This window comes from Microbacterium sp. F2E (assembly GCF_020905435.1).
GTDB lineage: Bacteria > Actinomycetota > Actinomycetes > Actinomycetales > Microbacteriaceae > Microbacterium > Microbacterium lacticum.
Genome location: NZ_JAJJIB010000022.1, coordinates 1 through 41422 on the forward strand (window position 1 = coordinate 1; position 41422 = coordinate 41422).

At 70.9% G+C, this 41422-nt stretch carries 38 protein-coding genes, 1 tRNA gene and 2 pseudogenes; 26 read left to right on the forward strand and 15 right to left on the reverse strand.

The window, feature by feature from the left end; all coding sequences use genetic code 11:
• Window positions 1–720 precede the first annotated feature (720 nt).
• The 3 genes from LOK55_RS12895 (at window position 721) to LOK55_RS12905 (ending at window position 2175) form a co-directional block, all read left to right on the forward strand.
• The gene (locus LOK55_RS12895) at window positions 721–1311 is read left to right on the forward strand and encodes a type IV toxin-antitoxin system AbiEi family antitoxin domain-containing protein (protein ID WP_229935684.1); all 591 of its coding nucleotides are present in this window, start codon (window positions 721–723) and stop codon (window positions 1309–1311) included.
• 94 nt (window positions 1312–1405) lie between these two features.
• The gene (locus tag LOK55_RS12900) at window positions 1406–1561 is read left to right on the forward strand and encodes a nucleotidyl transferase AbiEii/AbiGii toxin family protein (protein WP_229935685.1); all 156 of its coding nucleotides are present in this window, start codon (window positions 1406–1408) and stop codon (window positions 1559–1561) included.
• The gene (locus LOK55_RS12905; RefSeq protein ID WP_229935686.1) at window positions 1558–2175 is read left to right on the forward strand and encodes a nucleotidyl transferase AbiEii/AbiGii toxin family protein; all 618 of its coding nucleotides are present in this window, start codon (window positions 1558–1560) and stop codon (window positions 2173–2175) included. Before LOK55_RS12900 ends, LOK55_RS12905 begins: the two co-directional genes overlap by 4 nt.
• Before the next feature lie 45 nt (window positions 2176–2220).
• Here LOK55_RS12905 and LOK55_RS12910 read toward each other — a convergent pair whose 3' ends face one another.
• Window positions 2221–3633: a plasmid pRiA4b ORF-3 family protein gene (locus LOK55_RS12910; RefSeq protein WP_229935687.1), complete on the reverse strand. Its 1413-nt coding sequence runs from the start codon at window positions 3631–3633 to the stop codon at window positions 2221–2223.
• Window positions 3634–4085: 452 nt separating this feature from the next.
• Here LOK55_RS12910 and LOK55_RS14430 point away from each other — a divergent pair.
• Together LOK55_RS14430 and LOK55_RS12920 are read left to right on the forward strand one after the other, a co-directional pair.
• Window positions 4086–4316, forward strand: a pseudogene (locus tag LOK55_RS14430) (hypothetical protein); the annotation flags it as partial.
• A gap of 335 nt (window positions 4317–4651) precedes the next feature.
• Window positions 4652–5326: a phosphatase PAP2 family protein gene (locus tag LOK55_RS12920; RefSeq protein ID WP_229935688.1), complete on the forward strand. Its 675-nt coding sequence runs from the start codon at window positions 4652–4654 to the stop codon at window positions 5324–5326.
• On the opposite strand, the gene LOK55_RS12925 is transcribed toward LOK55_RS12920, so the two are convergent.
• From LOK55_RS12925 to LOK55_RS12935, 3 genes are read right to left on the reverse strand one after another with little or no spacing between them, the layout of a single operon-like run.
• The gene (locus LOK55_RS12925) at window positions 5289–6488 is read right to left on the reverse strand and encodes a diacylglycerol kinase family protein (protein ID WP_308066686.1); all 1200 of its coding nucleotides are present in this window, start codon (window positions 6486–6488) and stop codon (window positions 5289–5291) included. The two genes, LOK55_RS12920 and LOK55_RS12925, sit on opposite strands and share 38 nt — an antisense overlap.
• Complete coding sequence (locus LOK55_RS12930; protein ID WP_229935690.1) at window positions 6489–6848, reverse strand: hypothetical protein; 360 nt, start codon at window positions 6846–6848, stop codon at window positions 6489–6491.
• A gap of 12 nt (window positions 6849–6860) precedes the next feature.
• Window positions 6861–8921, reverse strand: a complete 2061-nt coding sequence (locus LOK55_RS12935) for a DUF262 domain-containing protein (RefSeq protein ID WP_229935691.1) — start codon at window positions 8919–8921, stop codon at window positions 6861–6863.
• Window positions 8922–9045: 124 nt separating this feature from the next.
• Between LOK55_RS12935 and LOK55_RS12940 the strand changes: the two genes are divergently transcribed.
• On the forward strand, window positions 9046–9819 hold the full coding sequence (locus LOK55_RS12940) for a hypothetical protein (RefSeq protein WP_141380537.1): 774 nt from the start codon (window positions 9046–9048) through the stop codon (window positions 9817–9819).
• A 78-nt stretch (window positions 9820–9897) separates the two neighbouring features.
• Here LOK55_RS12940 and LOK55_RS12945 read toward each other — a convergent pair whose 3' ends face one another.
• On the reverse strand, window positions 9898–11949 hold the full coding sequence (locus LOK55_RS12945) for a hypothetical protein (RefSeq protein WP_229935692.1): 2052 nt from the start codon (window positions 11947–11949) through the stop codon (window positions 9898–9900).
• Window positions 11950–12266: 317 nt separating this feature from the next.
• Between LOK55_RS12945 and LOK55_RS12950 the strand changes: the two genes are divergently transcribed.
• Genes LOK55_RS12950 through LOK55_RS12965 form a run of 4 tightly spaced genes read left to right on the forward strand, consistent with a single transcriptional unit; the run spans window position 12267 to window position 16412 of the window.
• Window positions 12267–13049, forward strand: coding sequence for a DeoR/GlpR family DNA-binding transcription regulator (locus LOK55_RS12950; protein WP_229935693.1), 783 nt, complete (start codon window positions 12267–12269; stop codon window positions 13047–13049).
• Window positions 13046–13996 carry a 1-phosphofructokinase family hexose kinase gene (locus tag LOK55_RS12955; RefSeq protein ID WP_229935694.1) on the forward strand — a complete coding sequence of 317 codons (951 nt, stop codon included), beginning with the start codon at window positions 13046–13048 and terminating at the stop codon, window positions 13994–13996. Before LOK55_RS12950 ends, LOK55_RS12955 begins: the two co-directional genes overlap by 4 nt.
• Window positions 13997–14034: 38 nt before the next feature.
• Window positions 14035–16104 carry a fructose-specific PTS transporter subunit EIIC gene (locus tag LOK55_RS12960; RefSeq protein WP_229935695.1) on the forward strand — a complete coding sequence of 690 codons (2070 nt, stop codon included), beginning with the start codon at window positions 14035–14037 and terminating at the stop codon, window positions 16102–16104.
• A gap of 35 nt (window positions 16105–16139) precedes the next feature.
• Window positions 16140–16412, forward strand: a complete 273-nt coding sequence (locus LOK55_RS12965) for an HPr family phosphocarrier protein (RefSeq protein ID WP_141380532.1) — start codon at window positions 16140–16142, stop codon at window positions 16410–16412.
• A 75-nt stretch (window positions 16413–16487) separates the two neighbouring features.
• Here LOK55_RS12965 and LOK55_RS12970 read toward each other — a convergent pair whose 3' ends face one another.
• Window positions 16488–17120, reverse strand: a complete 633-nt coding sequence (locus LOK55_RS12970; RefSeq protein ID WP_229935696.1) for an MBL fold metallo-hydrolase — start codon at window positions 17118–17120, stop codon at window positions 16488–16490.
• A 137-nt stretch (window positions 17121–17257) separates the two neighbouring features.
• Here LOK55_RS12970 and LOK55_RS12975 point away from each other — a divergent pair.
• A tRNA-Glu gene (locus tag LOK55_RS12975) sits at window positions 17258–17333 on the forward strand.
• Window positions 17334–17599: 266 nt separating this feature from the next.
• On the opposite strand, the gene LOK55_RS12980 is transcribed toward LOK55_RS12975, so the two are convergent.
• Window positions 17600–18757 carry a DUF4349 domain-containing protein gene (locus LOK55_RS12980; RefSeq protein ID WP_229935697.1) on the reverse strand — a complete coding sequence of 386 codons (1158 nt, stop codon included), beginning with the start codon at window positions 18755–18757 and terminating at the stop codon, window positions 17600–17602.
• Complete coding sequence (locus LOK55_RS12985; protein WP_196323981.1) at window positions 18754–19338, reverse strand: RNA polymerase sigma factor; 585 nt, start codon at window positions 19336–19338, stop codon at window positions 18754–18756. The genes LOK55_RS12980 and LOK55_RS12985 overlap by 4 nt, the downstream gene beginning before the upstream one ends.
• Window positions 19339–19588: 250 nt before the next feature.
• Here LOK55_RS12985 and LOK55_RS12990 point away from each other — a divergent pair, with 250 nt between their 5' ends.
• The 7 genes from LOK55_RS12990 (at window position 19589) to LOK55_RS13020 (ending at window position 27227) form a co-directional block, all read left to right on the forward strand.
• Window positions 19589–20659, forward strand: a complete 1071-nt coding sequence (locus LOK55_RS12990) for a TerC family protein (RefSeq protein ID WP_229935698.1) — start codon at window positions 19589–19591, stop codon at window positions 20657–20659.
• 189 nt (window positions 20660–20848) lie between these two features.
• Window positions 20849–22294 carry a 3-isopropylmalate dehydratase large subunit gene (gene leuC / locus LOK55_RS12995; RefSeq protein WP_229935699.1) on the forward strand — a complete coding sequence of 482 codons (1446 nt, stop codon included), beginning with the start codon at window positions 20849–20851 and terminating at the stop codon, window positions 22292–22294.
• Between the two features lie 2 nt (window positions 22295–22296).
• Complete coding sequence (gene leuD, locus LOK55_RS13000) at window positions 22297–22893, forward strand: 3-isopropylmalate dehydratase small subunit (protein WP_229935700.1); 597 nt, start codon at window positions 22297–22299, stop codon at window positions 22891–22893.
• Between the two features lie 67 nt (window positions 22894–22960).
• Window positions 22961–24334 (forward strand): UDP-N-acetylglucosamine 1-carboxyvinyltransferase, encoded by a 1374-nt coding sequence (gene murA / locus LOK55_RS13005; RefSeq protein WP_229935701.1) that lies wholly within the window; start codon window positions 22961–22963, stop codon window positions 24332–24334.
• Window positions 24331–25113, forward strand: coding sequence for a 1-acyl-sn-glycerol-3-phosphate acyltransferase (locus tag LOK55_RS13010; protein ID WP_229935702.1), 783 nt, complete (start codon window positions 24331–24333; stop codon window positions 25111–25113). Before murA ends, LOK55_RS13010 begins: the two co-directional genes overlap by 4 nt.
• Before the next feature lie 7 nt (window positions 25114–25120).
• The gene (locus LOK55_RS13015; protein ID WP_229935703.1) at window positions 25121–26239 is read left to right on the forward strand and encodes an NAD(P)H-dependent glycerol-3-phosphate dehydrogenase; all 1119 of its coding nucleotides are present in this window, start codon (window positions 25121–25123) and stop codon (window positions 26237–26239) included.
• The gene (locus LOK55_RS13020; RefSeq protein WP_229935704.1) at window positions 26145–27227 is read left to right on the forward strand and encodes a D-alanine--D-alanine ligase family protein; all 1083 of its coding nucleotides are present in this window, start codon (window positions 26145–26147) and stop codon (window positions 27225–27227) included. Before LOK55_RS13015 ends, LOK55_RS13020 begins: the two co-directional genes overlap by 95 nt.
• 40 nt (window positions 27228–27267) lie before the next feature.
• Here the strand turns inward: LOK55_RS13020 and LOK55_RS13025 are convergent, their stop codons facing one another.
• Window positions 27268–27744, reverse strand: coding sequence for a DUF3515 family protein (locus LOK55_RS13025; protein ID WP_229935705.1), 477 nt, complete (start codon window positions 27742–27744; stop codon window positions 27268–27270).
• A gap of 22 nt (window positions 27745–27766) precedes the next feature.
• Between LOK55_RS13025 and thiL the strand changes: the two genes are divergently transcribed.
• The gene (gene thiL / locus LOK55_RS13030) at window positions 27767–28768 is read left to right on the forward strand and encodes a thiamine-phosphate kinase (RefSeq protein ID WP_229935706.1); all 1002 of its coding nucleotides are present in this window, start codon (window positions 27767–27769) and stop codon (window positions 28766–28768) included.
• Window positions 28769–28774: 6 nt separating this feature from the next.
• Here the strand turns inward: thiL and rsmD are convergent, their stop codons facing one another.
• Window positions 28775–29332: a 16S rRNA (guanine(966)-N(2))-methyltransferase RsmD gene (rsmD, locus tag LOK55_RS13035; protein ID WP_229935707.1), complete on the reverse strand. Its 558-nt coding sequence runs from the start codon at window positions 29330–29332 to the stop codon at window positions 28775–28777.
• Window positions 29333–29352: 20 nt separating this feature from the next.
• Window positions 29353–29928 carry a 1-acyl-sn-glycerol-3-phosphate acyltransferase gene (locus LOK55_RS13040; protein ID WP_229935708.1) on the reverse strand — a complete coding sequence of 192 codons (576 nt, stop codon included), beginning with the start codon at window positions 29926–29928 and terminating at the stop codon, window positions 29353–29355.
• A gap of 140 nt (window positions 29929–30068) precedes the next feature.
• Here LOK55_RS13040 and LOK55_RS13045 point away from each other — a divergent pair, with 140 nt between their 5' ends.
• From LOK55_RS13045 to mutM, 6 genes are read left to right on the forward strand one after another with little or no spacing between them, the layout of a single operon-like run.
• Window positions 30069–32237 (forward strand): ATP-dependent DNA helicase RecG, encoded by a 2169-nt coding sequence (locus LOK55_RS13045; RefSeq protein WP_229935709.1) that lies wholly within the window; start codon window positions 30069–30071, stop codon window positions 32235–32237.
• A gap of 17 nt (window positions 32238–32254) precedes the next feature.
• Entirely contained in the window at window positions 32255–32752 is a 498-nt protein-coding gene (gene coaD, locus LOK55_RS13050; RefSeq protein WP_141380517.1) for a pantetheine-phosphate adenylyltransferase, read from the forward strand.
• A gap of 52 nt (window positions 32753–32804) precedes the next feature.
• Complete coding sequence (locus LOK55_RS13055) at window positions 32805–33362, forward strand: DUF177 domain-containing protein (protein WP_229935710.1); 558 nt, start codon at window positions 32805–32807, stop codon at window positions 33360–33362.
• Window positions 33363–33364: 2 nt separating this feature from the next.
• On the forward strand, window positions 33365–33574 hold the full coding sequence (gene rpmF / locus LOK55_RS13060) for a 50S ribosomal protein L32 (protein ID WP_141380516.1): 210 nt from the start codon (window positions 33365–33367) through the stop codon (window positions 33572–33574).
• Between the two features lie 11 nt (window positions 33575–33585).
• Window positions 33586–34296, forward strand: a complete 711-nt coding sequence (gene rnc, locus LOK55_RS13065; RefSeq protein WP_374107659.1) for a ribonuclease III — start codon at window positions 33586–33588, stop codon at window positions 34294–34296.
• Window positions 34297–34301: 5 nt separating this feature from the next.
• Entirely contained in the window at window positions 34302–35222 is a 921-nt protein-coding gene (gene mutM, locus LOK55_RS13070; RefSeq protein WP_229935711.1) for a bifunctional DNA-formamidopyrimidine glycosylase/DNA-(apurinic or apyrimidinic site) lyase, read from the forward strand.
• A gap of 15 nt (window positions 35223–35237) precedes the next feature.
• Here mutM and LOK55_RS13075 read toward each other — a convergent pair whose 3' ends face one another.
• The 4 genes and pseudogenes from LOK55_RS13075 to LOK55_RS14160 form a co-directional block, all read right to left on the reverse strand.
• Window positions 35238–35588 (reverse strand): hypothetical protein, encoded by a 351-nt coding sequence (locus LOK55_RS13075; RefSeq protein WP_229935712.1) that lies wholly within the window; start codon window positions 35586–35588, stop codon window positions 35238–35240.
• A 143-nt stretch (window positions 35589–35731) separates the two neighbouring features.
• Window positions 35732–36049 (reverse strand): annotated as a pseudogene (locus LOK55_RS14435) (GNAT family N-acetyltransferase); the annotation flags it as partial.
• Complete coding sequence (locus LOK55_RS13085) at window positions 36046–37131, reverse strand: GNAT family N-acetyltransferase (RefSeq protein ID WP_229935714.1); 1086 nt, start codon at window positions 37129–37131, stop codon at window positions 36046–36048. The pseudogene LOK55_RS14435 and the gene LOK55_RS13085, both read right to left, overlap by 4 nt.
• A gap of 73 nt (window positions 37132–37204) precedes the next feature.
• Complete coding sequence (locus LOK55_RS14160) at window positions 37205–37333, reverse strand: hypothetical protein (protein ID WP_255314023.1); 129 nt, start codon at window positions 37331–37333, stop codon at window positions 37205–37207.
• Window positions 37334–37775: 442 nt separating this feature from the next.
• On the opposite strand from LOK55_RS14160, the gene smc reads away from it, so the two are divergent.
• Window positions 37776–41330: a chromosome segregation protein SMC gene (gene smc / locus LOK55_RS13090; RefSeq protein WP_229935715.1), complete on the forward strand. Its 3555-nt coding sequence runs from the start codon at window positions 37776–37778 to the stop codon at window positions 41328–41330.
• Window positions 41331–41422 lie beyond the last annotated feature (92 nt).

The window sequence follows — 41422 nt, forward strand, 5'->3', positions numbered from 1 at the left end:
ATCGGTACTTCTCACTGACCATCGCACGATGGCTCACCCACGTCTACGACGCAGACAACCCTGCCGAATCCTCCACCACTCCAGGGGACGTCATCAGCCCGAGGTAGACTCAAGCCCATGAGATCCCTGACATTACGGGGAACTCTACCGATTCGGGGCTTAGCTCGGACGGGCCAGGTGGCTCTCAGTTGTTCTTGGTTCGAGTCCAGGTACCCCAGCAACACAGATAGCCCCGGAAATCCGCGTCAGAACGGATCACCGGGGCTCTTGCTTTGGTGGTCCGGGATCAGGCGATCCCCTCCGAAACCCCTCCGACAAGAACGTGGCTGGCGGGGACTGGCTGGCAGAAGTAGGCCTGTGTCAGACGCGATAGACGGCCTCTTCGATCCGAGCCGCAACGAACCGCCGCCAGCCGTGGATCTGGACACCTGGATCGTGTAGTCCTGCTGCCTTCGATGTAAACAGCATGCGTGCTGTCCTTCTGGACGGTGTGGTCCCTTACATCGCCCCGCAAGCTGTCGAGGGGCTGAAGTTCTCCGTTGCCCTGCCGGCGGACCTGGCTCGCGCGACGCTCGCCGAACGATTCGTCGATGAGGAGCATGCGGCTGGTCTTGCGGCTGCGACTATTGTGATGCGTGCAGATGCAGTGCAGGAAGAGCGTGCGGCCCGAGATGGATAAAAAACGCACATAGTTGAGCGGCCTGTGCGAGCATTGTATCCATGAAGGAGCTGGACGAATCGCTCCCGTCGACGTTCACGACGGAGACGTCGCGGGCGCACGGTGTGCATCCGCGAGATCTGTATGCCTGGCGAGATGGCGGGCAGGTCATCGAACTCTCGCGCGGGGTCTTCCGTCGAGCAGACGCGCCCCCGGCGTCGTGCCCCGACATGATCGCAGTGGCGCACCGCGCTCCTCGCGCGATCGTGTGCTGTATCTCGGCGGCAGCGATCCATGACCTGACGGACGAGATGCCGGCGTTGGTGCAGATCGCGGTTCCCAAGCGGTCGCATACGCCGGTAATCACCTATCCTCCGGTGATGGTGTTCCGCTTCGACGAGGCCTCTTTCGAACTGGGGCTGACGTCGTTCGAGGCGGGGCCGGGAGAGCCAGTGCGCATCTACGACGCGGCGAGGACGGTGGTGGATCTCATGAGATTTCGGAGACGCCTTGGTGAGCCGATTGCGCATGCCGCGCTTCACCGATATCTGGCAGCACCGAACTCGAAACCGGCACTACTGCTGGACTACGCGCAGGCGCTGGGGACGTTCGGGCCGATGCGTGCTGCGCTCGATGTTGCGAGTGCCCGATGAGTCGCCCCACGCGAGAGAGCGCCGCAGGGCGCGCATACCTCGACCTGCAAAACCAGGCTCGTCGCCAAAAGCGTGGCACGCAGGAGCTGTCCCGATGTACATCGTCGAGCGATGGCTGTCGCGGATGTCGCGCTCACCGTACGCCGAGGACTTCATCCTGAAGGGTGGGATGTTGCTGGCTTCGTTCGGCACCCGCCGTCCCACGGTCGACGCCGACGCCCTCGCGCGCAACATGGCCTCCGACGAGTGATCCGCGACGATGCCCTGTATTGCGGCGTGCGGGTGACGATGACGGCACGGCTCGCGACAGCGCAGGTCAAGCTGCGGCTCGACATCAACTTCGGTGATCCCGTCACTCCGGCCCCGCGAACAGTTGAGCTGCCGTCGCTGCGGCCGGACGCTCCGCCGATCCGCATCCTGGGCTACCCGATCGAGACGGTACTCGCAGAGAAACTCGTCACCGCGATCGAACTGGGACGAGCGAACACGCGCGTGCGTGACTTCGCTGACATCCATCTCCTGACCGGCACACAGGCTCTCCAGTGCGGGGAACTGCGCGACGCGCTCACGGCGACCGCAACTTTCCGCGGGACCACGTTGATTCCGTTAGCGCAGGCCACCGAGGGGCTCGCAGTGCTCCGAGACTCAACCTATGTCGCTTACCGGAAGGGGCTCGGCGAGGCGGGCGCAAGTCTGCCGGAGATGTTCTCTGACACCGTCGCCGCGGCTGCCGACTTCGTCGATCCGCCGCTGGTCGGGCTTGACGCCAAGGCATTGTGGAGCCCCGTCGAACGGAATTGGAACACGGCATCCGGCGCACCGTCTGAGTCGACCGAATCGGCTACAGGTAGGGCGGAACTGTGACGGTTTCTGCCGGACCTCGCGGCATCTGATCTGGTGACCAGACGGTCAAGCCCGTATGACGGCCCGGGCGACGGCTGCGACAGCCGTGTTCACGCCCTTGGGTCGCCGGTTCACGCGCATCGCCCCGGTGAGCAGGTTGAGTGCGTCGAGCGTGGGGCTGTCGGGGGACGGGGCGCGGTAGGGGTCTTCGCGGTCGCGCCAACCGAGTTCGAACAAGAGTTCACTGATGCGTGACTCCCAGAGTTCAGCGGGTGTCTCATTCGCGGCGACGACGAGCGCCATCCATCCGGCGTGTCGCTCGGCGGGGGTCGTTCCGAGTGGGAGCCGGCCGGTGATGTGGCGCAGGATCGCCTGCGGATCGCCCCGCCGTGCCGCGATTGCCCGAGTCGGAGCGATGCGCCCTTTGCGCACCGACACCAGCCCGAGCGCTCGCGCGGTGGCGCGGAGTTCCCAGACGGGCCAGGTGAGGTCTTCGCGGTTGGCCTTGCCGATCCACCATTCGGTGATGCCGGTGCGGTGTGCGATCTGCTCGACGGCAGCGGGCTTCAGATACCCGGCGTCGGTGAGCGCCGCGCCGTCCCCGACGATGTCGAGGAGCGCTCGGAACGGCTCGGTGAGATCGGCCGCATCGTCTGCGCTGACATCGGTCGCACCGGAAGCGGACGGATGCGCGAGCGCGTCGCGCAGGCCGCGTGCGCCGCGGTTGCGTGCCAGCTCGAGCAGCGACCCGAATTCCTCGACAACCGGGATCGGCTCCGCGGTGACGGAGGCGATGAACTCGTTCGTCTCATCGATGTCGAACACGTCGGGATGCCAGCCGTCGGGCAGCCACGCGCGTCCTTCCGCCGTGCTGTCGAACACCTCGGGGCGGAGGGCGTCGTCGTAGTCGCTGCGCACCCAGTCGGCGAGCTCGGCGTACCCCCAGACGCCGCCGCAGTCCTCCGGCGGGCAGGCGAGCTTCCCGCCGACGCACACCGGAGCCGGAGGAGGGGCGTCGAGCACCTTCTCGACGCGCAGGAGGTGCTTCCAGTCATCCCCGAAGTCGTAGTCGTACCAGAGCCGATCACCCTCGCCGGCGATGACCTGGTCGAGGCGCACATCGTCTTCGAGCATCCCCTCGTCGCCCTCGTCGAGGTCGAACTGGGTGAGGAACTCGGGAGCGTTGCGGTCATTGCTCGTGCGGAAGCGGTGCAGGTGGCTGTCGGTCCATCCCATCGCCGCTTGGATCACCTCGTGCAGCCGCGGGAGGAGGATGTCGCCGGGAACCTCGATGCGTCGCCACACAGGCGGCTTCGTGCGCTGCAGGTCGATACGGATACAGAAGCCCCGCACCGTAGCGGGGATGGGGAGGAGCTGCGGCTCGGGACGACGCCAGAGATCGTCCAGATGATCGGCGTCGGGCCTCAGCGAGGCGATAAACTTCTGAAGATCCGGTGCCTCGAACTTCTCGGATGCCATCTTCCTTCTTCCGACTCGGGTACATCACTTCGGGATGCGCCATCGCGATCAATTCTCGCGGAGCACGTCGGTGTTCGCCCAACTGCTGGTCAGGGAAGTGCCTGGGGGCGGCGCGTGCACCGCGCCCCACCAGGAGGGAGTCGGCAGATCGAATGAAGTCGATCCTGTTCTCCCGGAGGTGAGCATATGAAGCGCAAGGACGTCACTCGCGAGGCGCTTCATCGTGCCGCTATGCGTTCCACGCGGGCGTCGGCAGCGTTGGAGAAAAGGTCGGTGCCGGTCGGTGTCACTCGCTCTGAACGGGTCGAGCGCTTTAAGCAGACGCCCTCACCCCACAGGCTCGTGAGATCTTCGGCAATGAGCCGAAGAAGATCGACCTTTACGAGGCCGAGCAGGCGATCAACGATGAGGTCAGCATCGCGTTGCTCGATGACATCGCCGACGGGCGACTCGTGCTCGCCGATATCCTCACGGACGCGTTCCTCCGTGACCTGCATCAGAAGCTCTACGGAGACTTGTGGACGTGGGCAGGTCGGTACCGAACGCGTGATCTCAATATCGGCGTCGATCCCGAGCGCATCGCCGTCGAGCTCCGCGGGTCGCTCGATAACATCCGGTACCGGTGGGAGCACACCGACGACTGGACAGCACGGGAGCTCGGCATCGTCGTGCACGCCGAGATCGTTCGAATCCACGGCTTCGTCGACGGGAACGGGCGAACGACGCGTCTGCTCGCTGACTTGGTGTTCCCCGCTGTGCAAGACTCGGAGGCGATCGCAGCGACGTACGACTGGGAGATCGACAAGCGCCAGTACATCGCCTTGCTGCGTCAGTACGACCTCACCAGAAAATTACGGGGAACTCCACCAATTCGGGGCTTTGCTCGGACGGGCCAGGCGGCTCTCAGTTGTTCTTGGTTCGAGTCCAGGTACCCCAGCAGTTTCGAAACCCCCGGTTCGCCGGGGGTTTTCGCGTTGTGCCGCGCCGCGGCTGGTAGACCTGAGGCATCAGCTCCCCCATGCCCCGCGTCGGCCGCGCCGATGTCGTGGTGGGCGTCGTCGCGGCGGCGCTCTTCTGCCTCGTCGCGGTGGCCGTCGTCACCGGCTGGCCGCCGCTCGCCGAGATCGATCGCGCGGGCGCGGCCTGGGGGGAGCGCAACGGCGGGGCGCAGTCGTGGTGGGTGCCGGTGTGGACCACCGTCTCGGCCGTGTTCGGGCCGCTCGCGTTCCGCATCGCGGCGGTCGTCGCGCTGGTGTGGATGCTCGTGCGCCGGCGTCGCGGAGCGTCGCGCGCCGAGGCGTCCACGCTCTTCTTCGCGTCGGCGACGGTGCTCCTCGGCGGCATCGTGCCGGTCGCTGTGAAGGTGGTCGTCGACCGCCCACGGCCCGAGGCCGCGCTCGTCGACGCCCTGCACTCGTCGTTCCCCCCAGCCCACGCCTTCGGCATCACCACGGCGGCGCTCGTCGTGATGGTGGCGCTCGTCGGCCGCGTGTCCGTCGCCGCGTGGAGGGCGACGGGCGGCGTCGCGGGCGCGCTCGTCGTGCTCGTGTGCGTCGCGCGCGTCGCGCTGGCCGCGCACTACGTCAGCGACGTGACGGCGGGGGTGTGCCTCGCGGTCGTCTGGGTGCTCGTCGCCCGGCTGCTGTGGCAGCGGCTCAGCGCTTCTTCCGCCGCGCCGGCGCGATCACGGTGAGCGCACGGGGGAGCACCCGGGCGTCGAGCCGGTCGATCTGCTCGCCGAGCTCGCCGTCGCGCGCGATGCGATACGGCCCGTCAGGCGGCTCGAGGTGGTACTCGGCGTCGGAGAACTGCTGGTAGCGCTTGTTGCGCGCCACGCGCCCGGTGAAGAGGTCGAGCACCACCCGGGCGCGCGAAGCCAGCCGCGTCACCCCGAGCACCCGCAGGTCGAGGCGGCTGTCGTCGAGCGCCGCGCGGTGCACGGGCGCGAAGCCGCGCGGTTCGTAACGGCCGTTGCCGATGAACAGCAGGCTGAACTTCGCGTCGACCGTGTCGCCGTCGAGGTCTTCCACGCGCACGCGCACGGCCTTGCCGCGCCCGAGGGTGCGCGCAGCCGCGACGACCGCGGCGAGCGGCTTGCCGATGCGGTGCTCGTACTTCTCGCGGATCGCGACGAAGTCGGTGTAGGCCCCGATCGAGGCGGTGTTGACGAAGATCGTGCCGTTCACCTCGCCGAGATCGACCTTGGCGTAGGTGCCCGCGTGGATCGCGTCGATCGCTGCCGACAGCGGGAACATGCCGAGATCCTTCGCGAAGTGGTTGAACGTGCCGGCGGGGAAGACGGCGAGCGGGATGCCGTTGTGCATCGCCGCGGCGGCCGCCTGCTGCACCGTGCCGTCGCCGCCGGCCACCGCGAGCACCTCGCACGAGGCCGCCGTGTCGCGGGTCACCTGCCCGTAGTCCTCGCCGTCGTTGCCCAGCTCGACGATCCGCATGCGCGGGAACGCCCGCCGCACCTCGGGGAGGATCTTCCCCGCGCGCCCCGACCCCGACTTGGGATTGATGACGAGCGCGATGCCCTCGCCGTCGGGGTTCGCCTTCCCCGCGTGCACCGCGAGGTCGTCCTGCATGGGGTCGATGCGCTCGACGGGCACGACCTTCGTCGTGAGCCAGGCGATCGTCTCACCCAGGGCTAAGCCGGCGAGCACATCGGACGGGTAGTGCGCCCCCGTCGCGACGCGCGAGAAGCCGACGAGGCCCGCGAGCATCCGCAGCGGCACGGACAGCGCCGGCCATTCCGCGGCCGCGCCCGCCGCGAACGCCATGGCGCTCGCGGAATGTCCGCTCGGGAAAGACGTCGATTGCGGAATGCGATGCGCGAGCCGCTGTGCGGGCACCTAGGTGATCGAGGGGCGCGGCCTGCGGTGCAGACGCTTGGATACCTGGTTGGCGATGAGGCTCGTCACCGCGATCGAGACGAGACCGCGCGCCGCGCCTCGGCGTGCCCGCGGGCGGCCGGTCAGCGTCATCAGGCCGGCGATCACGATCCACAGCGAGGAGCGGTCGGCGGCGCGGGTGAGGCGCGGCATCGTGGCATCCAGCAGCGGGCTCTTCGTGTTCGCGATCGCGTCGAAGGTCGCGACATCGAGGGCGTCGATCTGGTGACGGACGCTCCGCCAGCGACGCGTGTTGCCAGCATCTGTCGTGTTCGTGCGCTTGCGCGTCTGCTTCCCCTGCGTCTTCCGCTCCCGCGTCATCTCGCCTCCCGCTCAGGCCATCGCGTCACCGATGTAGCTGTACTTCAGAAACACCTCGCTCGCCCATCCGGCCTCTTCGAGCACTCCCTGCACAGCAGAGAGCATGTACTTGGCGTCCCACCCCATGTAGAGATAGCGCGGATCGTCGCCGCCGGCGATCTGATCCCACTGACCGTTCCATGCCATCGCGGAATACACGGGCCCGCCGCGACGGGCGCTGAAATCGATGACCGCCTGGCGGGACTCGGGGGACTCCGCCCAGAGGCGCTGGAAGATGCGGTTGAAGAGGTACCGGATGTCGGCGACCTCCCAGTGCTCGCCGCGGAACTCGACGTAGTCGAACTCGCGCTGCCAGCCGCGCGGCCACCCGCGTCGGAGGCGCGCGTCGAGGACCGGCGTGAGGTTGTCGTCGTCGATGCTGACCACGGCCGGCCGCGCCCACACCCGCAGAAACGCCTCGGTGAGCCGTGCGGTGCGCGCGGCGATCTCCGCCGTCGACCACGCGGGGCTCTCGGCGATGGCCGCAGTGAGCGAGATGTCGCTCGCGGCATATACGCGGCGTTTGTCGGGGAAGGAGGTGTCGAACGCGCGATCGGCGAGCGGCTCCTCGAGGAGAGTCAGGTTGCCGAGCGTCTGCGACAGCGCGCGGAAGCTGTTCTGCTCGTCGGCCTCGAGGTCGGCCCAGCGGCGGTCGCCGTCGGGCGACCAGTCGTCGGACGGCGCGACCGGAACGACGTGATCGACATCGAACCCCGCCGGGTCTGTGAGGCCGGCGAGGCGGCCGAGCACGTAGCGGGGGTGCGGGAGATTGCCGTACTTGAGGCCCACGCGGGTGCGCTCGTCGGACGGCGTGATGCGCGCGATCGCGTGCACGAGGTCGTCGCGGCCGCGCTCGGCGGCGCGGCAGAGCCGGGCGACCAGGCGATCCGTGGAGATCCCGACGATCGCGCGCCGCAGCAGCAGCGACTGCACCTGCTCGAGGGAGAGGATCAGCTCGTCTCGGTCGAGCAGCCCGTGCACGTGGTCGCCGTAGAGGCGGAGGAGCAGAGGCGCGACGCCGCGACCGAAGGTGCCGAGGTACGCGAACTGCTGCCCGATCTCGGGGTCGGGAGTGTGCGCCGGGTCGAGCAGCAGCCCGTAGATCTCCGCGTATTCGCGCCACTGCGCGGCGTGACCGCGCAGCGCCTCGACGCCGAGCCGCGGGAACTCGTGGCGGAACGCGTCGTAGACCGCTCGGCCGCCCGACGCATCGACTTCGCGTCCGGTGAGCATGACCAGATAGTGCCGCCAGAACGCGCCGATCTGCTCGCCGGTCGCCTCTTCGATCGGCAGCCAGTACTCGTTCTCGATCTCGCTCTGCTGCTCATGGGTCAGCCCCATCAGCACGTAGTTGTGGATGAGCTCGTGGTCGCGCAGCGGCTCACCGGTGGAGTTCAGGCTCTCGAACGTCTGCTGCGCGTTGGCCTCGGGGCCGAGCGTGATCGAGACGTGCTCGAGCTTCTGCAGCCCTCGCCAGATGCTCGGCGCCTCGCCGGGGCGGATCTGACTGCGGAAGAACGCGTAGTTGTCGTCGAAGCGCGACTCGCGGGCCTGCTCGCCCGGTGCGCGGCGGTCGTGCACGACGCTGTCGAAGACATCGGCCCATGCGCGGTGGGGACGGAGCTTGGTGCGCGAGGGGTCGTCGTCGCGCACCAGCACACGGGAGAGCTCGGCGGCGAGCGCGGGGTCTTCGTCGCGCAGCGAATGCTGGAGCGCGGCGACCAGCAGCATGAGCGTCGTCAGGCGCTGCTGGCCGTCGATCAGGACGAGGTGCGCACCCGACTCGGTGTCATCCGACGCCGCGGTGGAGAGGATCGATCCGATGAAGTGGGTGTCCGTGGCATCCGCCGCCGACACCGCGCGCACATCGCTCAGCAGCTGCTCGCAGCCGCCGATGTCCCACCGGTACTGCCGCTGATACACCGGCACAACGATCGTCGTCTCCGGTGCCTGGAGCCACCCGATCGTGTTCACGGCGGTCGCCTGGACGTGGGCGGCGGTCGCATCGGCGGGGACGGGGGTCACTGTGCTCATCGTCAGAAAAACGCTCCTCGAAAACCTCGGTCGAGTCTAATCGCGTCCATCAGACCGCTCTGTGGGCTTGCCTAAGTCGGCGTGTAAAAACTTCGCTCGTCCGACAGAAAGGGCATGATCCGTCATGGCATACATCAAGAGCGCCGCTCTGGAAGAGACCGGGTACGTCGTCCTCGACCCCTACGGCAAGGAGATCGACCCGAAGGAGTGGCTCGACGTCGAATACGTCGACTGGAAGTCCTCCGGCGACACCCGCTTCGCCCCGCTGGCCTCGGCCAAGGGTGAGATCGAATGCAACGGCTTCTGGAACCACAAGCCGCCGCGCACCGACAAGGACGGTGTGTGGATCGACTCGCAGACCGCGATCGCACCGACCCTCACCGAGCGCGCGCTCGAGCCGGGTGCCAACGTCGGCCGCTGCCGCATCATCGAGCTGCAGCCGAACACCTACGCCGACTGCCTGTACAACCTGCACCAGGATGACAACAACCGCCTGAACCCGGACGGCACCGGCTGGGTCGTGCGCGGCTTCTTCAACCTCACCGACGACAAGACCAGCTACTTCGTGCTGCGCGAGAACCGCACCGACCCGAGCGAGGAGACCCGCATCGCCCTGCCGGCCGGCGCGCAGCTGATCGTCGACACGCAGCGCCTGTGGCACGCCGCGGCGCACTACGGCGACGAGCCGCGCTACTGCCTCATCACCTCGTGGGAGTCGGGCCCCGAGCTCGACGCCTACATCGCCAAGTACAACGGCGTGAACAAGGTCGAGAGCTACCCCGTCGACCAGGAGACGCTCGACGCCGGCCAGATCGAGCAGGAGCGTCGCATCGCGGCCCGCGCCGCCGCGCTCGCCGCCCGCGGTCAGCAGGACGTCAACGTCATGAGCGAGGCCTGAACCTCGCCGCGACCCGCGACAGCCGAGAAGGCCCCCGCCAGTGGCGGGGGCCTTCTTGCGCACAGCGGGCAGGGCGGGTCAGGCCGCCGTGTAGTCGCGGACCCGGTTGCGGTGCGAGATGCGGTGCGCCGCCCACAGGGAGCCGGCGATGAGACCGGCGATCAGCGCGCCGAAGATCCACGGCATGACCGTCGGCGTGAGGCCGGACGTCTTGGCCTTCATCTCGGCCGTGCCTCCCGCGATCAGCGAGTTGCCGTCGGCGATCTGCGTCGCGCCGTCGGCCACCTTGCCCGAACCCTCCGACACCTTGACGGTGCCTGCGGAGAGGTCCCCGGTGCCGGTCTCGAGAGCCTTCACGCCGGTCGCCAGGCGGCCCGCGCCCGCCGAGAGCGTTTGCGTACCGTCGGCGAGTGACGTCGCTCCCGCGGAGAGGTTGTCCGCACCGACGGCGAGATTCTGCGCGCCCGAGCTGAGTCCCAGCGCACCCGTGGCGAGAGACTGCGTCCCGTTCGCGAGGGTTCCTGCGCCGGCCGAGAGGTCGGTGGCTCCGGATGCGAGGGTGGTGGCCCCAGCATCCAGCCGCTGGACACCCGCGGACAGTTCGCCCGACTTCGCGGCGAGCGTCGCCGCACCGTCGGTGAGGCCGCCCGCCTTCGATTTCAGCGTCGAGAGTCCGGCGGCGAGGTCGCCCGCGCCCGTGTCAAGGGTCGCGAGTCCACTCACCAGATCGCCCGACCTGGCCGAGGCCGTCGCGAGTCCGTTCGACAGGGCACCCGACGTGGTCGCGATGGTCCCCGCCCCGGCGGCGAGCTCGCCCGACTTGGCGACGAGGGTATCAAGGCCCGCCGAGAGGGATGCCGATCCATCCTTCAGCGAGCTGGCGCCGCGGGCCACGCTGGCGGCTCCGGTCTCGAGGTCGGCGGCACCCGCAGCCACGCGGCCCGCGCCCTCCTGAAGCTGCGCCGCGCCCCGGCTGAGCGCGCCGGAGCCGTCGCTCACCGCCTGTGCGCCGGTCGCCAGGTCGCTCGCACCTGCGACGAGGCCGTCGGCGCCGAGCTGGAGATCGCTTGCTGCCTGAGCGAGCGCGCGCAGGTGGCCGATGGTGGCCGGATCGGCCGATGCGGCTTGGAGGTTGTCGGCGACCTGGGTGAGGCTCTGCTGCAGGGATGCGGCGCCACCGGCGAGCCGTCCGGCCCCTGCCTGAAGGCTCGTGACGCCGTCGGCGACCTGGGCGGTCCCGGTTGCGAGGTTCGCGGCGGCCGCGGCGAGATTCGTCGCACCCGTCGAGGCGGATCGGGCTCCCGCCGCAAACGTGTGCGTGCCTGCGGCCAGACTCGCGGCTCCGTCGTTCAGCGCAGATGCCCCCGCCGCGACGTTCGTGCCACCTGCCGCTGCGGCGCCGATGCCGGCAGACAGCGCCGACGCGCCGCCGGAGATCTGACCGAGCCCGGCGTTCAGCGCGCCGGCGCCGGCGGACAGCGCCCCGATGCCTTCAGCCAGCTGCCCCGCACCGGCACGCGCGTTGTCGGAGCCGCCGTCGAGGCGAGCCGCGCCCGCCTCGAGCCGGTCGATTCCCGCCTTGGCCTCGTTCGCACCGGCGGAGAGGCGCTGCGCCCCGTCGGCGAGCTGCGCCGCCCCGGGGGCCGCCTGCGAGGTGCCTGCCTTGAGCTGCTGGGCACCGCTGTCGAGGCGCTGCACCCCCGCGACGAGGCGGGTCGCCCCGGCGGCGGCGGACGCCGCACCATCGCTCACCTTCGCCGCGCCCTCGGACGCCGATGCGGCACCCTCGGCGAGCGTTCCAGCTCCTGTCGAGAGCGCCTGTGCGCCGGCGGCGGCACTCGTCGCCCCGGCGGACAGAGACGTCGCACCCGCCGCGGCGTCGGCGGCTCCGGCGTCGAGCTTCTTCGCCCCGGCGGCGAGCGCGTCGGCGCCGCCGGCGAGGGTGGTGGCGCCGGCGGCGAGCGACTCCGAGCCGGTCGCCGCCTTTCCGGCGCCGTCGTCGAGCCGGGCGGCGCCGGCGGACAGAGTCGCGGCGGTGAGGAGGTACAGGCAGGTCATCGCGGCCAGCAGCAGGCTGAGGACGATGACGGTGACACGCATGCCCCAGCGATGGGTATGGGTACTCGACATTGAGGACTCCGTTGTCTCGCGCCTGCGTCATCGCAGGCGTGGTGATGGGTTCGGCGGTGTCGCGTGCACGGTCGTGTCGTGGCCGCGGCACCGGGAGAGCGAGATGACGCTCACAGCCCGAACCCGCCTCCGTGGGAGCAACGGAATCCTCTGCAAGGTGGAACCAAGTCTCACGACTCGTGACGCCCGGTGTCTTGTAGAGATTCCACAAGATTCCCGGCATCCATCGATCGAACCCTCCACATCGCGCTCTTCTGCGAATGCTTGTGTATGTCCGTGTTTGTGTTGTACTGTGTGAGCGTCTCAAGGAGGAACTCGTGTACGCGACGGAGCGGCAGCAGCTGATCGAACACCTCGTCACCGCAGAAGGCCGAGTGGCGGTGGTCGACCTCGCCCGCCGCTTCCGCGTGACCACCGAGACCGTGCGGCGCGACCTCGACCAGCTCGAATCGACCGGCGTCGTGCGTCGGGTGCACGGGGGAGCGGTGCCGCGCACGCGGGCCAGCACCGCCGAACCCTCGCTCGCCGAGCGCAGCGCGCAGAGCAGCGAGGCCAAGCTCGCGATCGCACGGCGCGCGCTCGATGCGGTGCCCGCGGACTTCGACGGATCGGTCTACCTCGACGCCGGCACGACGGCGGCGGCGATCGCGCACCTCCTCGCCCAACGCCCGGCGGGGCTCCGCGCCCTCGAGGTCGTCACCCACTCGATGACCGTCGCGCACCTCCTCGCCGGCGCTCCGGGGCTCAGCCTCACCGCCATCGGCGGGCGCGTGCGCGGACTCACCGCCGCCGCGGTGGGCGCGCAGACGGTCGATACGATCTCGCGGCTGCGTCCCGACATCGCCTTCGTCGGCACGAACGGCCTCTCGGCCGGGTTCGGGCTCAGCACGCCCGATCCCGACGAGGCCGCCGTCAAACGGGCCATCATCGGCGCCGCGCGCCGCACGTTCGTCGTCGCCGACGCCGCGAAGCACGACGCCGAACTGCTCGTCTCGTTCGCCGCGCTCGGCCAGGTCGACGTGCTCGTCAGCGACGTGGCGCCGGAGGGTGCGCTCGCCGACGCGCTCGACGAGGCGGATGCCGAGGTGTGGGTCGCATGATCGTCACCCTGACCGCGAACCCGTCGCTCGATCGCACGGTGTCCCTCTCCGCGCCGCTGCGCGCGGGCGAGGTGCAGAACGCCGACGCCGTGCGCGAGGATGCCGGGGGGAAGGGCATCAACGTCACCCGCGTGCTCCGCGGTTCGGGCGCGGCGAGCACCGCCGTGCTGCCGCTCGACCCGTCAGACCCCTTCGGTGCCGTGCTGCGCGCGGCGGATGTCCCGTTCACCCCCGTCGCGGTCCACGGCGCCACCCGCGCCAACCTCACCCTCGCCGACGCGGACGGCGTGACCACGAAGATCAACCTGCCGGGCGTCACGCGCACATCCGCCGACGGCGACGCGCTCATCGACGCCGTCGTCGCGGCGGCCGCCGGAGCCCGATGGCTGGTGCTCGCCGGCTCGCTGCCGCCGGGGCTCCCCGACACGTTCTACGTCGACGTCATCGACGCGGTGCGCGGCGCCGGGTTCGATGCCGGCGTCGGCCCGCGCATCGCCGTCGACACGTCGGGCCCCGCGCTCCGCGAGGTCGTCCGCAGTGGCGCTCCCGACCTCATCAAACCCAACGACGAAGAACTCGCCGAGCTCGCCGGGGTGAGCCTCGACAGCGGTCTCGCGCTCCCCGAAGCTGTGGCCGCGGTCGCCGCGGGTCTCGTTCCCGCGCGCGTCGGCGCCGCCTTCGTCACCCTCGGCGGCGACGGCGCGGTGCTCGTCACCGCCGACGGCGCCTGGCACGGCACTCCGCCGCCGACCCGCGTGCGCAGCACCGTCGGCGCGGGCGACAGCTCGCTCGCCGGATTCCTGCTCGCCGAGTCGGCCGGCGCCGGCCCGGAGGAATGCCTGCGCAGTGGCATCCGCTACGGCTCCGCCGCCGCCGCCCTCCCGGGGACGCAGGCCCCCACCCCCGACGATCTTCTCCCCGGCGATGTGCCGGTGAGACGCCTCTGACCATCCCGCCCACCGAGACAAGACCACCGGAGGTCACCGTGTCCGAGATCATCACGCCGGCGCTCGTCAGCCTTGACGAGCCGCTCGGCACCGACAAACGAGCCGTCATCGACGCGCTCGCCGCCCGCGTGGCCGCGACCGGTCGCGCGAGCGACGGTGCGGCGCTCGCGGCGGATGTCTGGAAGCGCGAGCAGACCGACGAGACCGGCCTGCCGGGCGGCATCGCCATCCCGCACGCCAAGAGCCCGGCCGTCCGCGAGGCGACGCTCGCCTTCGCCCGCCTCACGCCGGGCGTCGACTTCGGCGCGCCGGACGGCCCGGCGGATCTCGTCTTCCTGATCGCCGCGCCCGACACGGCGGCCGAGGAGCACCTCGCCGTGCTCTCGCGGCTGGCCCGTGCCTTCATGCGCGACGACTTCACCGCCGGACTGCGCGCCGCGACCTCACCCGACGACGTGGTCGCCCTCGTGCAGGCCGCCGTCAGCGACGAGCCGACCGCGGCGGCCGCTGCGGCCGGCGCCGCCGCGCCCGGCGCTGCGGCGGCCGACGGGGCTCCGGCCGTGGCGACGAACCTCGTCGTCGACGGTCGCCCCGCGCGCATCGTCGCCGTCACCGCCTGCGCGACCGGCATCGCTCACACCTTCATGGCTGCGGACGCGCTCACCGCGGCGGGCCAGAAGGCCGGTGTCGACCTCGTCGTCGAGCCGCAGGGTTCGTCGGGTTACAAGGCGCTGCCGCAGTCGGTCATCGACGACGCCGACGCCGTGATCTTCGCGGTCGACGTCGACGTGCGCGACCAGCAGCGCTTCGCCGGCAAGCCCGTCGTGCGCGTGCCCGTCAAGAAGGGCATCGAACAGCCCGCCGAGCTCATCGACGAGGCCGTCGCCTCGGTCGGCAACCCGCTCGCGCCGCGTGTCAGCGGCAACGCCGACACCGCGGCCGCGGCCCGCGCCGAAGGCGGCAGCGGCGGAGGGGTGGGCAGCGCGGTCAAGCGGTCGCTGCTCACCGGCGTCAGCTACATGATCCCGTTCGTCGCCGGTGGCGGTCTGCTGATCGCGCTCGGGTTCCTCCTGGGCGGCTACGAGATCGCGTTCAACGCCGACGACGTCCTCGGGTCGGCGACGCTCTGGAACCTCGGCGACACCTCGCTGATCGTCTACCTGGGCGCCGTGCTGTTCAAGATCGGCTCCCTCTCGTTCGGCTTCCTCGTGCCCGCGCTCGCCGGATACATCGCGTACGGCCTCGCCGACCGCCCCGGCATCGCGCCGGGCTTCGTCGCGGGCGCCGTGGCATCCTTCATGGGCGCCGGCTTCCTCGGCGGCATCGTCGGCGGTCTGCTCGCCGGTCTCGCCGCCTGGTGGCTGAACAGCCTCGACGTGCCGCGGTGGCTGCGCGGCCTGATGCCCGTCGTGATCATCCCGCTCCTCGGCTCGATCTTCGCCTCCGGACTGCTGCTGATGGTGCTCGGCGGACCGATCGCGTGGCTCACCCAGGCGCTCAACGACTGGCTGTCCGGCCTCACCGGCGCCGGGGTCATCATCCTCGGCATCATCCTCGGCCTCATGATGTGCTTCGACCTCGGCGGTCCCGTCAACAAGGTCGCCTACGCCTTCGCCACCGGCAACCTCGCCGCGGGCATCGCCGGCGACGAGCGCTACCTGCAGATCATGGCCGCCGTCATGGGCGCGGGCATGGTTCCGCCGCTCGCGATGGCCCTGGCATCCACCGTCATCGACCGCAAGCTCTTCACCGAGCCGGAGCGCGAGAACGGCAAGGCCGCCTGGCTGCTCGGTGCCGCGTTCATCTCCGAAGGGGCGATCCCGTTCGCGGCCGCCGACGTCTTCCGCGTCATCCCGGCGATGATGGTCGGCGGCGCGGTCACCGGTGCCCTGTCGATGGCGTTCGCCGTCACCAGCAAGGCGCCCCACGGCGGCGTCTTCGTGTTCTTCGCGATCGACAACTTCTGGCTGTGGCTGGTCGCCATCGCCGCCGGCACCGTCGTCGCCGCGTTCGCCGTCGTCGGCCTGAAGCGCTTCGCACACCGGCGCCCCGTGGAGCCGGTTTCGTCCGGCGCAGAAGGTGTTCCCTCGGCGGTCGCCACCGCATAGTCTCGAACACGACACTCTCGACTCAGGAGGATTCCATGGCAGAACGTCAGGCCACCGTCGCCAGCAGCTCGGGGCTGCACGCCCGCCCCGCGAAACTGTTCGTGCAGGCGGTGCAGCAGACCGGCGTGCCGGTCACCATCGCGGTCGAAGGCGGCCCCGACCTCAACGCGGGCAGCATCCTCACCCTGATGGGGCTCGGCGCCACGCAGGGCACCGTCGTGACGCTGAAGGCGGAGGGCGACGGCGCCGATGAGGCGCTCGATAGCCTCGTCACCTTCCTCGAGACCGACCACGACGCCGAAGGCTGAGTCGACATATCCGCGGATGCCACGCATTCCCGTCACGGGAGTGCGTGGCATCCGTCATTCGCGCGAGGCGCGCGGCTACATCTCGACGGAGTCGCCCGGGTCGAGGGCCACGAACTCGCCGCCGTGCTGCTCGGTCGCCCACTTCAGCCGCGCGCGGTGCATGTCGAGGCCGATGCGCGACAGGGTCATGTCGTGCGTGGCGAAGGAGCGGTGGGGCTTCGCGGCGAGCACGAAGTCCATCGCGTCGCCGATCTTCAGCCACGGCGCGCCGACGGGCGCCGCGAGCAGCCGGATGTCGGCGTGCTTCGGGAGCGTGTACGAGTCGCCGGGGTAGTAGAACGAGTCGTTGACGAGCACGCCCACGTTGTCGACGACGGGGATCGACTCGTGGATGACGGCGTGCCGGCCACCGTGGAAGCTCATCGTGAAGGGACCTGCGGTGACCGTGTCGCCCGGCTCGACGACGATGACGTCGGCTCCGGCGGCGGCGACGCCCGCGGGCGCGTAGACCGGGACATCGGGGGAGTGGCGGCGCAGGTGCGCCAGGTGCTCGGGGGTCCAATGGTCGGGATGCTCGTGGGTGAGCACGACGGCGGTCAGCCCGTGCAGGTCTTCGAGCGGCAACGTGTATCCGCCCGGATCGATGATCAGCAGACGGTCTTCGAGCTCGAGTCGCAGGCAGGCGTGTTCATGCTTCGTGATGCGCATGGCCTCAGTCAACGCCTCGCCGCCCCGACCGGCAAGCGCGCCGCGACGCGCGCCGGCTCGATTTGGCGAGGCCGTCGCCGGCATGGCATAATCGAACGGTTGCCTGATCGGCGGAAGTCATCGAGCAACGCACGTGCGGCCCCATCGTATAGCGGCCTAGTACGCCGCCCTCTCACGGCGGTAACGCGGGTTCGAATCCCGCTGGGGTCACCACACGGCAAACGCCCGGTCCGAATCGGATCGGGCGTTTCGCGTTTCTCGCCGCGGGACCGCCCCCGCTCCCAACGCCCGCGGGTGCCGTTCACAACGTCGGAGATCCGGTGCCCGACGGCCGTTCCGGGCGTCGGGGAGGCCGCGGACGACGAAATCTCCGACGTTGTGAACCGCGAGGGTGCGGCACGGGCGCGTCCGGGAGCTGGGGATGGGGCTGGCGACGCGGTGAGAGCCGGCGGCAGGTGGCGGGCGCGAGCGGGAGCGGGTCAGAGCTCGTCGGTGGAGACGTCGGCGGGGGAGGCGGCCGCGCGGGCGGCGCGGCGGCGGCGCACGCCGCGGCGGATCGCCCAGCAGGCGACCACGACGACGGCGATCACGGCCACCCAGGGGAGCAGGAACCCCACCCCGACGATCAGGCCGCCGAGGGCGGCGACCAGTCCGTTCCACCCGGCGGCGAGCCCGTCGCCGAAGCCCGCCGGGTCGGCGGTCGCGGCCGGTGCCGGCTCGGTGAGCGTCACCGTCAGGGTCGACATGCCGACCTGCGAATCGAGCCACGTGAGCTGCTGGCGCAGCGACTCGAGCTCCGACTGACGGTCGGCGAGCGCCGACTCGGCGGCGATCAGGTCGGCCGTCGAGGTCGCCTGCGCCATGAGATCGGTGAGACGGGCGACGGATGCCTCGAGAGAGGCGACCCGTGCGCGCAGGTCGACGGCTTCGGTCGTCACGTCGCGACGATCCACCTGCGAGCCCGTCACCTCGCCGATCTCCGAGAGCCCCGCCAGAGCGGCGGGGAGCTTGTCGGCGGGCACCCGCACCGTAATCCAGGCCCCGCCCGGACGCGGATCGATCATCACGCCGTCCGGAACCGCGCCGCCGCCCGTGCCGCTCGCATCGCCGCCGAGGCTCAACGACTCGACGTATCCGCCGGCGGAGGTCGCCGCCGCAGTGAGGGCGTCGGCCGCGGCGCGCGCGTCGTCGACCCGCACCGTCGCGCTCGCCGTCGCGACGATCTCGCGCGCCGCCGCGTCCGTGCCGCCGGCCACCGCCGCATCCGAACCGGATGCCGCCACCCCGCCGAGCGCCGAGTCGCCGGCCGACTCTCGGGAATCGGCGGCACCGCCGGGCAGCGAGAACGGCTCGGCGGCCGAGCCGCCCTCCACCGTGACCGGCTGCTGCGCGGTCGAGATCGAGCCGCCCGCGCCCACCCCGAGCTGCGGCGCGATGGCGGCGGCGACCGCCACGAAGGCGGCAGCGGCCGTCGCACCCATCCAGATGCGGCCGCCGCGCACGGCCCGCGCGCGGCCCCGGCGCGCCGCGGCGAGGTCGTCGCCGCGTGCCGCGCCGATCCGTGCGAACAGCGCCGCCTCGATCTCGTCGACTCTCTGGTCGGTGAGCTCGGGCAGTGTGATGTCGTCGTCGTTCATGTCCCCTCCGGTTCGATAGTGCTGCGCAGCTGGGTGCGGATGCGGGAGAGGCGGTTGCGGACGGCTCCGTGCGAGACGCCGAGCTGCTCGGCGGCGGCCTGATAGGCGTACCCCTCGGCGGCGCACAGGCGGAAGATCTGCTGATCCAGCGCGCTCAGCGTGCCCACCTCGGCGATGACCCGCTCGACGAGAACCGCATCGACGACCTGCTTCTCGACGTCGACCGTCGCCGGCAGCGTCTCATCGAGGCCCGCCGCGGTGTGCTCGCGGTCACGCTGCTGCCGGCGGATGCGGTTCGCGCACTGGAACCGGCAGATCGTCACGAGCCACGGCAGAAGCGACTGCCCGGCCAGCTCCAGACCGGGCAGCTTCCGCCACGCGGCGAGGAAGGTCTCCTGCGTCACGTCCTCGGCATCCACCTGCGTGCCCACGAGCGAGTGCGCGAGCCAGTACACCGGGCGCACGTACGCGCGATACAGCGCGCGGAACGCCGCGTCGTCGCCCGCGCCCGCCGCCGCGACCAGCGCGGCGTCGGACCCTGCGGAGTGCCCCGTCGGGGGCCAGGCCGTGGTGTGGGTCATGGTCTCCTCGTTCTGCTCCCACCCTGTCAGTGTCCGGAGGGCCGAAGGCGTCTCGAATCGATATCGATCGCGGCCCCGATCCGGTCTCGGATGCCTCTGTGCACCTGTATCCTTGGGCGAGCGAGAGGGAGTATCCCGCCTCGCGTGTCCGTCAGTACGGGCTCCGTCGTCGGGGCTCCGGGCACGCGCCGCGCCGGTCCGGCACGGGGGAGAGACTTTCGGCGTTTCGTCACCCCTCCGAAAGGTCCGCATGGAGCTTCCCGTCTGGTTCGAAGTCGGCTCGTTGATCGTCCTCGTCCTCATCCTCATCGGCGACCTGCTGCTGATCCTCAAGCGGCCGCACATCCCGTCGACCAAGGAGTCGACCCTGTGGGTCGTCTTCTACGTGACGCTCGCGCTCATCTTCGCCGGGCTCATGTGGTACTTCGCCGGCGGCGAGTACGCGGGCCAGTTCATCGCCGGTTGGCTCACCGAGTACAGCCTGTCGATCGACAACCTGTTCGTGTTCGTGCTGATCATGAACCAGTTCGCGGTGCCCCGTCGCTACCAGCAGGAAGTGCTGATGGTGGGCATCATCATCGCGCTCGTGCTCCGCGGCATCTTCATTCTGCTGGGCGCCACCATCATCGAGAACTTCCTGCCGATCTTCTACGTCTTCGGCGCGTTCCTCTGCTGGACCGCCTGGCGTCAGGCGTTCCCGGGCGCCGACCACGAGGACGAGATCAAGAAGGAGAGCTTCATCATCCGGATGCTCCGCCGCCGGGTGGACATCAGCGACCACTACGACGGGGCGAAGACCCGCACGACGGTCGCCGGACGGCGCATGTTCACGCCGATGATCATCGTGTTCGTCGCGATCGGCATGACCGATCTGCTGTTCGCGCTCGACTCGATCCCGGCGATCTTCGGCATCACGACGAACCCGTTCATCGTCTTCACCGCCAACATCTTCGCCCTCATGGGTCTGCGTCAGCTCTACTTCCTGCTCGGGGGCCTCCTCGACCGCCTCAAGTACCTGCACTACGGGATCGCGTTCATCCTCGCGTTCATCGGCGTGAAGCTGATCTTCCACGCGATGCACGAGAACGAGCTGCCCTTCATCAACGGCGGTCAGCACATCACCTGGGTGCCCGACATCTCCACCTGGATGTCTCTCGGCGTCATCATCACGTCGATGGTCGTCGCGACCGTCGCGAGCCTCATCGCCTCGTCCCGCGAGCGCCGCGCGGCCCCGGTCGGTGCCGCCGCCGCGTCGCCGGTCGAGGCGGCCGAAGAGGTCGCCGAGCACAAGGGGACGCCCCCGACCGTCGACGGTCCCTGAGTCTCCGGGGCGTCCGGCCGGGGCGGCAGGAGGGGCGTCCGGCCGGGGCACGGCCGGCCCGGTGGTATCCTGACGCCGTGCGGATCGCTCGCCTTCTCCTTAGCGGCCGCGACGAGATCTCGTTCTGAGCCCTCACTCGTCGCGGAGTTCGGCGCGGGCACAACCTCACTCCTGGAGAACGAGACAGACATGAGCACACCGATTCCCGATCGCCCGCGGACCCTCGCCGAGAAGGTCTGGGACGACCATCTCGTCGTCAAGGGTGAGAACGGCGAGCCCGACCTCATCTACATCGACCTGCACCTCGTGCACGAGGTCACGAGCCCGCAGGCCTTTGACGGCCTGCGCGGCGAGGGGCGGGGCCTGCGCCGCCTCGATCTGACGATCGCGACCGAAGACCACAACACCCCGACCCTCGAGATCGACAAGCCGATCGCCGACCTGACCAGTCGCACCCAGATCGACACGCTGCGCCGGAACGCCGAAGAGTTCGGCGTGCGTCTGCACTCGCTCGGCGACAAAGAACAGGGCATCGTGCACGTCGTGGGGCCGCAGCTGGGGCTGACGATGCCCGGCATCACCGTCGTCTGCGGCGACTCGCACACCTCGACGCACGGCGCGTTCGGCGCGATGGCCTTCGGTATCGGCACGAGCGAGGTCGAGCACGTGATGGCGACCCAGACGCTGCCGCTGAAGCCCTTCAAGACGATGGCGATCACGGTCGAGGGCGAGCTGCGCCCGGGCGTCACGGCGAAGGACATCATCCTCGCGATCATCGCGAAGATCGGCGCGAACGGCGGCCAGGGCTACGTGCTCGAGTTCCGCGGCAGCGCGATCCGCTCGCTCTCGATGGAGGGCCGGATGACGATGTGCAACATGTCCATCGAGGCCGGCGCCCGCGCGGGCATGATCGCCCCCGACGAGACGACGTTCGACTACGTCAAGGGCCGCCCGCACGCCCCGACCGGGCAGGACTGGGACGACGCGGTCGCCTACTGGCGCACCCTCCCCTCCGACGAGGGCGCCGTCTACGACGCCGAAGTCTTCTTGGATGCCACGGAGCTCGAACCGTTCGTCACGTGGGGCACGAACCCCGGGCAGGGCGTGTCGCTCTCCGACGTCGTGCCCGACCCGGCCTCGTTCACCGACCCGAACGAGCGCGCCGCCGCCGAGCGCGCGCTCGAGTACATGGACCTCGCCGCCGGCACACCCCTGAAGGACGTCGAGGTGGATGCCGTGTTCATGGGCTCGTGCACGAACAGTCGCATCGAAGACCTGCGCGCCTTCGCCTCGGTCATCGAGGGGCGTCAGAAGGCCGAGCACGTGCGCGTCATGGTCGTGCCCGGGTCGGCGCGCGTGCGGCTGGAGGCCGAGGCCGAGGGTCTCGACAAGGTCTTCACCGAGTTCGGCGCCGAGTGGCGTTTCGCGGGCTGCTCGATGTGCCTCGGCATGAACCCCGATCAGCTGGCGCCGGGGGAGCGGTGTGCCTCGACGAGCAACCGCAACTTCGAGGGTCGGCAGGGCAAGGGCGGCCGCACGCACCTCGTCTCGCCGCTCGTGGCGGCCGCGACCGCCGTGCTCGGCCGGCTCGCGAGCCCGAGCGATCTGCCCGCGTTCGAGAAGGCGGAGGCCTGATCATGGAGAAGTTCACGACCCACACGGGTGTCGCCGCCCCGCTCACGCGTTCGGCGGTCGACACCGACCAGATCATCCCGGCGGTGTACCTCAAGCGCGTCACCAAGACGGGGTTCGAAGACGCGCTGTTCGCGAACTGGCGGCAAGACCCCGCGTTCGTGCTCAACCAGCCGGCGTATGCCGGGGCATCCATTCTCGTCGCGGGCCCCGACTTCGGCACCGGCTCGAGCCGTGAGCACGCCGTCTGGGCGTTGCGCGACTACGGCTTCCGGGTGGTGCTGAGCCCCAAGTTCGCCGACATCTTCCGCGGCAACGCGGGCAAGCAGGGCCTCGTCACGGGCGTCGTCACCGAGGCCGACATCGAGGCGATCTGGGCGGCCCTCGCTGCGAATCCCGGCGCCGAGATGACCGTCGACCTCGAGGCCAGAACGGCCCGACTGGGCGATCTCAGCGTCTCGTTCGACATCGACGATTACACTAGGTGGCGGCTCCTCGAAGGGCTCGACGACATCGGGCTCACCCTGCGCAACGAAGAGAAGATCGCGCAGTTCGAGGCGCGCCGAGAGGCGTGGCGGCCGCGGACGCTCCCCGTCCGCTAGCCCGAGCCCGGCGCCCCGCACCCGGGGAGAGCAGGCCCGCCCTCGAATCACAAGTGAGGTCCGATCGATGAACACCCTCCTCAGCGCCGCGGCGGCATCTCAGCCCGGCGACGGCGGAACAGACCGCACGGGCCAGGTGCTCGCGATCCGCGGAGGCCGGCCTCTGGTCGGCCGTGTCGAGGTCAAGGGAGCGAAGAACCTCGCGACCAAGGCGATGGTCGCGGCCCTGCTCGGTGAGACCGAGAGTGTGCTGCGCGACGTGCCCGACATCAGCGACGTGCAGGTCGTGCGTTCGCTGCTCGAGGTGCACGGCGTGACGATCGATGACGACGGTGACGGCGTGCTCCGTCTCGACCCGTCGGGCGCGGTGTCTGCCCACATGGAAGAGATCGACGCGCACGCGGGTGCGTCGCGCATCCCGATCCTCTTCTGCGGGCCGCTCCTGCACCTGCTCGGCCAGGCGTTTATCCCCGACCTGGGCGGGTGCCGCATCGGCGACCGTCCGATCGACTTCCACCTCGACGCGCTGCGGGCGTTCGGCGCCACGGTCGACAAGCTGCCCAGTGGCATCCGGCTGTCTGCACCGAACGGCCTGCACGGCGCCGACATCACGCTGCCGTACCCGAGCGTGGGGGCGACCGAGCAGGTGCTGCTCACGGCGGTGCGCGCGAAGGGCACCACCGAGCTTCGGGGCGCCGCCATCGAGCCCGAGATCATGGACCTGATCGCCGTGCTGCAGAAGATGGGCGCCATCATCTCGTACGAGCCGAACCGGGTGATCTTCATCGAGGGCGTCGACTCGCTGCGCGGCTACGACCACCGCTGCATCTTCGACCGCAACGAGGCCGCCTCGTGGGCGTGCGCGGCCCTCGCGACCGACGGCGACATCTTCGTCGGCGGGGCGAAGCAGCCCGAGATGCTCACGTTCCTGAACGTGTTCCGCAAGGCGGGCGGCGACTTCGACATCCGAGAAGACGGCATCCGCTTCCGCCGCGGGGGAGACGTCAAGCCCGTCGTCGTCGAGACCGACGTGCACCCCGGCTTCATGACCGACTGGCAGCAGCCGCTGATCGTCGCGCTGACGCAGGCGCAGGGAACCTCGACCGTGCACGAGACGGTGTACGAGAACCGTCTCGGGTTCACGCAGGCCCTCAACAAGATGGGCGCCGACATCGTCGTGCACCCCGAGGGCATCGCGAGCCCCGATCGCCGTGTCGCCCGTCGCGCGCTCGAGCAGGCCGCCGTCGTGAACGGTCCGACGCCGCTCCACGGTGCGGACGTCGTCGTGCCCGACCTCCGCGGCGGGTACAGCTACGTCATCGCCGCGCTCGCGGCCGAGGGGGAGTCGACCGTCCGCAACGTCGAGATCATCCGCCGCGGCTACGAGAAGTTCCTCGACAAGCTGACGGCCCTCGGCGCCGACTTCGACGTGCTGGAGTGACCGGAGTGTCGCAGCATTCGCGTCGACGCGCCTCGGCCGAGAAGACGCGCCCGAGCGTGTTCTGGCCCGCCGCGGCGATCGTCGTGCCCCTCACCGGACTGATCGCGAAGATCGAGATCACCGGCGCCGAGAACCTGCCGATCGAGGGGCCGTACGTGCTCGCCCCGAACCACTACAGCGAGTTCGACCCGGTGATCATCGCCGTCGCCACGTGGCGGATGGGTCGCGCCCCGCGGTTCATGGCGAAGGAGAGCCTCTTCCGGGTGCCGGTGCTCGGCTCGCTGCTGCGCGCGACGGGCATGATCCCGGTGGCGCGGTCGTCGTCGGCCTCGGCCGCGAAGCAGACGATCGCACAGGCCGAAGAGCTCGCCGAGCACGGTCGCGGTGTGATCGTCTACCCCGAGGGATCGCTCACCCGCGAGCCCGACCTCTGGCCCATGCGCGGCAAGACCGGCGCCGTGCGCCTCGCGATCGAGGGGAACATCCCTGTCATCCCGATGGCGACGTGGGGCGTGCAGAAGATCCTGCCACGGTACGGAAATCTCAGCCTGTGGCCCCCGCGCAAGCGCGTGCAGGTGAGCGTGGGTCCGGCGGTCGATCTGGATGCCTACCGCTCGCGCGGCGTCGGCAACGCGAACCTCGTCGCGGCCACCGACGCCGTCATGGCCGACATCGCGGGGCTGCTGAGCGGCCTGCGCGGTGAGCCCGCGCCCGCGGAGCGGTGGAACCCGGCCGTGCACGGCCAGAACGAGACGGGGCGCCTTGACTCCGAGAAGTGATCGCCGCGTGGAGGCGGGTCTGCCGCGGATCGCGGTGATCGGTGCGGGCAGCTGGGGCACCACCTTCGGCAAGGTGCTCGCCGACGGCGGCGCGCACGTCGTGATGTGGGCGCGGCGCGCCGAGCTCGCGCAGGAGATCCAGGAGGGTCATCGCAACAGCGAATACCTCCCCGGCGTCAACCTGCCGCGCACGATGTCGGCGACCGCACACCTCTCCGAGGCGCTCGACGGCGCCTCCCAGGTGTACCTCGCCATCTCGAGCCAGGCCCTCCGACAGAACCTCAAGGCCGTCCGCCCGCTCGTGGCGCGCTCGGAGGCGCCGATCGTCTCGCTCATGAAGGGCGTCGAGAAGCGCACGGGCCTGCGGATGAGCCAGGTCATCGAGCAGGAGCTGCACTGCGACCCGGCGCGCATCGCCGTGGCATCCGGGCCCAACCTCGCCCTCGAGATCGCGCGCGAGCAGCCCACCGCCGCCGTCATCTCCTCAACGAGCCGCGCGACGGCCGAGGCGGTCGCCCGCCGCGCGCGCAACACGTACTTCCGCACGTTCGTGAACACCGACGTCATCGGCACCGAGTTCGGCGGGGTGCTGAAGAACCTCATCGCCGTCGCCATCGGCATCGTCGACGGGGTCGGCTACGGCGAGAACACGAAGGCGTCGATCATCACCCGCGGCCTCGTCGAGATGACCGACTTCGCCGTCGCCTACGGCGCGCAGCCCGAGACCCTGCAGGGACTCGCCGGGCTCGGCGACCTCATCGCGACCTGCCAGTCGCCGCTGTCGCGCAACAACACCGCGGGGCGCCTCCTCGGCCAGGGCTACAGCTTCCAAGACGTCGTGAAGCAGATGAACCAGACGGCCGAAGGCCTGGCATCCGTGGCCCCCGTGCTGCAGCTGGCCCGCGAGGCCGGCGTGCAGATGCCGATCGTCGAGCAGGTGAAGATGGTGCTCGACGGCACCATGAACCCGCGCGACATCGCCCCGCACCTGACGACCGACGACGACAAGCCCACCGGGGAGAGGACCCAGCATGGACAGAACGGTGGTGGCGGTGCTCTTCGGCGGTCGCTCCAGCGAGCATTCGATCAGCTCCGCAACGGCCGGGGGCGTGCTGCAGGCGATTGACCGGAGCCGCTTCGACGTCCTGCCGATCGGGATCACCCGCGACGGCGCGTTCGTGCTCGAAGACGACGACCCCGACAAGTTCGCGCTGCGTCCCGAGCATCTGCCCGAGGTCGTCGACAACGGAACCCGCATCATCTGGCCCGATTCGGTGCTCTCCCGCGAGGTGAAGGTGGCGGATGCCACGGGCATCCGCTCGCTCGGCGACGTCGACGTCGTCTTCCCGATCCTGCACGGCCGGTTCGGCGAGGACGGGACGGTCCAGGGCTTCCTGGAGCTGCTCGATCTGCCCTACGTCGGGGCGGGGCTGCTGATGTCGGCCATCGGCATGGACAAGCACACCACCAAGCAGGTGCTGAAGGCCGCGGGCGTGCCGGTCGTGCCCTGGGCGACCCTCACGCGCGCGGAGCTCGACCGGGACCCCGAGCTGTGGGAGCGGCGCGTCCGCTCGCTCGGGCTGCCGGTGTTCGTCAAGCCCGCTCGGGCCGGGTCGAGCGTCGGGGTGTCGAAGGTCTCGGAGTGGTCGGAGCTGGGCGCGGCGCTCGAGACCGCGTTCGCCGAAGACCGCACCGTGCTCGTCGAGCAGGCGGTGACTGGCCGCGAGATCGAGTGCGGCGTGCTGCAGGGGCGCGACGGCGCCCCGCCGCGGGTGAGCGTGGCCGGTGAGATCGTTATCTCTGGCCGCGAGTTCTACGACTTCGACGCGAAGTATCTCGACGCTCCCGGCATCGACCTCGTCTGCCCGGCGGACCTGCACCCCGGCGAGCTCGCCGAGATGCAGCGGATCGCCGCGCGCGCGTTCGAGGCCGTCGGCGGCGAGGGACTCTCGCGCGTGGACTTCTTCTACACCGGCACCGAGTTCTTCGTGAACGAGGTGAACACGATGCCCGGCTTCACGCCGATCTCGATGTTCCCGACCTGCTGGATCGCGTCGGGAATGACCTACCCCGACCTGATCAGCGAGCTCGTCGACCTCGCCCGCGAGCGCTGAGGTCGCCCCGACCCGCGGCAGCGGGCGTGGCGGGGGCGGTTCAGCCCTCCGGGCGCTCCGTGCAGGCCGCGGCCGTCACGGGCAGCTGCTGCACCGCGGTGCCGAGCGTGTCGAGCACCGTGCGGGCGCTGACCTCGTCGTAGTCGAGGTACACCTCGACGGCCGGCGTGCGGCCGTACGTCGTGAAGCGGTAGTTGGGCGCCTCGGCGTCGTCGATCAGCCAGTCGACGCCGCCCGCCGTCTGGCAGGGGAGCGTCGAGGGCGCCGGCGGCTCGAGGCCGCAGGTGAGCAGCACCGTCGTGCGGCCGTCGTCGCTCTGCCAGGCACCGGTGGCCTGGGCATCCGTCCAGCGGCGTTGCTGCCCGTCGACCGCGTCGGGCAGGCGCACGGTGACCGCGGCGCAGGCCGGGTCGTTCGCCCCCTTGGCCGGGGTCATCGAGACGGTGCTGGAGCAGCCGGTGAGGGTCACCGCGGCCGCGGCCATCAGAAGGACGGCGGACAGGCGCGGGCGGAACACCCCTCCAGGCTACCGTGGAGGCATGAACGATCCGCGCGCCCAGACCGTCGGCGACCTCGGCGAGCGGGCCCTGCTCGCGCGCATCTTCGCGGCGCTCTCGGGGAGCTCCCGCGCCCTCGTCGGGCCCGGTGACGACGCCGCCGTGCTCGCCGCGCCCGACGGGCGGGTGGTCGTCTCGACCGACACGCTCGTGCACGGGCCCGACTTCCGACTGGCGTGGTCGAGCGGGCTCGACCTGGGCTGGAAGGCGGCGGCGGTGAATCTCGCTGACATCGCGGCGATGGGCGCGCGGCCGACGGCGCTCGTCGTGGCGCTCGCGCTCCCCGACGAGACGCAGGCCGCGTTCGTCGACGACCTCGCGCGGGGGCTGCGGGCCGCGTGCGACGCGCTCGCCCCCGGCTGCGCCGTCGAGGGCGGCGACCTCACGGCCTCCGACACCCTCACGATCGCGATCACCGTGCTGGGCGTGCTCGACGGCGCCGACCCCGTGCTGCGCTCGGGCGCGCGGGCGGGCGACACCGTCGCCGTCGCGGGCACGCTCGGCGCCGCGGCGCGCGGACTCGCGCTGCTGTTCGACCGGTTTCGGAGCGCCGACGGCACCCCGATCCCGGTCGACGAAGCGGCGCTCACCGCCGCCGAGCGCCACGACCTGCGCGCACAGCTGCGACCCGCGCCGCCGATCGCCCAGGGCCCCGCGGCGGCCGGCGGGGGAGCGACCGCGATGATGGATGTCTCGGACGGTCTGCTGCTCGACGCGCGCCGCATGGCCGAGGCATCCGAGGTGCGGATCGACCTCGATCCGGCGCTCGACGAGCATGCCCTCCGCGGCGGCGAGGATCACGCGCTGCTCGCGTGCTTCCCGCCCGGCATCGCGCTGCCCGCGGGGTTCCGCCCGATCGGGCGCGTGCTCGCGCGCGCGGCCGACGCGCCCGACCGCGACGGGTTCGTCACGGTCGGCGGCGCGCCGGTGACCGGCCGCGGCGGCTGGGACCCGCATCGCGACTGGGACGCCGTACGCGGCTGATCCCGCTCAGACGGGGCGCACCCACCACAGCGTCGTGTCGCCGTACTTCTTCGCACGATCGTGCGCGAGCGACGCCGGCAGCGTCGGCTCGCCGGAGCGCGTCGCGCGTTCGATCACGACGACGGCGTCGGGGCTCAGACGCTCCGCGAGGAGCGTCAGCGTCTCCGTGAGGCCGGCGTCGTCGAGGTCGTACGGCGGGTCGACGAACACGAGGTCGAAGCGCGCCGACGCCGACGTCAGATAGGCATCCACCGCCGCGCGGTGCACGCGGATCGTCGCCTCCGGCACGGCGCGGCCGACGGTGCGGGCGTTGCGTTCGGCGACGGATGCCGCGCGGGGCGCCTTCTCGACGAGGTCGGCGGAGACCGCGCCGCGGCTCACCGCTTCGAGCCCCAGGGCACCCGAACCCGCGTAGAGGTCGAGGGCGCGCGCTCCGTCGATGAGATCGGATGCCTCGAGTGCGCCGAACAGCGACTCGCGCACCCGGTCGCTCGTCGGGCGGGTGCCCGCGTCGGGCACCGCGAGGGCGAGAGAGCCGGCGGCTCCGGCGATGATGCGCGTCACCAGCACACCCTACCGAGAGGTCACGACGCGACGAGCTCGTTCTGCAGCCGCGGCTCGGTGCGGCGCTCGGGGCGCAGGCCCGCCTTGTCGGCGTAGAAGGCGCGGATGCGGTCCATGTCGCCGGCGACGTCGCCGGTGAGGTCGATCGTGGGGCCGAGCCCGGTCGTCATCGTCGTGCGGTCGACGTAGCCGAGTGTGACGGGCATGCCGGTCGCGCGCGCGATGCGGTAGAAGCCGCTCTTCCAGTATTCGTTGCCGCCCCGGGTGCCGTCGGGCGTGACGACGAGGCCGAACACCTCGCCCGCGTGCACCCGCTCGACGACCTCGTCGACGACCCGGGCGGCGTCGTCGCGCTGCACCGGGATGCCGCCGAGGGCGCGCATGATCGGTCCGCGCCAGCCCGCGAACAGGCTCGCCTTGCCGAGCCAGCGGACGGGGATGCCGAGGCGCCAGGCGATCGCGAGCATGAGCACGAAGTCCCAGTTGGAGGTGTGCGGGGCGCCGATCAGCACCGTCGGCCGCGTCGGTGCGGGCTCGGAGCGGAGCGTCCAGCGACTGAACGTCCAGTACAGGCGGGCGAGGATGCGACGCAGCATGCGGCCACTGTACGGGGGAGCATATGCCGCGGCGCGCACGAGCGCGGGCGAGCGTCGCGACCGACGGAGCGGGCGGGCGGCGTCGACGGGCGAGGGTGCGGGTGCCGTCGGCTGTCGGGGCCGCTCTCTAGACTCGGTGCATGCCCTCGCTCACGCTCGACACGAGTCTCGTCGACGCGCTCGGGGCGAAGACGGCGGGCCTTTTCCACCGGGCGTTCGCGATCGAGACGGTCGGCGATCTGCTGTCGCACTACCCCCGTCGCTACGCGCGGCGGGGCGAGCTGACTCCGATCGCGTCGCTGCCGCTCGGTGAGCAGGTGACGATCGTGGCGGAGGTGCGCTCGGTGTCGGTGCGCCAGATGAAGCAGCGTCGCGGCAACATCGTCGAGGTCGTCATCAGCGACGGCGCCGGCGCGCTGACGCTGACGTTCTTCAACCAGAAGTACCGGGCCGACCAGCTGCAGGTCGGGATGCAGGGGATCTTCTCCGGCAAGGTCGGACAGTTCAAGGGGCGCCAGCAGCTCGCCCATCCCGACTACCAGCTGTTCGATGACACGGATACCGCGCGGCTCACCGCCCAGGAGCGCCAGCACACGCCGATCCCGATCTACCCCGCCTCGAGCACCGTGGCGAGCTGGCAGATCCAGAAGGCGGTGAAGGACGTCCTCGACCGGCTCGCGCCGATCGCCGACCCTCTGCCCGAGGGCTTCCGAAGGGCCCACGCGCTCATGGACGCGGATTCCGCGCTCCGCGGCATCCACACGCCCTCCGACCTCGAAGACGTCGAGCCCGCGCGCGAGACGCTGCGCATGCAGGAGGCGTTCGTCCTGCAGACGGCTCTGCTCCAGCAGCGGCAGTTCGTCCGCGCGATGTCGGCGACCGCGCGGCCCGCCGGCGACCTGCTGGCGCGCTTCGACGCCCGGCTGCCGTTCGAGCGCACCGACGACCAGCGCGCGGTCGGCGACGTGATCGCGCACGATCTCGAGGGCGACTGGCCGATGAACCGGCTCGTGCAGGGCGAGGTCGGCTCGGGCAAGACCCTCGTCGCCCTTCGCGCGATGCTGCAGGTCGCGCAGTCGGGCGGGCAGTCGGCGCTCATCGCGCCCACCGAGGTGCTCGCAGCCCAGCACGTGCGCTCCATCGCGCGGATGCTCGGACCCGAGCTCGCCCCCGAGCTCATGCCGACCCTCCTCACCGGGCAGCTGCCGGCTGCGGAGCGCCGGAAGGCGGCCCTCCGCGCGGCGTCGGGGCAGGCCCGCATCGTCGTCGGCACGCATGCGCTGCTGAGCGCGTCGACGACCTTCGCCGACCTCGGGCTCGTCGTCGTCGACGAGCAGCACCGGTTCGGCGTCGAGCAGCGCGAGACGCTCCGGGCGAAGGGCACCGCCCCGCACGTGCTCGTCCTCACCGCGACGCCGATCCCGCGCACCGTCGCGATGACCGTGTTCGGCGACCTCGACGTGTCGACGATCCGCACCCTGCCGCCCGGGCGCGCCGGCATCTCGACGTTCGTCGCCCCGCTCGCCGAGAAGCCGGGCTGGTTCGGCCGTGTCTGGGAGCGCATCACCGAAGAGGTCGCCGCGGGGCGTCAGGCCTTCGTCGTGTGCGCCGCGATCGACGCCGAGGCGACCGCGAAGGGCGGCGACAAGGATGCCCCGGACGAGGCGCCCGTGCTCGAGGGGGAGCAGCCGCGCACGCGCTGGGGCGTCGTGCAGGTGCGCGAGCTGCTCGCCGCCATGCCCGCCTACGCGGGACTTCGCGTCGAGACCCTGCACGGCAAGATGCCGGGGGAGCAGAAGGATGCCGTCATGCAGGCGTTCGCCCGCGGCGAGATCGACGTGCTCGTCGCGACGACCGTCGTCGAGGTCGGTGTCGACGTGCCCAACGCGTCGACGATGGTGATCCTCGAGGCCGACCGGTTCGGCGTCTCGCAGCTGCACCAGCTCCGCGGTCGCGTCGGCCGCGGCGCGGTGCCCGGGCTCTGCCTGCTCGTCACCGAGGCGCCGGCCGGCACCCCCGCACGCTCGCGCGTCGACGCGGTCGCCGCGACCACCGACGGCTTCGCCCTCGCCGAGGTCGACGTCGAGCTGCGCGGCGAGGGCGACGTGCTCGGCGAGGCGCAGTCGGGGGCCAGGTCATCCCTCCGCCTCCTCCGCGTCGTCGCCGACGCCGATCTCATCGCCGTTGCGCGCGACGGCGCCGAGCGCGTGCTCGGTGCAGACCCCGCGCTCGTCGGCCACCCGGGCCTCGCCGCGGCGCTGACGCGGCGGCTCGGCCAGCAGGAGCGCGCCGCGTTGGCCAAGAACTGACCGATAGGCTGGATGCCATGAACAACCGCATCGCGGTCGTCCCGGGTTCGTTCGACCCGCCGACGCTGGGGCACCTCGACGTCATCCGCCGCGCGGCGGCGCTCTACGACGAGCTGCACGTGCTCGTCGTGCACAACCCCGGCAAAGAGGCGATGCTGCCGATCGCGCAGCGCCTGAGCCTGCTCGAGCAGTCCATCGCCGAGGAGCAGATCGACGGCAACGTCATCGTCGCCTCGTGGAGCATGGGCCTGCTCGTCGACTATGCCGAGGACGTGGATGCCGGGGTGCTCGTCAAAGGCATCCGTTCGCAGGTCGACGTCGCCTACGAGACGCCGATGGCGATCGTCAACCGCCACCTCGCCGCGATCGAGACCGTGTTCCTCCTGCCCGACCCGGCGCACGCGCTCGTGTCGAGCTCGCTCGTGCGGCAGGTCGCGGCGCTCGGCGGCGACGTGTCGCCGTTCGTGCCGGGGGCCGTCGCGCGCTTCCTCGACACGGGGTCGCGCGGGCGCTGACGGCCCGCGCCCAGCCGGCGGCGGCTACCATTGCCGGGTGGCAAGAAAGCATGTGAACGGTCCGTTCTCCTTCCCGGTGCGAGACATCCTGCACCGCTCGGGGGAGATACGCGAGTTCGAGATCGACACGCCCGCTCCGGAGAAGTGGGGCGAGGGTCTCGTGTCGGTCGCCGAGGGCGAGCCGGTCGAGGCGAGCGTCCGACTCGAAGCGGTGCACGAAGGCATCCTGGTCACCGCCGACGTCGCCACACGCTACACCGGCGTGTGCGGACGGTGCCTCACCGACGTCGCCGAGCCGGTCGAAGTCGAGATTCAGGAGCTCTTCGGGTATTCTGGAGATGAAGCGGCTGACTTCGAAGTTCAAGACGACCACGTGGATCTTGAAACTCTGGTCAGGGATTCGATCGTCCTGTCGCTTCCGTTCCAGCCGGTGTGCCAGCCGGACTGCCCCGGCCTTGATCCGGCCACGGGCGAGAAGCTGGTCCCAGGCGCCGAGCCGGAAGCCCCGATCGATGAGCGTTGGAATGCGCTGGCCGCGCTGAAGGCCGACACCCCAGACCCAGACGACGAGGCCGCGCGCCCCGCCGCCTCACACACAGAGAAGAGCTAGTCATGGCAGGTAACCCCCCGAAGCGGAAGGTCTCCCGCTCGAACACCCGCTCGCGCCGCGCGCAGTGGAAGGCCGAGCCGGTCGCCCTCGTCAAGACCGTCGAGAACGGCAAGGTCGTCTACAGCCGGCCGCACCAGGCGAAGGTCGTCACCGACTCGCAGGGCACCGAGCTGTTCCTCGAGTACAAGGGCCGCAAGGTCGCCGACATCTGATCGACGCGGCCGTGACGGACGCGAAGATCGCACGCGGCGCTCTCCCTGAGACGCTGCGCCTCACCGACAAGCTCGGGGTCGACATCGACCCCGAGCTTCTGTCGCTCGCCCTGACGCACCGCTCGTTCGCGTACGAGAACGGCGGCGCGCCGCACAACGAGCGCCTCGAGTTCCTCGGCGACTCGATCCTCGGCCAGGCGGTCACGGTGCACCTGTTCACGACGCACCCCGACCTCGACGAGGGCTCGCTCGCCAAGCGCCGCGCGAGCGTCGTCTCCACGGTCGCGCTCGCTGAGGTCGCCCGCACGATCGGGCTCGGCGAGCACATCCGACTCGGTCGCGGCGAAGACCAGACCGGCGGACGCGAGAAGGACTCGATCCTCGCCGACACGACCGAGGCCGTGATCGGTGCCGCCTACCTCTCCGCTGGCACCGAGGCGGCGACTGCGCTCGTGCTGCGCCTCGTGGCGCCGCTCCTCGACGACCCCGAGCGCTACGGCGCCGCGATGGACCCGAAGACGAGCCTGCAGGAGCTCGCCGCGCGCCTCGGCCAGCCGGTGCCTGTCTACACGGTCGAGGCCGAGGGCCCCGACCACCATCGTCAGTTCACCGCGACCGTGGCCGTCGGCGACGTGGCGCGCCAGGGCGTCGGGTCGAGCAAGAAGCAGGCCGAGATGGCCGCGGCGCTCACGCTCTGGCACGCGCTCTCCGAGCGCGCCTGACCCCGATGCCGGAGCTTCCCGAGGTCGAGGTCGTCCGCGCGGGTCTCGCACCCGCCGTCGTGGGCGCCCGGATCGCGCAGGTCACCGTCGCCGACGAGCGGGCGCTGACCCGCCACGCCGGCGATGCCGCCTCGTTCGAGGGGGCGTTGCGCGGGCGCGCGATCACGGCGGCCGCGCGGCGCGGCAAGTTCCTCTGGCTGCCGCTCGAAGTCACGTCGAATGACGGACACGGCGACCTCGGTGAAGCCATCGTCGGACACCTGGGCATGAGCGGTCAGCTGCTGCTGCGCGCCCCGGGCGCGGCCACCGAACGTCATGAGCGGGTGCGCATCGACATCGAGCATCCCGTGCACGGCGAGCTCGCACTCGTCTTCGCCGATCAGCGCACGTTCGGGTCGCTCGCGATCGACCACCTGGTGCCGTCCCCCGACTCCGCACCCGGCGGATGGGGCACGGATGCCGCAGCGACGCCCTCCCAGGTCGCGCACATCGCCCGCGACCCGCTCGACGACGCGTTCTCCGATGCGCGGTTCTCCCGCACCGTGCGGGCCAAGCGGTCGGCCGTCAAGCGCGTGCTCCTCGACCAGACCGTCGTGAGCGGCATCGGCAACATCTATGCCGACGAGGCGCTCTGGGCGGCGCGGATCCATCCCGAGACACCGGCATCCGATCTGTCGGCGCGTGCCGTGTCGCGGCTGCTCGCGGAGGTCCGCGCCATACTGCTGAAGGCGCTGGCCGAGGGCGGCACGAGCTTCGACGCGCAGTACGTCAACGTCAACGGTCAGGCGGGCTACTTCGCGCACTCTCTGAATGCGTACGGCCGCGGCGGGCAGCCGTGCCCGCGATGCGGCCGTCCGATCGTGCGCGAGCAGTTCATGAACCGGTCGAGTCACTTCTGCCCGCACTGCCAGCGGCTGTCGCGCTGACCGTGCGGGCCGTGGTCAGTCGAGCGTCCGCTGCCACGCGCCGCCGATCGCGATCGGCGTGAACCCGAGCGCCTCGTTGACGTCGAGCATCGGCCGGTTCTCCTCGGCGTTGAAGGTCGAGATGAACGGCGACGTCGGCACGGTCTCGCGCCAGTGCAGGATGTTCGCGCACGTGACGATCGTGCCCAGGCGCCGGCCGCGGTGCTCGCGGACGACGAGCGTGCCCCACTGGTGGGTCGGTCTCGTGCGGTCGCTGCCGATCGCCAGCTCGTTGTAGGCGACGACGGTGCCGGTCGGCTCGTGGACGACCGCCGCCACCGACACGAGCATCCCCGCGGCGGCGAGCCGCGCCTCGCGCCGGCGCACCCGTCGAGCGGCACACCGCCGAACCCGGTCGGCGACGGCAGCATCGGCAGACCGGTGTCCGTCGCGTGCGTCGCGTACGTCTGGAGCGTGGTGCGGCCGAGCAGGCGGGCGGCCTCCTCGAGCGCGGCGAGCAGCGCCGTCTCGATGCCGGTGCCGCGGGATTCGGGAGCGACGCCGAGCTCGAACTCCAGCTCGGTCGCGGCGGCCGCCTGCGGTCCCTCATAGATGAGTGCCCCGACCACGGCCTCGTCGCGCCGCGCGACGAGGCCGCCGTGCAACGTGTCGGTCTGATCCTGCCAGCCGGGGAGCGTCTCGGCGGCGTCCCTTCGCAGGTGGTCGCTGCCGATGTCGAACGCGACGCTGCGGTTGAGCACCTCCGCGGCCGCGACGAAGTCACGGGCGTCGGGGCCGTCGATCGTGCGCGGCACGGCGATCGGGGTGAGGGTGAGCGTGTCGATCATTCCAGAACCTTCTTCCAGGCGCCGTTGTAGGCGACGGGCACGAAGCCGATCGCCTCGTTGATGTCGAGCATCGGCCGGTTCTCCTCGGCGTTGTAGGTGATCACCTTGGGGGAGCGCGGCGCGATGTCGCGGCGCCAGACGGTGAGCCCGGCGCACTTGACGAGCTGGCCGAGCTTGTGGCCGCGGTGCTCGCGCAGCACGAGCGTGTCCTCCTGGTGGCTCGCCGCCGCCGCCGGGTCGTGGCCGATCACCAGTTCGTTGAAGGCGACGAGCTCGCCGGTGGCGACGTGCTGCGCTGCGGTGACGAGCATCGTGCGCCCGCCGTCGAGGGTCTTGCGGTCGTGCCGGGCGACCCGCTCGGCATCCCACACCTCCTCGTCGAACTCGAGGGCGCCCGCGGGCGTGTCGGTCGACATGCGCGACTTCATCCAGGCGTACGCGGCGACGTGCTCCGCGGGTGTCGGCAGCTGCCACTGCACGACGCGGTAGCCCGTCGCCTTCGCCTCGGCAGCGGCGAGGAGGCGCGCGACGTCCGGGGCGGATGCCTCCAGATCCAGCGCGCTCTCGCGCTCGATCTGCTCGAGGGTGTAGCCGTTTCGTAGGTAGAACCGCGCGGCCCGGTCTTCGGGGATCGAGCCGAACCCCGTCGGCGGTTCGAGGCGCGGGCCCGGGGCATCCGGATGCTGCGTCCACGACTGCAGCACCGTGCGGCCGTGTTCGCGCGCCTTCTCCTCGATCAGGCGGTAACCGGCCGTGCCGATGCCGCGGCCCTGGTGTGCGCGGAGCAGTTCGATCAGCCAGAACGCGGCGCGGGAGCCCTCCTCGAGGGGAAGGTCGACGCTGACGCGACCGACGATCTCGCCGTCCGCGACGGCGACCCACACGTACCGGATCTCCTCCGGGCTCGGCTGGTAGTGCGGCAGCAGCTCTTCGGGAGTGAGGGCGTCGTCATCGGTGCCGGCGATCTCGCGGTACACCTCGTTGCGCACCCGCGTGAACTCGCGGAACTCGTCGGCGTCCGAGGCATCCATCGATGCCGGAATGGTCAGGGGGCGGAACTCGACGTCCGTCGGTTCGGTCATGAGTGTTTCCTTTGGGTGTGGTCGAGGGAGATCCCGCAGCGGGATGCCGGAGGCCGGCACCCCGCGTGCGGAATCAGAGGAAGGGACGCAACTGCAGCAGTCGCTGCCAGGACTGCTCGCGCTGCAGGCGGTCGCGCTGGGCGAGCCGCAGGCGGCGCTGGTCGTAATCGGAGAGGTCGAAACTCGACGTCGAGGTGCGCATGAGGATGCTCTTTCACGGGAAGGTGCGAGACGGGACGCCTCGCGGGCGGTGTGGCTTCGCGACGGAGGTCTCGGACGGAGACCTCGCGATGCGGGGATGCCGGGCTGCGGCGGACGTGCGCGCAGAGCGCACGGAAGGGCGGCTGCGGACGGTGGCGCCGAAGCGTCATGCCCTGAAAAGGGCAGAGCTCGCGGGCGAACCGTTAGCAGGCGGCCGCGCGGAAAGCGTCGAAGGAGACGGCCCCTGCGAACGCGGAGAGAGGAGCGAACGCTCGTGCTTCGACTGCTTCGGTGACGGTGGTGATCATCATCATGTCAGGGACCTCCTTTCTCTACTTCTGACGCGATCTGTGACACTAGCGCCGAATCGCGGCGCGCGTCAAGGGGAGAGTGCGGCGCGTCCGCTAGCGTGGAGGCGAACCCCGCCCGTGGAGGACACCCGAATGCACTTGAAGAGCCTGACGATGAAGGGCTTCAAGTCGTTCGCGCAGCCGACGACGTTCGCGCTCGAACCCGGCGTCACGTGCATCGTCGGGCCCAACGGCTCGGGCAAGTCGAACGTCGTCGACGCGCTCGCCTGGGTCATGGGGGAGCAGGGGGCGAAGACCCTCCGCGGCGGCAAGATGGAGGACGTCATCTTCGCCGGCACCTCGACGCGCGGACCGCTCGGCCGGGCCGAGGTGCAGCTGACGATCGACAACGCCGACGGCGCGCTGCCGATCGAGTACAGCGAGGTGACGATCAGTCGGACGCTCTTCCGCAACGGCACGAGCGAGTACGCGATCAACGGCGAGAGCTGTCGTCTGCTCGACGTGCAGGAGCTGCTCAGCGACTCGGGTCTCGGCCGTGAGATGCACGTCATCGTCGGTCAGGGGCGCCTGGACAGCGTGCTGCAGGCGAGCCCCGAAGACCGCCGGGGCTTCATCGAAGAGGCCGCGGGAATCCTCAAGCACCGCCGGCGCAAGGAGAAGACCCTTCGCAAGCTCGAAGCGATGCAGGCGAACCTCACCCGGCTGAGCGACCTCGCCGGCGAGCTGCGCCGGCAGCTCAAACCCCTCGGCAAGCAGGCCGAGATCGCCCGCGAGGCCGCCACCATCGCGGCCGTCGTCCGCGACGCGAAGGCGCGCCTCTACGCCGACGAGCTCGTGAGCCTGCGCACCCAGCTCGCCGACCACGCCCGCAGCGAGCAGGAGCGCCACGCCGAGCGGCTCGTGCTGCAGGATGAGGCCGATCAGCTGAAGACCCGGATCGACGCGCTCGAGCACGAGCAGCGCTCCGAGGCCGTCGACGGCGCCCGCGGGGTCGCGTTCGCGCTGGAGCGCGTGCAGGAGCGCCTGCGGAGCCTGTACTCGCTCGCCGGACAGCGCCTCGCCCTGCTCGAGGACGACGGCACGCTCGCCCTCGAGGTCGCGACGGTGAGTCAAGCGGTCATCGACGAGGCGCGCGCCGAGATCGACCAGATCGCGGCGGGGCTGGGCGACGCGCAGGATGCCGCGGCCACCGCGGGTCGTGACGTCATCCGCGCCCGAGCGGAGCTCGATGCCCTCGACGCCGACATCGCCGCGCAGAGCGCGCTCGTGTCGGAGCACGACATGCGGATCACCAAGCTGCGCGGCGCCTCCGATGCCGCCTCGTCGCGGCTCGACGCGGTGCGCGCCGCCGTCGACCGCCAGCAGAACGCGTTGGATGCCGCGCTCGCGCGCCGCGCCGATGCCGAAAGCGCTCTCGCAGCCGTCGACCCCGACCTCGTGCCCGAGGCCTCCTCGGCCGAGCACGCCGCCGCCTACGAACGCGCGCAGCGCGACGCCACCGCCGCCGAGACCGAGGTGAGCGCACTGCGCGAGCGCCTGCACGCCGCCGAACGCGAACTCGAGTCGCTCACCGCGCAGTCCGCGGCGCTTGGTCGTGCCCTCGACGTGCGAAACGCCGCCGCGGCGCTGATCGAGCGCGGTGGCCCCGGCATCCGAGGCCTCGTCGGCGACGCCGTCAAAGTCTCGCCCGGCTTCGAAGCCGCGATCTCGGCCGCCCTCGGCGCGCTCGCCGAAGGCGTGCTCGTCGACGACGTCGCCGCGGCGCTCGACCTCGCCCGCACCGCGGCGGAAGCCGACCTCGGACGGGTCGACATCGCCATCGCCGGGGCTCCGGCGATGACGCCAGCCCTCGCCGGCCTCGTCGGTGTGACGCCCGCTGTCGAGGTCGTCTCGGCGCCGTCCGGCATCGCCGGTGTACTGGCCTACACGGTGATCGTCGACGACCTCGCCGCGGCACACGCGGCGGGTCGGGCGCTCGCAGAGCGTGAACTCGGCGGAGCGGTCACCGTCGTGACCCGTGCGGGTGAGGTCGTCACCGAGCACACCGTGCGCGCCGGCTCGGGCGGCGGGCGGTCGCGTCTCGAGCTTGCGGCCGAGCGAGACGCGGCGAACGATCGTCTCGCCGAGATCCGCGTGGTCGCCGACTCGCTGCGCGAAGCCCTCGCCGACGCCCAGCAGCGATGGGACGACGGACGCCGGCTCACCCGTGAGTCGCTGCAGCGCCTGCGCGAGCACGACGCGGCCCTCGCCGCGCACGCCGAGCAGGTCAACCGGGCGATCGTCCGCCACGAGGCGGCCGTCGCCGAGTGCGAGCGACTCGAGGCGGGGCTCCGGCAGGCGCAGGCGGCGGTGACCGATGCAGAGAAGGCCGCGCACGCCGCGCGCGACGCCCTGCAGTCGGCGCAGCAGGCGCCCCGGCCGATCCTCGACGCGTCGGCCCGCGACGGACTGCTCGCCGACCTCGAAGCCACCCGCGACGCCGAGATGCGCGCGCGCCTCGATGTCGAGACCCTCAAGGAACGCGTGCGCGCCGGCGAGGCACGCGTCGACCAGCTCGTGCGCCAGCGCGAGCGCGAGCGCGCCGCCGCGGCCGAAGCGGCGCGGCGCGCCGTCATCCGCCGCGCGCAGCGCGAACTCGCCGCCGATGTCGCCGCAAGCCTTCCGCCGCTGCTCGACTCGGTGGGCCGGTCGGTCACCCAGGCGCGTGTCGACCTGCAGCTCGCCGAGCAGGCCCGCACGGCGGTGACGGCCGAACTGGGCGAGCTGCGCACCCGCGAGGCGAGTGTGCGGGAGCGCCTGTCGCGGCTCACCGAGAGCGTGCACGGCCTCGAGCTGCAGATGCACGAGAAGCGCCTGCACGTCACGAGCCTGCTCGAACGCGTGGCATCCGAACTCAGCCTCGACGAGAATATTCTCGTTTCGGAATACGGCCCCGACCAGCCGGTCTTGGCGCCCGAGCCGGCCCAGGGAGCCGAAGGCGCCGAGAGCGACGCGGGGGAGGGCGACGCCGCCCCGCGCCCCTTCGACCGGGCGGCCGAGCGTCGACGGCTGCAAGACGCCGAGCGAAAGCTCGCCCAGCTCGGACGCGTCAACCCGCTCGCCCTAGAGGAGTACGCCGCGCTCGAGCAGCGCCATGCGTTCCTCACCGAGCAGCTCGCCGACCTCGTGCAGACCCGCACCGACCTCGAGACGATCATCGCCGAGCTCGACGAGCGGATGCAGACGATCTTCTTGGCGGCCTTCGAGGACACCAAGATCGCCTTCGGCCAGGTGTTCCCGATCCTCTTCCCCGGCGGCTCGGGCAGCATCTCGCTCACCGACCCCGAGCATCCGTTGACCACCGGTATCGAGGTATCGGTGCGCCCGGTCGGCAAGAAGATCGAGCGTCTCTCGCTGCTCTCGGGTGGTGAGCGCTCCCTCGCCGCCGTCGCTCTGCTGACGGCGATCTTCAAGGCTCGACCGAGCCCGTTCTACATCCTCGACGAGGTCGAGGCCGCGCTCGACGACGCGAACCTCGGGCGTCTGCTCGGTGTCTTCGAGCAGCTGCGCGTCTCGAGCCAGCTGATCGTCATCACGCACCAGAAGCGCACGATGGAGATCGCCGACGCGCTCTACGGCGTGTCGATGCGACAGGACGGAGTGTCGGCCGTCGTGGGGCAGCGGGTCCGCGAGCGCGCGAACGCCTAGACGCTATGAGTGGTTGAGCCTGAGGCCTCCGCTCGCGTAGACCGTGGGTTGCGAGCCGGTCTTCCGGCTTCGCCTATCCACATACGTGAGGG

Coding starts and splice junctions, on each gene's coding strand:
- LOK55_RS12895 (WP_229935684.1), top strand. CDS start 721: ATGAAGGAGCTGGACGAATCGCTCCCGTCGACGTTCACGACGGAGACG.
- LOK55_RS12900 (WP_229935685.1), top strand. CDS start 1,406: ATGTACATCGTCGAGCGATGGCTGTCGCGGATGTCGCGCTCACCGTAC.
- LOK55_RS12910 (WP_229935687.1), bottom strand. CDS start 3,633: ATGGCATCCGAGAAGTTCGAGGCACCGGATCTTCAGAAGTTTATCGCC.
- LOK55_RS12920 (WP_229935688.1), top strand. CDS start 4,652: ATGCCCCGCGTCGGCCGCGCCGATGTCGTGGTGGGCGTCGTCGCGGCG.
- LOK55_RS12930 (WP_229935690.1), bottom strand. CDS start 6,848: ATGACGCGGGAGCGGAAGACGCAGGGGAAGCAGACGCGCAAGCGCACG.
- LOK55_RS12935 (WP_229935691.1), bottom strand. CDS start 8,921: ATGAGCACAGTGACCCCCGTCCCCGCCGATGCGACCGCCGCCCACGTC.
- LOK55_RS12940 (WP_141380537.1), top strand. CDS start 9,046: ATGGCATACATCAAGAGCGCCGCTCTGGAAGAGACCGGGTACGTCGTC.
- LOK55_RS12945 (WP_229935692.1), bottom strand. CDS start 11,949: ATGTCGAGTACCCATACCCATCGCTGGGGCATGCGTGTCACCGTCATC.
- LOK55_RS12955 (WP_229935694.1), top strand. CDS start 13,046: ATGATCGTCACCCTGACCGCGAACCCGTCGCTCGATCGCACGGTGTCC.
- LOK55_RS12965 (WP_141380532.1), top strand. CDS start 16,140: ATGGCAGAACGTCAGGCCACCGTCGCCAGCAGCTCGGGGCTGCACGCC.
- LOK55_RS12970 (WP_229935696.1), bottom strand. CDS start 17,120: ATGCGCATCACGAAGCATGAACACGCCTGCCTGCGACTCGAGCTCGAA.
- LOK55_RS12980 (WP_229935697.1), bottom strand. CDS start 18,757: ATGAACGACGACGACATCACACTGCCCGAGCTCACCGACCAGAGAGTC.
- LOK55_RS12985 (WP_196323981.1), bottom strand. CDS start 19,338: ATGACCCACACCACGGCCTGGCCCCCGACGGGGCACTCCGCAGGGTCC.
- LOK55_RS12990 (WP_229935698.1), top strand. CDS start 19,589: ATGGAGCTTCCCGTCTGGTTCGAAGTCGGCTCGTTGATCGTCCTCGTC.
- leuC (WP_229935699.1), top strand. CDS start 20,849: ATGAGCACACCGATTCCCGATCGCCCGCGGACCCTCGCCGAGAAGGTC.
- leuD (WP_229935700.1), top strand. CDS start 22,297: ATGGAGAAGTTCACGACCCACACGGGTGTCGCCGCCCCGCTCACGCGT.
- murA (WP_229935701.1), top strand. CDS start 22,961: ATGAACACCCTCCTCAGCGCCGCGGCGGCATCTCAGCCCGGCGACGGC.
- LOK55_RS13020 (WP_229935704.1), top strand. CDS start 26,145: ATGGACAGAACGGTGGTGGCGGTGCTCTTCGGCGGTCGCTCCAGCGAG.
- thiL (WP_229935706.1), top strand. CDS start 27,767: ATGAACGATCCGCGCGCCCAGACCGTCGGCGACCTCGGCGAGCGGGCC.
- LOK55_RS13040 (WP_229935708.1), bottom strand. CDS start 29,928: ATGCTGCGTCGCATCCTCGCCCGCCTGTACTGGACGTTCAGTCGCTGG.
- LOK55_RS13045 (WP_229935709.1), top strand. CDS start 30,069: ATGCCCTCGCTCACGCTCGACACGAGTCTCGTCGACGCGCTCGGGGCG.
- coaD (WP_141380517.1), top strand. CDS start 32,255: ATGAACAACCGCATCGCGGTCGTCCCGGGTTCGTTCGACCCGCCGACG.
- rpmF (WP_141380516.1), top strand. CDS start 33,365: ATGGCAGGTAACCCCCCGAAGCGGAAGGTCTCCCGCTCGAACACCCGC.
- mutM (WP_229935711.1), top strand. CDS start 34,302: ATGCCGGAGCTTCCCGAGGTCGAGGTCGTCCGCGCGGGTCTCGCACCC.
- LOK55_RS13085 (WP_229935714.1), bottom strand. CDS start 37,131: ATGACCGAACCGACGGACGTCGAGTTCCGCCCCCTGACCATTCCGGCA.
- LOK55_RS14160 (WP_255314023.1), bottom strand. CDS start 37,333: ATGCGCACCTCGACGTCGAGTTTCGACCTCTCCGATTACGACCAGCGC.
- smc (WP_229935715.1), top strand. CDS start 37,776: ATGCACTTGAAGAGCCTGACGATGAAGGGCTTCAAGTCGTTCGCGCAG.